The sequence below is a fragment of the Streptomyces sp. NPDC090127 genome, from assembly GCF_044746945.1.
In the GTDB taxonomy this organism is placed as follows: domain Bacteria; phylum Actinomycetota; class Actinomycetes; order Streptomycetales; family Streptomycetaceae; genus Streptomyces.
The window spans coordinates 169,505-226,263 of sequence record NZ_JBIVDE010000007.1; the positions used below are offsets into that span (position 1 = coordinate 169,505).

The following is a 56,759-nucleotide window of genomic DNA, read 5'->3' on the forward strand; positions in this document are numbered from 1 at the left end:
GCGCCACCACCAAGTCCATGAAGGCCGGCAAGACCGAGGAACTCCTCGCCCTGCCGCTGGAGGAGCGCCTCAAGCGCCGGATCATCGACGGCGAGAAGAACGGCCTGGAGGCCGACCTCGACGAGGCGCTCCAGGAGCGCCCCGCCCTCGACATCGTCAACGACACCCTCCTGGAGGGCATGAAGGTCGTCGGCGAGCTGTTCGGCTCCGGCCAGATGCAGCTGCCGTTCGTGCTCCAGTCCGCCGAGGTCATGAAGACGGCCGTCGCCCACCTCGAACCGCACATGGAGAAGTCGGACGCCGAGGGCAAGGGCACCATCGTGCTCGCCACCGTCCGGGGCGACGTCCACGACATCGGCAAGAACCTCGTCGACATCATCCTGTCCAACAACGGCTACAACGTCGTCAACCTCGGCATCAAGCAGCCGGTCTCCGCGATCCTGGACGCCGCCGAGGAACACCGCGCCGACGTCATCGGCATGTCCGGTCTGCTGGTCAAGTCCACGGTGATCATGAAGGAGAACCTGGAGGAGCTCAACCAGCGCGAGCTGGCCGCCAGGTACCCCGTGATCCTCGGCGGCGCCGCCCTCACCCGCGCCTACGTCGAGCAGGACCTGCACGAGATCTACCAGGGCGAGGTGCGCTACGCCCGGGACGCCTTCGAGGGCCTGCGGCTGATGGACGCGCTCATCGCGGTCAAGCGCGGTGTCCCCGGCGCCAGCCTGCCCGAGCTCAAGCAGCGCCGGGTCGCCAAGCGCGACACCCCGGCCCTCCAGGTGGAGGAGCCGGAGCCGGGCGGCCGCTCCGACGTCGCCGTCGACAACCCGGTCCCCACCCCGCCGTTCTGGGGCACCCGCGTCGTCAAGGGCATCCCGCTGAAGGACTACGCGTCCTGGCTGGACGAGGGCGCCCTGTTCAAGGGGCAGTGGGGGCTCAAGCAGGCCCGCGCGGGCGGCCCGACGTACGAGGAGCTGGTCGAGACCGAGGGCAGGCCCCGGCTGCGTGGCCTGCTGGACAAGCTGCACACCGAGAACCTGCTGGAAGCCGCCGTGGTCTACGGCTACTTCCCGTGCGTGTCCAAGGGCGACGACCTGATCATCCTCGACGAGGCCGGCAACGAGCGGACCCGCTTCTCCTTCCCGCGCCAGCGCCGCGGCCGCCGTCTCTGCCTGGCGGACTTCTTCCGCCCCGAGGAGTCCGGCGAGACCGATGTCGTCGGCCTCCAGGTGGTCACCGTCGGCTCCCGGATCGGCGAGGCCACGGCCAAGCTGTTCGAGTCCGACTCCTACCGCGAGTACCTGGAGCTCCACGGTCTGTCCGTGCAGCTCGCCGAGGCCCTGGCCGAGTACTGGCACGCCCGGGTCCGCGCCGAGCTGGGCTTCGCGGGCGAGGACCCGTCCGACGTCGAGGACATGTTCGCGCTGAAGTACCGGGGCGCGCGCTTCTCGCTCGGCTACGGCGCCTGCCCCGACCTGGAGGACCGGGCGAAGATCGCGGACATGCTCCAGCCGGAGCGGATCGGCGTCCACCTGTCGGAGGAGTTCCAGCTCCACCCCGAGCAGTCCACGGACGCCATCGTGATCCACCACCCGGAGGCGAAGTACTTCAACGCGCGGTGACGCCGGAGCGTTGCGCTGCGCCACGCGGTGACAGGCGTTGCGCTGCGCCACGCGGTGACAGGCGCTGCGCTGCGCCACGCGGGGACACCGGAGGCGCGACGCGGGGGCATCGGAGGCGCGACGCCCGCGCGGCGCCCCCGTCCGGCGAGTAAATCAGGGCACCTCGCGTGCTCGCGACGTACACTGGTCGGTCCAGTGCAGGCCGGTCGCCCTACCCCCGTGCCGGGGAGGGAGACCGGCCTTCTCGTCCCTCCATGGAGGTGTGCCGGATGACCAGTACGGTCCCCGCGTCCTTGTTCCGCACCAACGGAAGCTCCGCCCTGCAGGCGGTCTTCCTCGACATGGACGGCACCCTCGTCGACACCGAGGGGTTCTGGTGGGACGCGGAGGTCGAGGTCTTCGCCGACCTCGGACACCGGCTGGACGAATCCTGGCGCGACATCGTCGTCGGCGGCCCGATGACCCGCAGCGCGGGCTATCTCATCGAGGCGACCGGCGCCGACGTCACCCTCGCCGAGCTCACCGTGCTGCTCAACGAGAAGTTCGAGCAGCGCATCGCCCGGGGCGTGCCCCTGATGCCGGGCGCCGAACGGCTCCTCACCGAGCTGGCCCTGCACAACATCCCGACCGCCCTGGTCTCCGCCTCGCACCGCCGCATCATCGACCGGGTCCTCGCCTCCCTGGGCCGCGACCGCTTCACGCTCACCGTGGCCGGCGACGAGGTGGAGCGCACCAAGCCGCACCCCGAGCCGTATCTGACGGCGGCGAGCGGGGTCGGCGCCGAACCGGCGCTGTGCGCGGTCATCGAGGACACGGCGACGGGCGTGGCGGCCGCCGAGGCGGCCGGCTGCCGGGTGGTCGCCGTGCCCTCCGTGGCGCCCATCGCCCCCTCCCCGGGGCGGGTCGTCGTCCGCTCCCTGGAGGACGTGGACGTGCCCTTCCTGCGCACGCTCATCACCGGACCGTGACCATGGGGACGGCCGCCCGCGGAACGGGCGCGCGCGTGACCTTCGTCACCCAGCGTGCCGGGCCGCGGTCGGCCGTCCCGTGCCCGATGTCCGGATAGCCGGGATTGAGGCTCGACGTCTGTCCCGATTCGCGCCTTCCCTGCGGAATCATTCCCACGCATGACTATCGACGTCCCCGTATTCATGATCACTATCCGCATCCGTGGCGGACCCTCGGCGGTCCGCCGCCGAGGCGTCTCGCACTAATCTTTCGCGAGTACTTCGTCGCGCCTTCCGCGTGCACCGGCGCCGTATCCAAGTCGCCGCGACACAGGACCGATCGCTCACCATCCCGGCCCGATCGCCCGCCCCGACCGGGCGGCAGCGGCGGAGTGTCCGTACCCCGCTGTATCCCAGTGCCGGATGAGGAGAAAGTCCCTGATGCACCGCAAGACCTTGGCCCTGCCGGCCGTCGCCGGTCTGCTCGCCCCCCTGCTCACCGCGTGCGGCGGTGCGGACGAGTCCAGAGCCATCGTCGTCGGCACCACGGACCAGTTCGTCGCCACCAGCGACGCCCCCGCCCCGCTCGACCCGGCCTTCGCCTACGACACCGGCACCTGGAACATCCTCCGCCAGACCGTGCAGACCCTGATGCACGTGCCGCGCGGCGGTGGCGAGCCCGTCCCCGAGGCCGCCCAGAGCTGTTCCTTCAGCGACCGCGCCAGCGAGAGCTACCGCTGCACGCTCCGTGACGGACTCACCTTCGCCGACGGCACGCCGCTGACCGCCGCCGACGTCAAGTTCTCCGTCGAGCGCGTTCTCGCCATCAAGTCCGACAACGGGACCGCCGCCCTCCTGGCCAACATCGACACCGTCGAGACCCACGGCCCGCGAGAGATCGTCTTCCACCTCAAGACGCCCGACGCGACCTTCCCGTACAAGCTCTCCACCCCGGTCGCCGGCATCCTCAGCAAGGACAAGTACGACGGCAGGAAGCTGCGCGAGGGCTTCGACGTCGACGGCTCCGGCCCGTACACGATGAAGACCGAGCGCGACGGCGACCGCTTCATCAAGGCCGTCTTCACCAAGAACCCCTCCTACAAGGGCGACATCACGCTGCGCAACGACAAGGTCGAGCTGCGCTCCTTCGCCGACGCGGGCTCCATGGGCACCGCCCTGGAGAGCCGCGAGATCGACATGATGACCCGCGCCATGTCGCTCGAACAGGTCAAGACGCTCACCGAGAAGCCCAAGGACGGCATCGACCTCACCGAGGTCCCCGGCCTGGAGATCCGCTACCTCGCCTTCGACACCGAGGCCCCGTCCGTCAAGGACAAGGCCGTCCGGCAGGCCATCGCCTCCGTCGTCGACCGGGGCGCGATCGTCAACGCCGTCTACGGCAACACCGCCCAGCCGCTCTACTCGCTGATCCCCTCCAGCGTCACCGGCCACTCCACCGCCTTCTTCGACGCCTACGGAGAGCCCAGCAAGAGCCGGGCCGCCGGCATCCTGCGCAAGGCCGACATCACCGAGCCGGTCGCGCTCACCCTGCACTACACCACCGACCACTACGGCTCCGGCACGAAGCAGGAGTTCGAGGCGCTGCGCGACCAGCTGAACGCCACCGGACTCTTCGACGTCACCGTCGAGGGCAGCGAGTGGTCCACCTTCCGGCCCGCGCAGAAGCGCGGCGACTTCCCCGTCTACGGCCTCGGCTGGTTCCCCGACTTCCCCGACCCGGACAACTACGTCGCCCCCTTCCTCGACGCGGACAACTTCCTCAACACCCCCTACGCCAACGCCTCCGTACGGGACCAGCTGATCCCGCGCTCGCGCCGCTCGGCCGACCGCACGGCCGCCGGCCCCGTCTTCGGGCAGATCCAGAAGATCGTCGCCCAGGACGTCCCGGTCCTGCCGCTCTGGCAGGGCAAGCAGTACGTCGCCTCCCGCGACGACGTCACCGGCGTCGAATGGGCCCTGAACACCTCCTCCGACCTGCTCCTCTGGGAGCTGGCGCGCAGGAACGCCTGACCTGACCCCTCACCCCGTTCCGGCTCCACCGGTCGCGCACCCGCGCGCGACCGGTCTGGCAAGAGATCAAGAGGCACGTTCTGTGAAGCACAACAAGTGGCTGACGGCACCCCTCGCCGCGGGCCTGTCCGCCGCCCTGCTCAGCGGCTGCGGCACCCAGCAGGGTGGCGGCGCGAGCTCCGGGGACAACGTCCGCGTCGGCATGTCCGACGAGGTCCTGGCCACCGACCCGGCCGCCGGCTACGACCCCGGCTCCTGGCTGCTGTTCAACAACGTCTTCCAGTCCCTGCTCAGCTTCCCCAAGGGCAACACCGAGCCCGAGCCGGAAGCCGCCGAGAAGTGCGACTTCGAAGGCGGCAGCAAGGTCTACCGGTGCACCCTGCGCGAGGGCCTGAAGTTCTCCAACGGGAACCCGCTGACCTCCAAGGACGTCAAGTTCTCCTTCGACCGCGCGCTGAAGATCGACGACCCGTCCGGCCCGGCGCCGCTGCTCTCCTCCATCGCGTCCATCGAGACCCCCGACGACCGGACCGTCGTCTTCCGGCTGAAGACCCCCGACGCGACCTTCCCCAGCAAGATCGCCTCCGGCGCCGGCTCGATCGTCGACCACCGCGAGTACGCCGAGGACGGGCTGCGCACCGACGGCAAGGCGGTCGGCTCCGGCCCGTACAAGCTGGAGTCCATCAGCGACAGCGAGGCCGTCTTCTCGGTCAACGCCGACTACAACGGCGCTGCCAAGCCGCAGAACGGCGGTGTCACCCTCAAGCTCTACGGCGGTGACCGCGCCGCCCTCTCCAGGGCGCTGGCCGACAACGACATCGACATCGCCTACCGAGGCCTCGCTGCCGACGACATCGCCGCCCTCGAAACCTCCGGCGACACCGACGACAAGGGCGTCGAGGTCGTCCAGGGCACCAGCGCCGAGGTCCAGCACCTCGTCTTCAACGTCAAGGACCCCGTCGTCGGCAAGCTCGGTGTCCGGCAGGCCATCGCCCACCTCGTGGACCGCGACGCGCTCGTCCAGCATGTCTACAAGTCGACCGCCACGCCGCTGTACTCGATCGTCCCGGCGGGCGTCGCGGGCCACAACACCGCCTTCATCGACACCTACGGCGACCGCCCCGACGCCGCCAAGGCCAAGAAGGCGCTGCGCAAGGCCGGCATCACCGACAAGGTGAAGCTCACCCTCTGGTCCACGCCGAGCCGTTACGGCCCCGCCACCGACCAGGAGCTCAAGGCGATAGCCGAACAGCTCAACACCAGCGGCCTGTTCGACGCCGACGTGAAGTCGGTCGAGTTCGAGCAGTACGAGAAGGACATCGCGGACGGCAAGTACGGCGTGTACGTGAAGGGCTGGGTGCCGGACTACCCGGACGCCGACAACTTCACCGCCCCGTTCTTCGGCGAGGGCAACGTCCTCGACAACAACTACGCCAACGCCACCATCACCGGCAGCCTGCTGCCGAGGACCTCGGCCGCCGCCGACCGCTCCAGCACGGAGGCGGACTTCGGCAAGCTCCAGGACCTGGTCGCCGAGGAGCTGCCGCTGCTGCCGCTCTGGCAGGGCAAGCAGTACGCCGTCGCCCGCGACGACGTCAGCGGCCTGGACTGGACGCTCGACGCGTCGACCGTCTTCCGCTTCTGGGAGCTGAAGAAGGGCTGACCGCCCTCGGCGCCGGGGCAGGCCGCCCCGATGCCACGCGAAGGGGCCCGGCACGCGTCCTGCGTGCCGGGCCCCTCGTTGTGGTCCTCCGTACGAACCCGCTACCGCGCCCCGGGGCGCCACGGATCCGCTACTGCGCTCCGGGGCGCACCAGCCCGCTCTCGTACGCGTACACCGCCGCCTGGACGCGGTCCCGCAGCCCCAGCTTGGTCAGCACGTGGCCCACATGGGTCTTCACCGTCGTCTCGCTGACGAACAGATCCGCCGCGATCTCCGCGTTCGACAGACCGCGCGCCACCAGCTTCAGCACCTCGACCTCACGCTCGGTCAGGGTGTTCAGCGTGTCCGGCACCTGCTCGTCGCCGGACGGCAGATGCGCCGAGTACTTGTCCAGCAGGCGACGCGTGATCGAGGGCGCCAGCATCGCCTCGCCGGCCGCCACCACCCGGATCGCCTGCACCAGCTCGTTGGCCGGCGCGTCCTTCAGCAGGAAGCCGCTGGCCCCCGCCCGCAGCGCCTCCACCACGTACTCGTCCAGGTCGAACGTCGTCAGCACCAGCACCTTCGCCGGACCGTCCCGGCCGGGACCCGTGATCTGGCGCGTCGCCTCGACCCCGTCCATGCGCGGCATCCGGATGTCCATCAGCACCACGTCGGGCTGCAACGCCCGCACCTGGTCCAGGGCCTGGAGGCCGTCCCCGGCCTCACCGACGACCGCGATGTCCTGCTCCGCCTCCAGAATCATCCGGAAACCGGTGCGCAGCAGCGGCTGGTCGTCGACCAGTAGGACGCGGATAGCCACGAGAACTCCTTCACGGCGCGGGCTGGACCGGCCCCATTCTGCCCTGCCCCGAATCGTCCCCCTCCGGCGGGCGCGCGGCGACGATCTCCGCCCCGATCTCGGCCTGGAACTCGGCCCGCACGGCGGCCCGGGACTCGGCCTGAGCGGCGGCCTGGGACTCGGCCCGGGACTCGGCCTGGGCAGGCGCCGGGGAGCCGGCCCGGGACTCGACCTGGGCGGACGCCGGGGAATCAGCCCCGGACCCGGCCTGGGCAGGCACCGGGGAACCGGCCCGGGCATCAACCTGGCCCTCGGCCGGTGTCGCGGTACGGATCTCCAGCGGATACGCCGGGGGAGTGCCCCCGAACTCCGGACAGACCGCCTGGTGGTCGCACCAGCCGCAGAGCTTCGTCGGCCGGGGCCGCCACTCACCCGTCTCCGTCGCCAGCCGGATGGCCTCCCACAGCGCCAGCAGCTTCCGCTCCACCCGCAGCAGATCCGCCTCCACCGGGTCGTACGTCAGCACGTCACCGCTGCCCAGATACACCAGCTGCAGCCGCCGCGGCACCACCCGCTTCAGCCGCCACACCACCAGCGCGTAGAACTTCATCTGGAACAGCGCGCCCTCGCTGTACTCCGGGCGGGGCGCCTTGCCCGTCTTGTAGTCGACGATCCGGACCTCGCCCGTCGGCGCCACGTCGACCCGGTCGATCACCCCGCGCAGCCGCAGCCCCGAATCCAGCTCCGTCTCCACGAACAGCTCACGCTCCGCCGGCTCGAGCCGCGTCGGGTCCTCCAGCGTGAACCAGCGCTCCACCAGCCGCTCGGCCTCGACCAGCCAGCCCGCCAGCCGCTCCCCCTCCGCGTCCTCCGCGAACAGCTCGCCCAGCTCCGGCCGCGACTCCAGGAGCCGGTCCCACTGCCCCGGGACCAGAGCCTTCGCCCGCGGCGCCGTCCGCTCGGCGGCCGGGTGGTCGAAGAGCCGCTCCAGGACCGCGTGCACCAGCGTGCCGCGGGTCGCCGCCGCGCTCGGCTTCTCCGGCAGCCTGTCGATGACCCGGAACCGGTACAGCAGGGGACACTGCATGAAGTCGCTCGCCCGCGAGGGCGACAACGACATGGGCGCCCTGGGCCCCACGACCGGCTGCTCGCTCGTACTCATGACTCAGACCCTACGACCCACCACTGACAGCACGCCGAATACCATCGACGGCGGACCCCGTCACGCTGCATGATCGAAGAGTGACGCACGACGAGGGTCGAGCGGAAGGCGACGAGAGGAACCCGTGAACCAGGACGACGAGCGCGGCGAGAACCAGCGACCGCGGTCCGGCGACGCGGAACCGCCGGCCCCCGCCGACTCCCGCCCCAGGCGCGGCGAGGAACCCGGCGGAGGAATCCTCATGGGCCGCCCCTTCGGCGTGCCCGTCTACGTGGCCCCCAGCTGGTTCCTCGTCGCCGCCCTCATCACCTGGGTCTTCGGCGACCAGATCGAGCGCGTCCTGCCCGAGCTCGGCGCCGCCCGCTACCTGGTCTCCCTCTTCTTCGCGATCGCCTTCTACGCCTCCGTGCTCGTCCACGAGCTGGCCCACACGATCGCCGCGCTCCGCTTCAAGCTCCCGGTGCGCCGCATCCAGCTCCAGTTCTTCGGCGGCGTCTCCGAGATCGAGAAGGAGACCGAGACCCCAGGCCGCGAGTTCGTCCTCGCCTTCGTCGGCCCCCTGCTCTCCCTCGTGCTCGCCGGGGTCTTCTACCTGACGCTGTACGCCGTCGAACCCGGCACCGTCCCCGGCGTCCTCCTCGCCGGCCTGATGATCTCCAACCTCATCGTCGCGATCTTCAACCTGCTGCCCGGCCTGCCCCTGGACGGCGGCCGCATGCTGCGCGCCGTGGTGTGGAAGATCACCGGCAAGCCCATGGTCGGCACCGTCGCCGCCGCCTGGGTCGGCCGCGCCCTCGCCGTCGCCGTCCTCATCGGCCTCCCGCTCCTCACCCGCACCGGCGCCCTCGGCAACTCCACCGACGAGATCAGCGGCATGGACACCGTCACCGACGCCCTGCTCGCCGCGATCCTCGCCGCCATCATCTGGACCGGCGCCGGCAACAGCCTGCGGATGGCCCGGCTCCGCGAGCACCTCCCCGACCTCCGCGCCCGCGCCCTCACCCGGCGCGCCGTCCCCGTCGAGCCCGCCACCCCGCTCTCCGAGGCCCTCCGCCGCGCCAACGAGGCCGGAGCCCGCGCCCTCGTGGTCGTCGACGGCCTGGGCACCCCCACCGGCCTCGTCCGCGAGAGCGCCATCGCCGGCGTCCCCCAGCACCGCCGCCCCTGGGTCGCCGTCTCCACGCTCTCCCAGGACCTCACCGACGGCATGCGGGTACCCGCCGAACTCACCGGTCAGCCCCTCCTGGACCACCTGCGCGCCAGCCCCGCGACCGAGTACCTCGTCGTCGAGGAGACCGGCGAGATCTACGGAGTCCTCTCCACCGCCGACGTGGAGCGTGCCTTCGTCAAGGCCATGGCAAGACCGTCCGCATAACCCCGGTACTCTGGTCACATGTCCGAACCGACCGGTGCCGCCCGCCGTCGCGGGCCCTTCAAGGTCGGGGACCAGGTCCAGCTCACCGACCCCAAGGGACGCCACTACACGTTCACGCTCGAGGCCGGGAAGAACTTCCACACCCACAAGGGTTCCTTCCCCCACGACGAGCTGATCGGTGCTCCCGAGGGCAGTGTTGTCCGTACCACGGGAAACGTCGCCTACCTCGCGCTGCGCCCCCTGCTCCCCGACTACGTCCTGTCCATGCCCCGCGGCGCCGCCGTGGTCTACCCCAAGGACGCGGGGCAGATCCTGGCCTTCGCCGACATCTTCCCCGGCGCCCGCGTCGTGGAGGCCGGCGTCGGATCGGGCTCTCTCAGCAGCTTCCTGCTACGCGCCATCGGAGACAGCGGCATGCTGCACTCCTACGAGCGCCGCGAGGACTTCGCCGAGATCGCCAAGGGCAACGTCGAGCGCTACTTCGGTGGCCCGCACCCCGCGTGGCAGCTGACCGTCGGCGACCTCCAGGACAACCTGTCCGACACCGACGTGGACCGCGTCATCCTGGACATGCTCGCCCCCTGGGAGTGCCTGGAAGCCGTCTCCAAGGCCCTCGTCCCCGGCGGCATCCTCTGCTGCTACGTGGCGACCACCACCCAGCTCGCGCGCACCGTGGAGTCCATCCGCGAGTTCGGCTGCTACGCCGAACCGCAGCCCTGGGAGTCCATGATCCGGAACTGGCACGTGGAGGGCCTCGCCGTCCGCCCCGACCACCGGATGATCGGGCACACCGGCTTCCTCGTCACCGCCCGGCGACTCGCCGACGGCGTCGAGCCCCCCATGCGCCGCCGCCGGCCCGCCAAGGGCGCCTACGGCGAGGACTACGAAGGCCCCAACAAGGGCTGAGGGAAGACCTTCCACCGGGGCTGACGCCCCCACAACGAACGCGTGCCGCCGTCGAGTTCCCGCCCCAGGGCGAGGAACTCGACGGCGGCACCTTCACGTTCGGCATCTTTGCGCACGGCCCGCACCCCGACTGTTCCACCCGCCTGTGACGTATGGCACGATGCCCGCAACTCCTTCCGCGCCACCTCACAGGAGACATCCCGCGTGCAGCACCCCGCCGTCCCGGACCTCGCGCACACCCACGCCCGGCCGGTGCACTGGCTGGCCACCGCGACCGCCATGGCCGCCCTCGTAGCCGCCGCGGGCCTGCTGGAGCCCGGCCCGGCCACCGCCACGACCGCCGCCGCCTCGGGCGGCGCTCCCGCGGCGGTCCGTCCCGCGCCGGACGCCGCGACGGCCACCTACCCCCTGGAGTGCGGGGGACGCCCGGCGAAGGTCGCCCAGCGCGCGAGCGGGGACCTCGACGGGGACGGGAACCCCGAGACCGTCGCAGTCGTACACTGCGAAGCCGGCTCGGGCACGCCCCCGCACGCCGTCTACGTCCTGACCCATGCCAAGGACGGCCCGGACGCGCGCGTGGTCGCCACCCTCGTCGAGTCCAGCCGGCAGAAGAACGTCACCGACCTCGCCGTACGCGACGGCGCGGTCACCGCCACCCTGCTCGGCTACTCGTCACCCGAGGTACCCAGTTGCTGCCCGGACGAGCGCGAGGACGTCAGCTGGCGCTGGGAGGGCGGCAGCTTCGTCCGCTCCGCCCACGCCGACGCCCGGGGTGTGTGATCGCTCACTCCGCGTCAGGGCCGTAGACCTCGACCCTGTCCGAAACGCGGCGCACGTGGATGCAGTCGCCCGGGCACTCCTTCGCGGAGTCCACGACGTCCTGGAGCAGCGGCAGCGGCACCGGGGTCGTCGCCCCCGTGTCCTGCAGCAGCTGGTCGTCGGCGCTCTTCACATAGGCGAGGCCGTCGATGTCCAGCTCGAAGACCTCCGGAGCGTACTGCGCGCAGATCCCGTCCCCGGTGCAGAGATCCTGGTCGATCCAGACCTCCAGCGCGTCGCCGGCGCCCTGCGTCGGGGCCTCGTGCTGCACGGTCATGTCTCCTGCCGTTCCTGAGCGTCGAAAAGAGCTCGTTCTTCTAAGTCCGGCCAAGCCTGACGGGTGTTGACCACTGACGACGATACAACCGCCCGCTTTCCGATGTTGATGGGTGGGTATTCACCTGGCGTGAGGGGAAGCGCAAGGGTGAAGATCGGACACGCCTCGACAGTCTTTGTGATCTAGGGGTTTCAATCACCACCCACGCAGGTAGGGTCAGGAAGCGTCCAGCTCCCCTTGGAGGAGGTGAGGACCGTGGCAGCCCACGACGACGACATCAACCGCGGCATCCGGCCGGGGCGGGGGTCTGAAGACCCCGCCGGCCAGGTTGCCTATCTCGAGCAGGAAATCGCCGTCCTGCGCCGCAAGCTCGCCGACTCTCCGCGTCATACGAGGATTCTCGAAGAGCGGATCGTCGAGCTGCAGACCAACCTGGCCGGCGTGTCCGCGCAGAACGAGCGGCTCGCGAACACACTCCGTGAGGCCCGCGACCAGATCGTGGCCCTCAAGGAAGAGGTGGACCGGCTCGCACAGCCGCCGGCCGGCTTCGGTGTCTTCCTGCACGCCAACGAGGACGGCACGTGCGACATCTTCACCGGGGGCCGCAAGCTCCGGGTGAACGTCAGCCCCAGCGTCGAGCTCGACGAGCTCCGGCGCGGCCAGGAAGTCATGCTCAACGAAGCGCTCAACGTGGTCGAGGCCATGGAGTTCGAGCGCGCCGGGGACATCGTCACCCTCAAGGAGATCCTTGAGGACGGCGAGCGCGCCCTGGTGGTCGGGCACACCGACGAGGAACGGGTGGTGAGGCTCGCCGAGCCGCTGCTGGACATCACCATCCGCCCCGGCGACGCCCTGCTGCTCGAACCCCGCTCCGGCTACGTCTACGAGGTGGTGCCGAAGAGCGAGGTCGAGGAGCTCGTCCTCGAAGAGGTCCCCGACGTCGACTACGACAAGATCGGTGGCCTCGGCGGACAGATCGAGATGATCCGGGACGCGGTGGAGCTTCCGTACCTCTACCCGGATCTCTTCAAGGAGCACGAGCTCCGGCCCCCGAAGGGCATCCTGCTCTACGGCCCGCCCGGCTGTGGCAAGACGCTGATCGCGAAGGCCGTCGCCAACTCCCTTGCCAAGAAGGTCGCCGAGGTGACCGGGCAGCCCGCGGGGAAGTCCTACTTCCTGAACATCAAGGGCCCCGAGCTCCTCAACAAGTACGTCGGTGAGACCGAGCGGCACATCCGCCTCGTCTTCCAGCGTGCCCGGGAGAAGGCGAGCGAGGGCACCCCCGTCATCGTCTTCTTCGACGAGATGGAATCCCTCTTCCGCACCCGTGGATCCGGAGTCAGCTCGGACGTCGAGAACACGATCGTCCCGCAGCTGCTCGCCGAGATCGACGGTGTGGAGGGCCTGGAGAACGTCATCGTCATCGGCGCCTCCAACCGCGAGGACATGATCGACCCCGCGATCCTGCGGCCCGGCCGGCTCGACGTCAAGATCAAGATCGAGCGCCCGGACGCGGAGGCCGCGAAGGACATCTTCGCGAAGTACCTCACGGCCACCCTGCCGCTGCACTCCGACGACCTCTCCGAGCACCACGGGTCCAAGGAAGCCGCCACCCACGGAATGATCCAGTCCGTGGTGGAGCAGATGTACGCGGAATCCGAGGAGAACCGCTTCCTCGAGGTCACGTACGCCAACGGCGACAAGGAAGTCCTGTACTTCAAGGACTTCAATTCCGGCGCGATGATCCAGAACATCGTCGACCGGGCCAAGAAGATGGCCATCAAGGCCTTCCTCGACCAGAACCAGAAGGGCATCCGCGTCTCCCACCTCCTCCAGGCCTGCGTGGACGAGTTCAAGGAGAACGAGGACCTGCCCAACACCACCAACCCCGACGACTGGGCCCGGATCTCCGGAAAGAAGGGCGAGCGGATCGTGTTCATCCGCACGCTCGTCACCGGAAAGCAGGGCGCGGACACCGGACGCTCCATCGACACGGTGGCCAACACCGGTCAGTACCTCTAGATCGCACACCGGCTGCGGAGGTCCGGACCATCGGACCTCCGCAGCCGGACGCTTTTCCCCGCAGGAATGACGTAATCGATCTCCCCACCGGCGCGGAGTCGCTCTAGGCTCGTCGGTACTTGTAGCGCCGCACCCGATCGGGGAGCGCCGCCGGGCAAGGAGGGCCGCATGACCGTACGGCGAGTAATGGGCATCGAGACGGAGTACGGGATCTCCGTTCCGGGCCATCCGAACGCCAATGCCATGCTCACCTCGTCCCAGATCGTCAACGCCTACGCGGCGGCGATGCACCGGGCGCGTCGCGCCCGCTGGGACTTCGAGGAGGAGAACCCGCTGCGGGACGCCCGCGGCTTCGACCTCGCCCGCGAGGCCGCCGACTCCAGTCAGCTCACGGACGAGGACATCGGCCTGGCCAACGTGATCCTCACCAACGGTGCCCGGCTCTACGTGGACCACGCGCACCCCGAGTACAGCTCCCCGGAGGTCACCAACCCCCGGGACGCCGTCCTCTGGGACAAGGCCGGCGAACGGATCATGGCGGAGGCCGCGGAGCGGGCGGCGCAGCTGCCCGGCGCCCAGCCCATCCATCTGTACAAGAACAACACGGACAACAAGGGCGCCTCCTACGGCACCCACGAGAACTACCTGATGAAGCGGGAGACGCCCTTCTCGGACATCGTCCGTCACCTCACCCCGTTCTTCGTCTCCCGCCAGGTCGTCACCGGCGCGGGGCGGGTCGGCATCGGCCAGGACGGCCGCGAGCACGGCTTCCAGATCAGCCAGCGCGCCGACTACTTCGAGGTCGAGGTCGGTCTGGAGACGACCTTGAAGCGGCCCATCATCAACACCCGCGACGAACCGCACTCGGACGCCGAGAAGTACCGCAGGCTCCACGTGATCATCGGGGACGCGAATCTCTCGGAGATCTCCACGTACCTCAAGCTGGGCACGACCGCCCTGGTCCTGTCGATGATCGAGGACTCGTTCATCAACGTGGACCTCGCCGTCGAGCAGCCGGTCCGTACGCTGCACCAGGTCTCCCACGACCCCGGCCTCCAGCATCTGGTCACGCTCCGCAGCGGCCGCACGCTCACCGCGGTCCAGCTCCAGATGGAGTACTTCGAGCTGGCCAGGAAGTACGTGGAGGAACGCTACGGCGCGGACGCCGACGAGCAGACCAAGGACGTCCTGGTGCGCTGGGAGGACACCCTCAACCGGCTCGAGAACGATCCGATGAGCCTGGCCGGGGAGCTGGACTGGATCGCCAAGCGGGAGCTCATGGAGGGCTACCGCCGGCGCGACAACCTCGACTGGGACGCGGCCCGGCTGCACCTCGTCGACCTCCAGTACGCGGACGTACGCCCCGAGAAGGGCCTGTACAACCGGCTGGCGAGCCGGGGGCGCATGAAGCGGCTCCTGGACGAGTCCGAGGTCGAGAAGGCCGAGACGAAGCCTCCGGAGGACACCAGGGCCTATTTCCGCGGGCGCTGCCTGGAGCAGTACGCGGACGACGTGGCGGCAGCGTCCTGGGACTCGGTGATCTTCGACCTCCCGGGCCGCGACTCCCTCCAGCGGGTACCGACCCTGGAACCCCTGCGGGGTACCAGAAACCACGTGAAAGAGCTCCTGGACCGGTGCAGGACGGCGGAGGAACTGGTCCGCGTCCTTTCCGGCAGCTGAGCCGCGGCTGAAATGGCTGAGCACTGGGAATCATGGGATTAGTGCCCGGACGTTGTACCAAACTGCGGGGCCGAAGTCAGACCTGGCTTGTAGGGTCTGATCTTGAGAGACCCAACCGAGCGGGCCGATTCGAGCGGGGTGAGGGATATGGCGACCAAGGACACCGGCGGCGGACAGCAGAAGGCGACGCGTTCCACGGAGGAGGTCGAGGAGACGACCGCGGAGGCGAGCTCCGACCTCCAGGAGCGCCAGGAGAAGCTGAGCGACGACGTGGACTCCGTCCTGGACGAGATCGACGACGTGCTCGAAGAGAATGCCGAGGACTTCGTGCGGTCCTTCGTGCAAAAGGGCGGTCAGTAAGGTCCTCTGACCTTCGACTCGAAGACGGGGGCGGGTGGCGGAGCGTCACCGGACGGTGCGGACCACAGCGTCCGCACCGTCCCGTCACGGCACACGCACCGTGCGCCGGGGCGGCCGGCATCCGCCCCCGAAGCCGATGTGGATCACCGTCACGAGCCGGGTAGGGTCCGTGACGTACCGTGCTTCAACTGCAATGCGGCCAAGGCCAACGGAATGTCGGGAGACGACCCCCGGCAGTGTCCGCGTCGGGCCATCTGAATACTTGGAGGGACACGCGTGGAAGCCAACACTCGTAGCACCGGGCGTCTACCAGCTGCCTTCCTGACGCCCGGGTCGTCCTCGTTCATGGACTTCCTGTCCGCCCACTCGCCGGAGATGCTCCCGGGGAACCGGAAGCTGCCCGAGGGGATCGTCGAGGCGCCGCACGGCACCACGATCGTCGGCGTGACCTTCCCCGGGGGTGTCGTGCTCGCCGGTGACCGGCGGGCGACCATGGGGAACATGATCGCGCAGCGCGACATCGAGAAGGTGTTCCCGGCCGACGAGTACTCGGCCGTGGGTATCGCCGGCACCGCCGGTCTCGCCGTCGAGATGGTCAAGCTGTTCCAGCTGGAGCTGGAGCACTTCGAGAAGGTGGAGGGCGCGACCCTCTCCCTGGAGGGCAAGGCGAACCGCCTGTCCACCATGATCCGCGGCAACCTCGGCATGGCCATGCAGGGTCTGGCCGTCGTGCCGCTCTTCGCCGGCTGGGACGAGGGCAAGGAGAAAGGCCGGATCTTCTCCTACGACGTGACCGGCGGCCGCTCCGAGGAGCACGGCTTCGCCGCCACCGGCTCCGGTTCGGTCTTCGCCCGCGGTTCCATGAAGAAGCTCTACCGCCCCGACCTGACGGAGGAGCAGGCCACCACGCTGGTCGTGCAGGCGCTCTACGACGCCGCGGACGACGACTCGGCGACCGGCGGCCCCGACCTCTACCGCCGCATCTACCCCATCGTCACCGTCATCACCGACGAGGGCTTCCGCAGGCTCAGCGAGGACGAGTCCTCGGCGCTCGCCCGCTCGGTCACCGACCGGCGCCTGGAGCAGCCCGACGGACCGCGCGCGGCCCTGCTCTGATCCCTCGACGTCCGTAGAACCCCAGAAGAAAGGGACGGGTAGCCGGTGTCGACTCCGTTCTATGTCTCACCCCAGCAGGCCATGGCCGACCGGGCGGAGTACGCCCGCAAGGGCATCGCCCGCGGCCGCAGTCTGGTCGTCCTGCAGTACACCGACGGCATCGTGTTCGTCGGCGAGAACCCGTCCCGCGCGCTGCACAAGTTCAGCGAGATCTACGACCGGATCGGGTTCGCCGCGGCCGGCAAGTACAACGAGTACGAGAACCTCCGCATCGGTGGCGTGCGCTACGCCGACCTGCGGGGTTACACCTACGACCGGGACGACGTGACGGCCCGGGGCCTGGCGAACGTGTACGCGCAGACGCTCGGCACGATCTTCTCCAGCGCCGGTGAGAAGCCCTACGAGGTGGAGCTGGTCGTCGCCGAGGTGGGCGAGGAGCCCGCCGGTGACCAGATCTACCGGCTGCCGCACGACGGATCGATCGTGGACGAGCACGGTTCGGTCGCGGTCGGTGGCAACGCGGAGCAGATCAGCAGCTTCCTCGACCAGCGGCACCGCGACGGGATGTCGCTCGCCGAGGCGCTGAAGCTGGCCGTGCAGGCCCTCTCGCGGGACACCAACGGCAGCGAGCGGGAGATCCCCGCCGAGCGCCTGGAGGTGGCCGTCCTGGACCGCAGGCGCCCGCAGCAGCGCAAGTTCAAGCGGATCGTCGGACGCCAGCTGGTGCGTCTCCTGGACGCCGACAACGCGGCGATCGCGAAGACGGACGACCCGTCCGACGAGATCGTGGAGGACTCGGAGGAGTAGGCCTTCGAGAAGTCCTGACGAAACCCCGGTCCGCTGTGGCGGGCCGGGGTTTCGCCGTGCTCAGGCCGGTGCGGGGCCGGAGGAGCCGCGGGCCATGAGCGTCACCGGGAGGTCGCCGGGCTCGGGGCTCCGGCCCGCCAGGACGGCCAGCAGCGCGGCCATGCCGTGCTCGCCGATCCGCTCGGCGGGCAACCGGACGGTGGTCAGCTCCGGTTCCACGGCCGTGGCGAGGGCCAGGTCGTCGAAGCCGGTGACGGAGACGTCCTCGGGGACGCGCAGCCCGAGCCGGCGGACGGCCTTGCAGGCACCGGCGGCGAGGATGTCGTCGTCGCAGATCAGCGCCGTGGGGCGGGGGCCGGGGCCGGTGAGGGCGCTTTCGGCGGCGGCGCGGGCGCCGGCCACGTCGAGGGGGGCGCGGACGGTGCGTACCGTCGCCTCGCCCGCGGCGGCGCCCAGCGTGTCGGCGAGCGCGGCCGCGCGGACGTCGAAGGTCCAGGACGGCACCGCCGAGGCGAGGTGGACGAAGCGGCGGTGGCCCAGGTCCAGCAGGTGGGCGGCGACCTGGCGCATCCCGTCGGCGATGTCGAGGTTGACGTGGGCGGCCGCGGCGGTGTCGGAGGGGTCGCTGTCGAGCATGACCAGCGGCAGGTCGGTGCCGTGGAACGCCTTCAGGGCGTCGGCGGCCATGGACGAGGCGATGATGCCGTCCAGGGCGGCGCGGGCGGAGGCGAAGGGGTCCTTGGCGGGGCCGACGCCGTCGGGGGAGGGGTAGAGCACGACGCCGAAGCCGTGGCGGGCGGCGACGGTGGCGGCGCCGGTGTAGACGCGCGCGAAGAACTCGTTGGTGAGGGCCGGGACGACGAGCAGCGCGGTCCTCGTGCGGCCGAGGCGGAGGTTGCGGGCGGCGAGATTCGGCCGGTACCCCAGCTCGCGGGCGGCCTCCCGTACGGCGTCCGCGGTGCGCTCGGAGACCCTGCCCCGCCATTTGTCGCCGAGGACGAGGGAGACGGTCGCCTGGGACACCCCGGCGGCCCTGGCGACGTCCCGGCTGGTGGGCCGCGCCGTGCCGGGAGAGTCTGGGGTCTGCACTCGTGCCTCCGCGAGAGGTGGTCGCCGACAGCGGGCTGGACCCGCGGGATGCCGCCATGGTACGTATGACGCTTGACGTTATACGTAAAACCTCGGGGGTGGACACCGGGGGAGAGGAGACGGACATGGCCAGCGAGGCCAAGGAGAGCGGCGGCTATCTCGACATACTCAGGGCCCCGCACGCCCTGCGACTGCTCACCGGCACCCTCGTCGGCCGACTGCCCAACGGCACCGGGCCCATCGCCATCGTGCTCTTCGTCCGCTCCGAGGGCGGCAGCTTCAGCCTGGCGGGCGGACTCACCGCCGCGTACGGCATCGCCACCGCCGTCGGCCAGCCGCTCCTCGGCCGGGCCGTCGACCTGAAGGGCCAGCCGCGCGTCCAGCTGCCCGCCGCGCTGATCTCCGCCGTCGGCATGATCGTCCTGGCCATGGCCGGAATCAGCCCCCTCGTCCTCGCCTACGCGGCGGTCGTCGTGGCCGGACTCTTCACTCCGCCCCTCGAAGGCGGACTGCGCGCCCTGTGGCCCAGCGTCCTCGGCCGCGAGGACCGGGTCCACCGGGCCTACGCCCTGGACGCGGTGGCCCAGGAGGTCATGTTCACCGTCGGACCGTTGCTGGTGACCCTCCTGGTCGCCCTCTGGTCGCCCGCCGCGGCCCTGCTGGTCATCAACGTCCTCGGGGTCGTCGGCGCCCTCTCCGTCGTCCTCTCCGAGCCCTCGCGCGCGTGGCGCTCGGCGCCCCGCGAGGCCCACTGGCTCGGCGCCCTGCGCTCGCCCGGCCTGCTGGCCCTGCTCGGCTCCTTCTTCTTCGTCGGCCTGGCCCTCGGCTCCATCACCGTCGCGGGCCTCGCCTACGCCGACGACCAGGGCAACGAGGCGGCGTACGGCTGGCTGATGGCCGCGCTCGGCCTCGGCGCGCTCATCGGCGGCGTCGCCTACGGCGCCCGCCGCTGGTCCGGCGCCCCCGAGCGACGGCTGCGGGTCATCGTCGGTCTGCTCGCCCTCGGCTATCTGCCGCTCATGCTCACCCCCGGCGTCCTGCCGATGACGGCCCTCGCCGCCCTCTCCGGTGTCTTCCTCGCCCCCGCACTCGCCTGCGCCTTCATCGTCGTCGACCGGCACGCGCCGAGCGGTACCGTCACCGAGGCGTTCTCCTGGCTCGTCACCACCTTCGGCGTCGGCGCGGCGCTCGGCTCCGCCGTCGCGGGACCGGCCGTCGAACTCGCCGGAGTCACCGCGGGCTTCGCCGTCGCCGGGGGCGGCGGTCTGGTGGCCCTCCTGGTCCTGCTGGCGACCGGCCGGGTGCTGCGGGCACCGGTCCACGGCGTGCGACACGCCGTCAGCGTGGGCGCCGGCGAGGCCGGACACGCCGAAAAGAACACGCGCTCATCGGAAAATGATCGAAACGGGGCTGTCGAACCCGGTTTCAGCTCAGGCCATCAGGCGTAATGTTCAGACATGGACCGCCGCATTTTCGGGCTGGAGAACGAGTACGGCGTCACGTGCACGTTCAGGGGACAGCGCCGACTGTCTCCTGACGAAGTGGCGCGCTACCTCTTCCGCCGTGTCGTGTCATGGGGCCGCAGCAGCAATGTCTTCCTGCGGAACGGCGCCCGCCTGTACCTCGACGTGGGTTCGCATCCGGAATACGCAACTCCCGAATGCGACAACGTGACCGAACTGGTCACCCACGACAAGGCCGGCGAGCGCATTCTCGAAGGTCTGCTCGTCGACGCCGAACGCCGCCTGCACGAGGAGGGAATCGCCGGCGACGTCTATCTCTTCAAGAACAACACCGACTCGGCCGGAAACTCCTACGGCTGCCACGAGAACTATCTGGTGGCCCGGCACGGCGAGTTCTCCCGGCTCGCGGACATCCTCATTCCCTTCCTCGTCACCCGACAGCTCATCTGCGGCGCCGGAAAGGTGCTCCAGACCCCCCGCGGCGCGGTCTACTGCGTCTCCCAGCGGGCCGAGCACATCTGGGAGGGCGTCAGCTCCGCGACGACCCGCTCCCGCCCCATCATCAACACCCGCGACGAGCCGCACGCGGACGCCGAGCGCTACCGCCGGCTGCACGTCATCGTCGGCGACTCGAACATGTCCGAGACGACCATGCTGCTCAAGGTCGGCGCGACCGACCTCGTGCTGCGCATGATCGAGGCGGGCACCGTGATGCGTGACCTGACCCTGGAGAACCCGATCCGGGCCATCCGCGAGGTCAGCCACGACATCACCGGCCAGCGCAAGGTCCGCCTCGCCAGCGGCCGCGAGGCCTCCGCCCTGGAGGTCCAGCGCGAGTACTACGAGAAGGCCGCCGACTTCGTCGACCGCCGGGGCATCCGGACGGGCACGGTCGCCCAGGTCCTGGAGCTGTGGGGCCGCACCCTGGACGCCATCGAGGCCGAGGACCTGGACCGGATCGGCACCGAGATCGACTGGGTCATGAAGTACAAGCTCATCGAGCGGTACCGGGCGAAGAACAACATGACCATGTCGAACCCGCGGGTCGCGCAGATAGACCTCGCCTACCACGACATCCACCGCCGCCGGGGGCTGTACTACCTCCTGGAGCGGAAGGGGCAGGCCGCCCGGATCTGCAACGACCTGAAGATCTTCGAGGGCAAGTCCGTGCCCCCGCAGACCACCCGGGCACGGTTGCGCGGCGACTTCATCCGCCGCGCCCAGGAGCAGCGGCGGGACTTCACCGTCGACTGGGTCCACCTCAAGCTCAATGACCAGGCCCAGCGCACGGTGTTGTGCAAGGACCCCTTCCGGTCGGTCGACGACCGGGTGGAAAAGCTGATCGCCGGAATGTAGGACACGGCGGTACGAAGGAGCGGGGCCCCGCGCGAGTGTCGTGCGGGGCCCTTGGCCTGCTCGGGCGGTCCCCTAGAGTGTCGGGCAACTACTGTGCCGTCTGAGATCTGAGGAACACGTGCGCCGACTTGCCGGCCTACTGGTCGTCCCGCTGCTGCTGCTCTCGACAGCCGCGTGCGGCAGCGACGACAAGGGCTCCGATAACGCCTCGATGAAGAACGGACTGCCCGCCATCACCGCGGGGGCCAAGTTCGGGGAGAAGCCCACTCTCGCCAAGGGCGAGGGCGACCCGCCGAAGGACCTCAAGGTCAATGTGATCAGCGAGGGCAAGGGCGCCGTAACGAAGAAGGGCGACGCGCTCCAGGTGAACTACCTGGGTCAGGCCTGGGACTCCACCACCCCCTTCGACAACAGCTTCGACCGGGGTCAGCCGTTCGACCTGACCCTCGGCGCCGGCCAGGTCATCAAGGGCTGGGACCAGGGCCTGGAGGGCCAGAAGGTCGGCAGCCGCGTCGAGATCGGCATCCCGCCGGCCCTCGGCTACGGAGAGGAGGGCCAGGGCGACATCAAGCCGAACGCCACCCTCGTCTTCGTCGTGGACATCCTGAAGTCCACCACCATCCCGAAGTCCGCCGAGGGCACCCCGGTCGCCCAGGACAACAAGGACCTGCCGAAGGTCGGTACCAACACCGACGGCAAGGCCCCCTCGCTGACGGTGCCGAAGGTCGACCCGCCGACCAAGCTCGTCTCCAACTACGTCCTGGAGTCCAAGGGCGAGGTCGTCAAGGCCGACGACACGGTCGTGGTGAACTACGTCGCCGCGCTGTGGAAGGACGGCAAGGTCTTCGACTCGACGTACGCGACGGGCAAGACCGCCAACTTCCCGCTGGCGCAGCTGACCCTGAAGGGTCTCAAGGACGGCATGGCCGGCAAGAAGGTCGGCAGCCGCGTCCTGATCGTCGCCCCGCCGTCCGAGGCGTTCGGCGACAAGGAGCAGCAGGGTATTCCGAAGAACTCCACGCTGGTGTTCGCCGTCGACATCCTGGCGAAGATGTAAGACTGTCCCCGTCGCGCAGTTCACCGTTGCGCGGTTCATCAGTTTGAGGAGCACACTGCAGTGAGCATCGAGAAGCCCGAGGTCGACTTCCCGGGCGGCGAGCCGCCGGCCGACCTGGAGATCAAGGACATCTGGGAGGGCGACGGCGAGGCTGCCGCCAAGGGCGACTTCGTCAAGGTCCACTACGTGGGTGTGGCCTTCTCCACCGGTGAGGAGTTCGACGCCTCCTGGAACCGTGGCAACGCGCTGGACTTCCAGCTCGGTGTCGGCCAGGTCATCGCGGGCTGGGACCAGGGCGTGCAGGGCATGAAGGTCGGCGGCCGCCGCCAGCTGATCATTCCCGCGCACCTCGCCTACGGCGACCGCGGCGCGGGCAGCGCGATCGCCCCGGGCGAGTCCCTGATCTTCGTCTGCGACCTGGTCGGCGTCTCCAAGCGCTGACCGGATCCGCTCGAACGAGGGCCCGTGCCTGTCCAGGCACGGGCCCTCGGCTTTTGTCACGACACCCCGGGGCGGTACGGTCGGATCTCTTAGAAGTCAATCCGGCAGAAGAGGTGCAGGGCGTCGATGGCGATTGCCAAGGCCGAGCGGCTGATGAATCTGGCCCTCTGCCTGCTCGGGACCCGCAGACCGCTCAGCAAGCGTGAGCTGCGCGGCTCCATCGAGGCCTACATGGAAGCCGGTACGGACGACTCCTTCAACCGCATGTTCGAGCGGGACAAGGACGATCTGCGCGAACTCGGTCTGGTCATCGAGACCGTCGAGAACCTGGACGGCGACACGGGCTACCTGGCCCGCCGCGACTCCAACCGCCTCCCGCCGATCACCCTGGACGCCGAGGAGGCGGCCGCCCTCGGCCTCGCCGCCAAGGTCTGGCAGCAGGCCCGGCTCGCCGGCGCCGCCAGCGGCGCCCTGCAGAAGCTGCGCGCCGCCGGCATGCCCGAGGCCGAGGACTCGTACGACGCCCAGCACAGCGCCCTCGAACCCCGCATCCCGGTCCACGAGGCCGCGTTCGAGCCCCTGATGCTGGCCTGCCGCGACCGCCGCCCGGTCGTCTTCGACTACCGCAAGGCCACGGCCGCCCGCCCCGAGAGCCGCCAGGTCGAGCCGTGGACCCTGGAGTGCTGGCGCGGCCACTGGTACCTGGCCGGCTGGGACCGCGACCGCGGCGCCGAGCGGGTCTTCCGGCTCTCCCGCATCACCGGCAAGGTCCGCTCCCGCGCCGGCGCCTTCACCGCGCCCGTGCCCGACGTCGTCACCGTCCGCGAGACCGTGGAGAGCTGGGCCGGCGAGACCGCCACCCGCTCCGCCCGGATCAGGCTGCGCGCCGGCAGCGGCTACCCGCTGCGCGCCCGCGCCCGCTCCGTACGCGAGGGCGCCGACGGCTGGGACGAGCTGGAGATCCCGTACGGGCACGGGCTGGACGCCTGGCTCGTCGAGTTCGGTCCCGATGTCGTCGTACTGGAACCCGCTGACCTGCGGGCCGATGTGGTGGACCGGCTGCGCGCCGTGGCCAAGGGCTGAAGGGGGAGACGTACAGCATGGCTGCGAACGCGATCGACCAGACGAGGCGGATGCTCTCCCTCGTCACCTACCTCCGCGAGCGCCCCGGCGCGCACGTCGCCGACGTGGCGCGCGCCTTCGGGATCACCGAGGACGAGCTGATCTCGGACCTCGACGTGCTGCCGATGTGCGGGACGAGCTTCCGCGGCGGAGACCTGCTCGACATCGACACCGACGGCGACCGGATCTGGTGGCACAACCCGGACGACGTGGCCGAGCCGCTGCGCCTGGCCGCCGACGAGGCGACGGCCCTGCTGGTCGCCGCGCGGGCCGTGGCGACGCTCCCCGGCCTGCGCGAGAGCGACCGGGAGGCCCTGCTGCGGGCCACCGCCAAGCTGGAGACCGCCGCCGGCGAGACCGCCGGGGCGAGCGCACGACTGTCGGTCACCTTCGAGTCCGAAGGCGGCGTCTTCGCCGAGGTGGACCGGGCGATCTCCGAGCGCAGGCGGCTCTGGGTCCGGTACTACTCGCCCGCCCGTGACGAGCTGACCGAGCGCGAGGTGGACCCGATCCGGCTCTTCGCCGTCGGTCACACCTACATGGAGGCGTGGTGCCGGCTCTCCGAGGCGCGCCGCACCTTCCGGCTCGACCGGGTCGCCGAGATCCGGATCCTGGACGAGCACTCCGCACCGCCGGAGATCGAGCTCCGTGACCTGTCCGAGGGGCTGGTCCAGCCGTCCGCCGAGGACCCCGAGGTCGTCGTCGAGGTGGGCCCCGGCGGCCGCTGGGTCGCGGAGTACTACCCGCACGACCGGGCGGACGAGCTGCCGGACGGCGGGCTGCGCATCACCCTGCGGACCCCCGCCCCGGCCTCGCTGCGGCGCCTCGCTCTGCGGCTCGGCAGCGACGGACGGATCGTCTCCCCGCAGGACCTCGCCGACAGCGCGCGGGAGGCGGCCGTCGCGGCGCTCGCGGCCTACGAGGGCCAGGTCTGAGGAACCGGAGAGGATGACGGATATGTCCGTGATGCACGGAATGACCGCTTCGATCGCGCCGGTCTTCTTCAAGGCCGCCTGCCCCGACTGCCGCGCCCGCTTCGAGCTCGGCGCCGGCTCGCTGCGCCTGGCCATCGGCGCCAGCCGGCGTACGACCTTCTACTCGTTCACCTGCCCCGAGTGCGGCAGCTCCGTCCGCAAACCGGCCGGCGAGCGGATCGTCGAACTCCTGACCGGAGGCGGCGTCCGCACGCTGCGTCTGCACTCCACCGTCTGACGTCCCGACAGCCACCCGACAGCCGCCCACGGTCTAGGCTCGCCCCATGTTCTGGCCCATGCTCGCCATCGCCCTCGGATTCCTCGGCATCGCCGTCCTCGGCGTCCTCGGCATCAAGGTCTTCGTCGAAGCCCAGCGGCTCGGCCGCCAGGTGACCCACACCACCGAGCGCATCAATCGCGCCGCCGAGGAGCTCGAACGGGCCACCGAGGACCTGACCCGAACCGGCGGGGCGCTGCGCTGAGGGGGTGCCGTACGCTGCTGAGGGCGACCCGAGAGCGGTGCGCGGGCCGCAATCGCGAGTATGCACAGCCATTGCCCCGCGTTTACTCCTGCGGGTTACGATCGCAGACAGCGCGGTGGCCGGACGCATGTCCGACCCGCCGGACACGCACTCCATGTCGCCTCGGTGAAGAAGGTAAACAGCTATGGGTAGGCTCGGCCCCACCGAGATCATTCTCATCCTCGTCGTCATCATCCTGCTGTTCGGCGCCAAGAAGCTCCCTGACATGGCCCGTTCGCTGGGCAAGTCGGCCCGCATCCTCAAGAGCGAGGCCAAGGCGATGAAGTCGGAAGACCAGCAGAGCACCCCCGCCCCGGCGGACCCGCCGACCCCGGGCGCCCAGGACCAGGCCGCTCCGCGGACGATCCAGGCCGCGCCCGGCGACGTGTCCAGCTCGCGCCCCGTGACCGAGCCGTCGGACACCACCAAGCGCTGACCCGGTCCGCCGCGGCCGCCGCACCGAGCGGCGGCTGCCGCACGAGATGAGGACGTGGGTTGCTCAAGTCTGCCCGCAAGCAGGAGAAGGACCCCGAGGGCCGGATGCCCCTCGTGGAGCACCTGCGTGAGCTCCGCAACCGCATGGCGAAGGGCCTGCTGGCCGTCGCCGCGGTCACCGTCGTGGCCCTCGTGTACAGCGAGGAGCTGATGCAGTTCCTGACGAAGTCGGTGCCCAAGTGCGGGCCCGGTGTCACCAGCGACGGTGGAAACTGCGCGATCGTCTCCTTCAACACGCTGATCGCCCCCTTCAGCACGACGATCCAGGTCAGCCTCGTGACCGGCCTCGTCGTCGCCAGCCCGATCTGGCTGTACCAGCTCTGGGCCTTCATCGCGCCGGGCCTGCACCGGAACGAGAAGAAGTACACCTACGCCTTCGTCGGCGCCGCGGTCCCGCTGTTCACCGCCGGTGCCTACCTCGCGTACCTCATCCTCCCCATCAGCGTGAAGGTCCTCATCAGCCTCACGCCGGGCGGCTCGGCGAACATCCTCTCCCTCGGTGACGTCCTCGACTTCACCCTGCGCATGGTGCTCGTCTTCGGCCTCGCCTTCGAGCTTCCGCTCGTCCTCGTCATGCTGAACCTCACCGGCGTCCTCACCGGTCGCCGGATGGCCGGCTGGTGGCGCGGCGTGATCATGGGCGTCTTCGTCTTCGGCGCCGTCATCACCCCCACCACCGACCCCGTCGGCATGATCGCCCTCGCCGGGCCGATCACCGTCCTCTACTTCGGGGCCGTCGGATTCTCGCTCCTCAACGACCGGCGCCGGGCCCGTCGCAACCCCGACGCGGAGCTCGACGACGACGAGGCCTCCAGCCTCGACCTCACGCCCGAGAGCGTCGGAGCCGTCGAACCCGTCGGCGCGTCCCGCGCCCTGCCCGAGCAGTCCGGCGGCGAGGCCGACGGCGGCAGGGCGGCACTTCGCCCCGGTAGCTACGACGACGTCACCTGAGCTCGCAGACCTCCCCCCGAGACGGTGTCCGGGGGGAGAGCCATGCCCGCCGCGATCCGCGGCGGGGCCGCGCCCCGAAGCCGCTCTCACGGCTGATTCTCACCCGGTGATTAAAGATCGCGTCACTGTCAGAGGGGGCGGGTAGGCTCGACAACAAGATGACAGAGGACCTCACACCAGCCGAAGCGTACGCAGCTGCCCGGGCTCGCAACGCCGAGCAGGCCACGGCGCTGGCCCCCTTCCGCGAGATGTACGAGTTCGGTCTGGACCCCTTCCAGATCGAGGCCTGCCAAGCCCTCGAAGCGGGCAAGGGCGTGCTCGTCGCCGCGCCCACGGGCTCGGGCAAGACGATCGTCGGCGAGTTCGCCGTCCACCTCGCCCTGCTCCAAGGGCGCAAGTGCTTCTACACGACACCCATCAAGGCGCTGTCGAACCAGAAGTTCGCCGACCTCGTGAAGCGGTACGGATCCGACAAGGTCGGCCTCCTCACCGGCGACAACAGCGTCAACGGAGACGCCCCGGTCATCGTCATGACCACCGAGGTCCTCCGCAACATGCTGTACGCGGGGTCCCAGGCCCTCAGCGGCCTCGGTTACGTGGTCATGGACGAGGTGCACTACCTCTCCGACCGCTTCCGCGGCGCCGTCTGGGAGGAAGTGATCATCCACCTCCCCGAATCGGTGACGCTCGTCTCACTCTCCGCGACCGTCTCCAACGCCGAGGAGTTCGGCGACTGGCTCGACACCGTACGCGGCGACACCGAGGTCATCGTCTCCGAGAGCCGCCCCGTGCCGTTGTGGCAGCACGTCCTGGCCGGCCGCCGGATGTACGACCTCTTCGAGGAGGAGACCGACCACGGCGGCCGCGGCGCGTCCCGCCGCGAGGTCAACCCCGACCTGCTGCGTCTGGCCCGCACGGAGAACACCCGGACGTACAACCCGCGCGAGCGGCGGCGCGGCAAGATGATCCGCGAGGCCGACCGGGAGCGCGAGCGCCGTCAGCGCTCCCGCATCTGGACGCCCGGACGGCCCGAGGTCATCGAACGCCTCGACGCCGAGGGGCTCCTGCCTGCCATCACCTTCATCTTCAGCCGCGCCGGCTGCGAGGCGGCCGTCCAGCAGTGCCTCTACGCCGGGCTGCGGCTCAACAACGACGAGGCGCGCCACCGCGTCCGCGAGATCGTCGAGGCCCGCACCGCCTCGATCCCGTCCGAGGACCTCCACGTCCTCGGGTACTACGAGTGGCTCGAAGGCCTGGAGCGCGGCATCGCCGCCCACCACGCCGGCATGCTGCCGACCTTCAAGGAGGTCGTCGAGGAGCTGTTCGTCCGCGGCCTGGTCAAGGCGGTCTTCGCGACCGAGACCCTCGCGCTCGGCATCAACATGCCGGCGCGGTCCGTGGTCCTGGAGAAGCTCGTCAAGTGGAACGGCGAGCAGCACGCCGACATCACTCCCGGTGAGTACACCCAGCTCACCGGGCGCGCCGGGCGGCGCGGCATCGACGTCGAGGGACACGCGGTCGTCCTCTGGCAGCGCGGCCTCGACCCCGGCCACCTCGCCGGGCTCGCCGGCACCCGCACGTACCCGCTGCGTTCCAGCTTCAAGCCGTCGTACAACATGGCGGTCAACCTGGTCGACCAGTTCGGCCGGCACCGCTCGCGTGAGCTCCTGGAGACCTCGTTCGCGCAGTTCCAGGCGGACCGGTCCGTCGTCGGGATCTCGCGCCAGGTCCAGAAGAACGAAGAGGGACTCGAGGGCTACCGCGAGGGCATGACCTGCCACCTCGGCGACTTCGAGGAGTACGCGCGGCTGCGCCGCGACCTCAAGGACCGCGAGACCGAACTGGCCAAGCAGGGCGCCGCGCAGCGCCGGGCCGCGGCCGCCGCGTCCCTGGAGAAGCTGAAGCCGGGCGACGTCATCCACGTGCCGACGGGCAAGTTCGCCGGACTCGCGCTCGTCCTCGACCCGGGGATCCCGGCCGGGCGGACCAACGGCCACCGCGGCTTCGAGCAGCACGACGGGCCCCGCCCGCTCGTGCTCACCGCCGAGCGGCAGGTCAAGCGGCTCGCGTCGATCGACTTCCCGGTCCCGGTCGAGGCCATGGAGCGGATGAGGATCCCGAAGTCCTTCAACGCCCGCTCCCCGCAGTCCCGTCGCGACCTCGCCTCCGCCCTGCGGACCAAGGCGGGGCACCTGAACCCCGAGCGGCACCGCAAGGAGCGTTCGGCCGCCGCCGACGACCGTGAGATCAACCGGCTCCGCACCGAGCTGCGCGCACACCCCTGTCACGGCTGCGACGAGCGCGAGGACCACGCCCGCTGGGCCGAGCGCTATCACCGGCTCCAGCGCGACACCCGCCAGCTGGAGCGGCGCATCGAAGGCCGGACGAACACCATCGCCCGTACCTTCGACCGGATCGTGGCGCTCCTCACCGAGCTGGACTATCTCCGCGGCGACGACGTCACGGACAACGGCAAGCGGCTCGCCCGGCTCTACGGCGAGCTGGACCTGCTGGCGAGCGAGTGCCTGCGCGAGCGGGTCTGGGAAGGGCTGACCCCGCCCGAGCTGGCGGCGTGCGTCTCGGCGCTGGTCTACGAGGCCCGGCAGTCCGACGACGCCGTGCCGCCGAAGGTTCCCGCCGGGAGCGCCAAGGCCGCGCTCGGCGAGATGGTGCGGATCTGGGGGCGGCTCGACGCCCTGGAGGAAGAGTTCAAGATCAACCAGGCGGAGGGTGTCGGCCAGCGCGAGCCCGACCTGGGCTTCGCCTGGGCGGCGTACCAGTGGGCCTCGGACAAGGGGCTGGACGAGGTCCTGCGGGAGGCCGAGATGCCCGCGGGTGACTTCGTGCGCTGGTGCAAGCAGGTCATCGACGTGCTCGGGCAGATCGCGGCGGCCGCGCCCAGGGAGAACAGCACGGTCGCCAAGAACGCGCGCAAGGCGGTCGACTCGCTGCTGCGGGGTGTCGTGGCGTACAGCTCGGTGGGCTGACGCGCGGTCATGTCGCCTAGGGGGGCTCGTGGTTGACGCCACGGGCCCCTTTCGTGCGTGGGGGCACGGATGGATCGAGCGGGTGGGACGGGTGTTGTCCACAGGGCGTTGTCCACAGGGGTGGCGGAGGGTCGGTCCTCTCCGATTCCATGGACTCGGCACCACACCGGGCAGCACCGCTGGGAGGGGAACCACGTGACCACGCAAGCCGGTTCGGCCGCCGTCGACGAGACGGCCGACGGACAGAAGATCGTGCCGGGGCCACGGGGCGTACCGCTGCTCGGGAACCTGCCGGAGTTCGGCAAGGACCCGCTGGCCTTCTTCGAGCGGCTGCGCGACCGCGGGGACTTCGTCAGCTGGCGGTTCGGGCCGGGGCCCGCCGCGCTCTTCATCGCCCACCCCGAGAACATCGGCGAACTCCTCACCGAGGTCGAGCGCACCTTCGAGACGGCCGACCTCGGCGTCGCCTTCCGTACGCTGCTGGGCAACGGCGTGGTGGTGGCCAAGGGCGCGGACTGGCGCCGGAAGCGCTCCCTGGTCCAGCCGTCCGTCCGGCCCAAGCAGGTGCGGTCCTACGCGGCCACGATGGCCGAGTGCGCCATCGCCCTGGCCGACCGGTGGGGCGACGGCGAGCGGGTCGACCTCAAGAAGGAGATGGCCGCCCTCACCCAGCTGATCGCCGTCCGCACCATCTTCGGCGTCGACACCGCCGCCGACGCCGAGGCCATCGGCCGTGCCATGGACGTCGCCCAGAAGGAGATCGGCGCCGAATTCAGCGGGATCGGGGCCCTGTTGCCCGACTGGGTGCCCACGCCGGGACGGGCCCGCATCAGGCGCGCCACCGCCGTCATCGACGCCGAGGTCGGCCGGGTCGTCGACCGGCACCGCGACGGCGACACCGAGCGGCCCGACCTGCTCAGCCGGTTGCTCGCCGCCCGGGACGAGACCGGCGCGCACCTCTCCGACCAGGAGATCCGCGACGAGACCGTCACGCTGTACATCGGCGGACACGAGACCACCAGCTCCACGCTCGTCTGGGCCTGGCAGCTCCTGTCCCACAACCCGCGGGTGCGGGACGCCCTCGCCGAGGAGCTGGACCGCGTCCTCGGCGATCGTGAACCGGGCTTCGACGACTACGCCCTGCTGCCGTACACCCAGGCCGTGGTCAAGGAGACCCTGCGGCTCTACCCGACCATCTGGCTGATCACCGGCATCGCGCGGGAGGGCGCGACGCTCGGCGGGATGGAGATCCCGGCCGGGACACGGGTGTGGTCCAGCCAGTGGGCCACGCACCGGGACGGACGCTGGTTCGGGGAGCCGGAGGAGTTCCGCCCGGAGCGCTGGTGCGGGGGCGAGGGCGCCCCCGCCGATGAGATACCGGAGTACGCGTGGTTCCCGTTCGGCGGCGGGCCTCGGGTCTGCCTGGGGACCCGGTTCGCGATGGTCGAGGCGGTCCTGATCCTCGCGGTCCTGGCGCGTCGGTTCCGGCTCGACCTGGACCTCGGCCCCGGGGAGATAGGCCCCGTGCCGAGCCTCACCCTCCAGCCGGACCGGGAGGTCCTCGCCACGGTCCGCGCGCGACCCTGAACTGTGCGGGATGATTCCGATATGAGGATCAGTGCGCGGGGACTCAACCGTTCCACTCTCGCCCGGCAGTTGCTGTTGCGGCGGGAGCGGCTCGGGGCCGCCGAGGCGGTACGGAAGGTGGTCGCACTCCAGGCCCAGCAGCCGGCCTCCCCGTACCTCGCGCTGTGGAACAGGACCGTCGGATTCGACTCGGCCGACCTCGACCGGGCCTTCGCCCGGGGAACGGTCGTCAAGTCGACACTGATGCGGATCACCCTGCATGCCGTCCACGTCGAGGATTTCCGGGTCTTCCGGCAGGCCGTGCATCCGCTGCTGCGAGGGGGCAGGATCGGCGACCGCCGCTTCGCGGCCTCGGGCCTGACCGCCGAGGACGCCGACCTGCTCGTACCGGAGCTGCTGGCCTTCGCCGACCGGCCCCGGACGGGGGCGGAGTACGAGGCCTGGATCCAGGAGCGGGCGGGGGCCGCGCCCAAGTCCGGGGCGTGGTGGGCGCTGCGGCACTACACACCGCTGGTGCACGCGCCCACGACGACACCGTGGTCCTTCGGGGAGCGCCCCCGGTACATGGCGCCCCTCGACCCGCCGCCGGTACCGGCGGACCCGGAGACGTCGGACGCGGCCCTGCGGACCCTGCTCCTGCGCTACCTGGAGGGCTTCGGTCCCGCGTCGGCTGCGGACATCGCGCAGTTCGCGCTGGTCCAGCGGGCCAGGGTGCGCACGGCGCTGGCGACACTGACGGACGACCTCGAACGGGTGGAGGGCCCGGCCGGTGAGGACCTGTTCGACCTCCCGGACGCCCCTCGCCCGGATGAGGAGACCCCCGCCCCGCCGCGGTTGATGGCCATGTGGGACAGCACCCTGCTGGCCTACGCCGACCGTTCACGGATAATCCCGCCCGCCTACCGGGCGACGGTCATCCGCAGGAACGGCGACGTACTGCCGACCCTGCTGGTCGACGGATACGTCGCCGGCGTGTGGCGCCCCATCGAGGGAGGCATCGAGGCCACCGCCTTCCACGCCCTGCCGCCCGAGACCTGGGCCGCCCTCGCCGAGGAGGCCCGAGCCCTGACCGCCTTCCTCGCCACCCGCGAGCCCCAGGTCTATGCCCGCTACGCCCACTGGTGGACCAAACTGCCGCCCGGCGATGCCCGGCTGCTGCCTGGGGCGTGAGGGGTCGGGGGCTCAAGTGGGCGTCACTGTGCGCTTTCTGACGGCGCGGATGGTCAGGAAGACGAGAAGGGCGAAGGGGGACAGGAGGATCGCCAGGATCAGCAGGGGTGCCATCAGCCAGGGCGAGAGGCTGAGCCTGCGGGCCTCCTGGTACATCCACTGGCCCAGCAGCAGGTCCCATGCGATGACCTGGGCCCAGAGCGCTCCCGCCCCGTTCGCCCCGGCCGTGAGGTCCCGGAAGGCGTCGAGATCCGGGCTCCTGACCGCCGTCCACAGCTCGGGCAGGATCGGCAGGGCCAGGGTGAGGTAGACCGCCAGGATCGGGACGACGGTGAGAGGGGATGCCGCGAGGCGCTCGGTCCATCGCCACCTCGGCGCGAAGATCATGAGCAGCCAGACGGGCGCGGCCAGGTAGAAGCTGAGGTCGAACAGGAAGGCGGTCATGAGACGGGCTCCGGGGTGGGAGATGTGGGACGGAGGGATGCCCACGTGGCTGTCGCGGTGAGGAGGGTGATCGTGGCGGCGGCCGTGAGGGTCGGGGTGTCGGGGGAGAGGAGGGGCTGGCCGCGGAGGGCCTGCCAGGTGAGGAGGGCGACGGTCGCCGCGTAGGCGCCCGAGGCCGTGAGGGTCAGCCGCAGCCGTACGCGTTCGTCGCGCAGTCGGGCGTACCTCGGAGCGAGCGTGACCAGGACGAGAAGCAGCAGGGGGAGCACCTGGAGGGCGTGCATGCCGAAGAAGTGGGCGACGCGGAGATCGCCGCCGGTCGTGGACCAGCCCGTCACCGCCATCGAGGGGCCGCCGTCCGGGACGCCGACGCTGTGCGCGCCGACGATCCCCCTGTCGTCCCCGGTCGCACGCTGCTCGGGGGTCGGCCCCACCATCGCGAAGCCGACCGCCGCCCCCGCGAGGGCGATCAGGGAGCCCAGACGCACCGCCCAGGCGGTCGCGCGGTCCATGATCCGGGCGCGCAGCAGCAGGATCGCGATGACCAGGGCCGCCAGCCACAGCACCACGATCGTGACCCCCATCACGCGGAAGACGGCCGCGTCGAAGGCCGTCTCGCTGTTGAAGTGGCTCTGCCTGCCGCGGATCACCTGCAGCGTGATCAGCGTCATCTCGGTGACCCCGGCCAGGGCGACCACCGTGCCGGCCCACCACGCGACGCGTCGGCCGCGGGGGAGCAGGGTGAGCATCCAGGCGAGCGTCATGCAGTAGGCGATCAACGAGACCGCGAACTTGAACGGCTTGGTCCATATCGGGACGCCGACCAGGATCCGGTCGTCGAAGATCAGGCCGCCGGCGGAGACGAGGGCGAGCAACGCCATCGCCCCGGAGAACCAGACCAGCGGCCGGTGGAGGTCGCGCACCTGCGGAAAGGGTGAGGACATGGGTACCCCCGTGGTTGCCAAGGAGAATAGATAGTGGCACTTGCCGCTATCTGATAGCGCCACTATCTATGATGGGTAGGTCGGTCGGCAAGGCCGGAGCAGGATCGGGAAGGTGAACGCAGGGTGCGCATCGGAGAGTTGAGTCGCAGGACCGGGGTGTCGGTGCCGACGATCAAGTACTACGTACGGGAAGGGCTGCTGCCCGCCGGGGAGTTGACGAGCCCGAACCAGGCCTCGTACGGGGAGACGCACGAACGCCGCCTCCGCTTGGTCCGGGCACTCCTGGATGTCGGCGGGCTCTCGGTCGCCGGGATCCGTGAAATCCTCGAGGCGATAGAGGATCGCGACCGTCCGGTGCACAAGATGCTGGGCACGGCCGCCGACCGCGTGGTGCCGCGCTACAGCGAGGAAGCGGGGGAGGGGGTCGCCGAGGCGCGAGCCACCGTCGCCGAACTGGTCGACCGACGCGGCTGGCACACGTACGACGACAGCCCGGCGGCGGAGGCGCTCGCGGTCGCCCTGGCGGCGCTGACGGAGATCGGCCACGCGGATTTCGCGGAGGTGCTCGACGCGTACGCGGGGGCGGCGGAGCAGGTGGCCGGGGCGGACCTGCAATACGTCGCCCGCAATGTGGAGCGGGAGGAACTGGTGGAGAGCGTGGTCGTGGGGACGGTACTGGGAGACGCCGTCTTCGCGGCCCTACGGCGGCTGGCGCACGTGGACGCGTCGAGGAAGGTCTTCGGCATGGGGGAGTGACGCCTCGGCCCCCGGCGGGCCGGCATCCGCCCCGGGGGCGGGCCGACGGGGGCACGCCCCCTTCGAACGAAGCGGGTGCGGGCCACGGGGGCGGGGCCCGCCCCGCTTCGAACCGGGCGCGTACGGGCCGGCGGGCGCCTGTGCCCCCGCGTCGTACGGGGTGGGTACGGGCGAAGCGGGTGCGGGGCCGCGCGCCGCTTCGAGGCGGGGGCCTCCGCCCCGCCTCGCCCGGTCAGTTCTCCTGTTCGCGCTCCACCTGGTCGTTCCACTCGCGCTTGATCGCGCGCCAGGCCTCGTCCGTCTTGCCCGCGCGCCAGTAGCCCGAGATCGACAGGCGCTCGCGCGGGACCTCGCGCTCCAGGCGCAGGTGGCGGCGGAGTTCCTTCACGAAGCCCGCCTCGCCGTGGACGAAGGCGTGGACGTCGCCCGCCGGGAAGTCCAGGGTGCGGACCGCGTCGAGGAGGGCCTCGCCCGTCGGGCGGTCGCCGCGGTGCAGCCAGGTCACCTCGATCCCGGCGGCCGTCGCGAACTTCTGCTCCTCCGACGCGTCGGCCACCTCCACGAAGGCGCGCACCGTCGCGCCCTCCGGCAGCCGCTCCAGGGCCACCGCGATCGCCGGCAGCGCGCTCTCGTCGCCCACCAGCAGGTGCCAGTCGGCCTCCACGTCCGGGGCGTAACCGCCGCCCGGGCCCAGGAAGCGCACGGTGTCGCCGGCCTGCGCCCGCGCCGCCCACGGCCCGGCCAGGCCCTCGTCGCCGTGGACCACGAAGTCGACGGTCAGCTCGCGGTGGACCGGGTCCCAGCCCCGCACCGTGTACGTCCGCGTGGTCGGCCACTGCTCGCGCGGGAACTCCGCGCGGATCCGCTCCATGTCGAACGGCTCGGGGTAGCTCACGCCCTCCGGCGCGAACAGCAGCTTCAGGTAGTGGTCGGTGTACTCGCCCACCGAGAACGCGTCGAGACCGTCCCCGCCCAGCACGACCCGCACCATGTGCGGCGTGAGTCGCTCCGTGCGCACCACCCGTGCCTCATGGGCCTGCGGTGCCTTGCGGGCCGGCTGCTCTGCCACGACGGTCTCCCCTGACTCTACGAACTTAGGTTTACCTAAGCTAACACCCCCGGCGGTCGGCGGCCCAGAGCGCCTCAGCGTTCCAGGACGGGCAGCAGCCTGCCCACCGCCCCGCCGAGCCCCCAGCGCGCCACAAGCCCGGCCAGCGCCTCCGGATCCTTCGGCGCGCGAGGCAGCGCCGGGTCGAACACCGGCAGGGGTACGTCCCCCGCGACCCGGACGACCGTGGGCGCCACGTCCAGGTACTCCGCCGCCTCCACGATCCCGCGCCGCTTGGCCGGGGTCAGCTTCGACGTGCGGTCCAGGGCGGCCGTCCGGACCCCCGCCAGATCGCCGTACTCCGTGATCAGCTGCGCGGCCGTCTTCTCGCCGATGCCCTTCACCCCGGGCAGCCCGTCACTGGCGTCGCCGCGCAGCGCCGCGAAATCGGCGTACTGGTCCGGCCGCACCCCGTACTTCGTACGGATCAGTTCGTCGTCCACCAGGTCGCAGTCGCCGACGCCCTTGCGGGGATACAGCACGCGCACCGCGCGCTCGTCGTCCACCAGCTGGAAGAGGTCCCGGTCGCCCGTGACGATGTCCACCGGCCCCTTCGCCTGCCCCGCCAGCGTCCCGATCACGTCGTCCGCCTCGTAGCCCGCGACCCCGACCCGGGCGATGCCGAACGCGTCCAGGACGTCCTCGATGACCGGCACCTGCGGGGAGAGCGTGTCCGGGATCTCCTCCACATCCGGGCCCGCCGGCGTCTCCTCGGCGACCCGGTGCGCCTTGTACGACGGGATCAGGTCCACCCGCCACTGCGGGCGCCAGTCGGCGTCCATGCAGGCCACCAGGTCGTCCGGGTGGTGGTCCTGGACGAGCCGGGTGATGAAGTCCAGCAGACCGCGCACGGCGTTGACGGGCGTGCCGTCCGGCGCCCGGACCGAGTCCGGCACGCCGAAGTACGCGCGGAAGTAGAGGGAGGCGGTGTCGAGGAGCATCAGGCGTCGCGTCACACCCCGATCATGCCCCACCCCTCCGACACCCGCCCCGGCCGACGCCGCCTCGCCCCCTGGCCTGTAGTGGCCGTAGCAGCCGCAGTGGCCATGAAGGTCACCTCAAGTGACCCCCGTCACCATTGCGTTTGCGCCCGGGCCCCCCGGGCAGGCGGGGGCCCGGAGCGGACCCGGTGCGGCGTTCGGCAACGAATCGCCGCACGTCACGGGAGTCGCGGGCCGAAACCGCCCCGCTCCACGGCCCGGCTGCGGGGTGGGGGGAGGGCCGTTCTCGTTTCAACGCGTGAGGTATATGTGTCCAGGCTCCAGGCCGATCACCTGTTCAAGGTGTTCGGCAGACGACCCGACGAAGCCGTCAAGAAACTCGCCCACGGTGCGGACCGTGACGAACTCCGTGCCGACGGTACGACGGCAGCCGTGATCGACGCGTCCTTCACCGTCGAGCCCGGCCAGATCTTCGTCGTGATGGGTCTGTCCGGATCCGGCAAGTCCACCCTCCTGCGCATGCTCAACGGCCTGCTGGAGCCCACCGCGGGCCGCGTGCTGTTCGACGGCAAGGACCTCACCGCGCTGAGCCCCCGCGACCTGCGCACCGTGCGGTCCACGAAGATCAGCATGGTCTTCCAGCACTTCGCCCTCTTCCCGCACCGCAGCGTCCTCGAGAACGCCGGCTACGGCCTGGAGGTCCAGGGCGTCCCGCGCGCCGAGCGCGAGACCCGGGCCGCCGAGGCCCTGGAGCTGTGCGGCCTGGCCGGCTGGGAGAAGTCCTGGCCCGACGAGCTCTCCGGCGGCATGCAGCAGCGCGTGGGCCTGGCCCGCGCGCTCGCCACCGACGCCGACCTGCTCCTCATGGACGAGTCCTTCAGCGCCCTCGACCCGCTGATCCGCCGCGACATGCAGGACCAGCTCCTCGAACTGCAGAAGCGGCTGAAGAAGACCATCGTCTTCATCACCCACGACCTCAACGAGGCCATGCGCCTCGGCGACCGCATCGCGGTCATGCGCGACGGCCGGATCGTCCAGCTCGGCAGCGCCGAGGACATCCTGATCCGCCCCGCCAACGACTACGTGGCCTCCTTCATCCAGGACGTCGACCGCTCCCGCGTCCTCACGGCCTCCGCCGTCATGACGGACGCCGAGCGCCTCGACGACGCGGACGCCTGCGGCTGCGAGACCGTCGGCCCCGACACCCTCGTCGCCGACGTGTGCGCGGTCAGCGCCCGCGTCCCGCACGCGGTGGCCGTCAAGGACACCGACGGCACCGTCCTCGGCGTCGTACCGCAGTCCCGGCTGATCGGCTTCATCGGCGACGAGCAGCGCCCGCCCGTCGCCTGCATACCCGGCAGCACCGGTACGAAGGAGGTGGCCGCGCATGCCTAGGCTCCCCCTCGGCCAGTGGGTCGACAGCTCCGTCGACTGGCTCCAGGCCCAGCTCTCCTGGCTCTTCGACGCCATCACCACCGTCGTCACCGGTCTCTACGACGGGATCGACGCCGTCCTCTCGGCGCCCGAGCCGCTGCTCTTCGCCGGCATCCTCGCCGTCGTCGCCTGGTGGCTGCGCGGCCTGACCGCCGGAGCCCTCGCCTTCGTGGGCTTCGCGCTCGTCGACTCCATCGAGCTGTGGGACGACGCGATGGCGACCCTGTCGCTGGTGCTCGTCGCCACCCTCGTGACCCTGGTGATCGCGGTCCCGCTCGGTATCTGGGCGGCCCGTTCCACGACCGTCAGCGCCGTGCTGCGCCCGGTCCTGGACTTCATGCAGACCATGCCGGCCATGGTCTACCTGATCCCCGGCATCATCTTCTTCGGCGTCGGCGTGGTCCCCGGCATCATCGCCACCATCGTCTTCGCCCTGCCGCCCGGCGTCCGGATGACCGAGCTCGGCATCCGCCAGGTCGACGGCGAACTCGTCGAGGCGGCCGAGGCGTTCGGCACCAGCCCGCGCGCCACCCTGCTGCGCGTGCAACTGCCGCTCGCCCTGCCGACGATCATGGCCGGCATCAACCAGGTCATCATGCTGGGCCTCTCCATGGTCGTCATCGCCGGTATGGTCGGCGGCGGCGGGCTCGGCGGCGCGGTCTACCGCGCCATCGGCAACGTCGACATCGGGCTCGGCTTCGAGGCCGGCATCTCCATCGTCATCCTCGCCATGTACCTGGACCGGATGACCGGCGCGCTGGGCCGCCAGGTCTCGCCGCTCGGCCGCCGGGCGCTCGCCAAGGCGCGGGCCGCGAGCGCCGCGCGCGCCGGAGCGAAGCTCTGGAACCACCGCCCCCAGCCCGTCACCGCCCTCGTCGGCGTGGTCGTCCTCGCCCTCGTCGCGGGCGGCATGGGCTTCCTCGGCGGCGGTGCGGCCTCGACGACCGCCGGCGGTAAGGACATCGGCCACGGCAAGGAGATCAACCTCGGCTACATCCCCTGGGACGAGGGCATCGCCTCCACCTTCCTCTGGAAGGAACTGCTGGAGCGGCGCGGTTACGAGGTCAAGGCCCAGCAGCTGGAGGCCGGCGCGCTCTACACCGGGCTCGCGGGCGGTCAGCTCGACTTCCAGACCGACTCCTGGCTCCCGGTCACGCACGCCCAGTACTGGGAGAAGTACCAGAACAAGCTGGAGGACCTCGGCTCCTGGTTCGGCCCCACATCGCTGGAGCTGTCCGTGCCGTCGTACATGAAGGGCGTCGACTCGCTCGACGACCTCAAGGGCAAGAGCGGCCAGTTCAAGGGCCGGATCATCGGCATCGAGCCCAGCGCCGGAATGATGGGCATCCTCAAGGACAAGGTCCTCAAGGAGTACGGCCTGGACGGCGAGTACAAGGTCGTCGACGGCTCCACGCCCGGCATGCTCGCCGAGCTGAAGCGCGCGTACGACAAGAAGGAACCGGTCGTCGTCACGCTCTGGTCGCCGCACTGGGCCTACTCCACGTACGACCTGAAGAAGCTCAAGGACCCCAAGGGCAGCTGGGGCACCGGTGACGGCGTCCACACGCTCGCCCGTAAGGGCTTCACCGAGGAGAACCCCGAGATCGGCGCCTGGCTGAAGAACTTCAAGCTGACCGAGAAGCAGCTCACGGATCTTGAAGCCGCCATCCAGGCGACCGGCAAGGGCAAGGAGCAGGAGGCCGTCCGCGGCTGGCTGGACAAGAACCCCGGCCTCGCCGAGAAGCTCGCTCCGCAGTAGCGCCGACGGCAGACGCCGACAGGCGCGGAAGAGGGAATGTCGACTCCTGTCCGAAAAGGGGTGGTCGCCGAGCGTGTTCGGCGACCACCCCTTTTCGCCACGACGCGAAACCGCGCGCCAAAGCTGCGTAAGGTTCAGGTAACCGACCAGTACGCGAGCACCGAGGCACGAGGAGGGAGGGAGCCGACATGGACGACAAGGAATCCCTACGGGTGGGCGCGGCCGTCAAGAAGCGCCGCAGGGCCCTCAAGCTCACCCTGGCTGTCGTGGCCTCGCGCAGCGGCCTGTCCGTACCCTTCCTCAGCCAGGTCGAGAACGAGCGGGCCCGCCCCAGCAAGCGCTCCCTGGAGCTCGTCGCCGGCGCCCTGGAGACCTCGGCCGCCGAGCTGCTCGCCGCCGCCGAGGCCGCCCGCACCGTCGATGTCGTACGCGCGGAGGAGCATCCGCACGCGATGCCCGAGGGCGTGCGGTCCCTGGTTCGCGGCCGTCATCAGCTGCACGCCCTGGAGTTCACCGGCGAGCGGGACGCGGGGCGCGAATTCCAGCACCGCAACGACGAGTTGCTGTTCGTCGCCGACGGCGCGGCCGAGGTCGAGGCCGAGGGCCGGGCCTACCGGCTCGAACGCGGCGACACGCTCTACCTCTCCGGCGGCGTACGGCACCGGTGGCGCGCCACCGAACCCGGCACCCGTCTCCTGGTCGTGGCCGTCGCCGAGCACATCGAGGCCGACGAGACATGAGGCCCGGGGGCAAGGAGTCCCGGGCCCGCGTCGTCTCCCTCGTGCCCTCGCTCACCGAGGCGGTCGCCGTCACCGCGCCCGGTCTGCTGGTCGGCGCCACCGACTGGTGCGAGCACCCGGCGGACCTCGACGTCGTACGCGTCGGGGGCACCAAGAACCCCGACGTCACCGCGGTCACCGAACTCCGTCCCGACCTCGTGATCGCCAACGAGGAGGAGAACCGCGCCCCCGACCTGGCCGCCCTGCGCGCCGCCGGGGTCGAGGTCCTGGTCACCGAGGTGCGCACGCTCGACCAGGCGTTCCGGGAGCTGGAGCGGGTGCTGCGGGCCTGTGGCGTACGGCACCGGCCGCGCTGGCTGGACGAGGCGGAGGCGGCCTGGGCGGCCGTCGAGACACCCGATCCGCCGCTCACCGCCGTCGTGCCGATCTGGCGCCGCCCCTGGATGGTCCTCGGCCGGGACACCTTCGCGGGCGACCTGCTGGCCCGCCTCGGTGTCCGGCACCTCTACGCCGACCATGCCGAACGCTACCCGCGCGTCCCGCTCGACGACCTGCGGGCGTCCGGCGCCGACCTGGTGGTCCTGCCGGACGAGCCGTACCGCTTCACGCGCGACGACGGCCCCGAGGCGTTCCCCGGGACGGCCGCCGCCCTCCTCAGCGGCCGTCACCTCACGTGGTACGGGCCCTCACTGGCCGAGGCGCCAGGGGTGCTCGCCCGGGCCCTGCGAGCAGCGCACCGCTGAACAGGCCCCGCAAGGTGTGGAGTGCGGCCACCAGCCAGGCCGCGACGAGGAACACGTACAGCGCGGTCGCGAGCCAGCGGAAGGCGGCGAGACCGGTGTGCCGGGCGAGCCCCTCCGCGCCCGTCACACAGGTGCCGACGGGGAAGGTGAAGGCCCAGAAGGTCATCGCGAAGCCCATGCCGCTGCGCCGGGCCCGCAGCACCAGCGCCCCGGCGAGCGCGAGCCACAGCAGGGCGAAGCCCATGACGGGCACTCCGTAGAGGACGGCGAAGGCCGCGAAGCCGTGGGCGTACGGGGTCGGCAGCACGCCAGGTGCGGCGTCGGCGAACTTGTTCGCGGCGGTCGTCGACTGGCCCAGCGGGCCGAGGACCAGGAAGAGCGTCGGGGTGAGCGCGAGCGGCAGCGGCCCGCCGGTGACCAGCCGCCCGAAGACCAGGGGCAGCATGACGAGGGTGGCGAGCAGGCTGATGCCGAACATGGCGTAGCAGGCGATCAGCAGGGTCTGCTGGGGCTGTCCGGCCGGCAGGTGGGGCAGCAGCAGCGGGCCGACGGCGGCGGAGACCATCGGCGCGACGACGGGCAGCAGCCACACGGGGGAGGCGCTCTCGATCCGGTGGTGCACGACCATCAGGTACGGGACGGCCACGGCGGCGGCCAGGCCGATCACCGTACCGGCGGTGAACAGGACCGTGTCGAGGGCGACGGCCGCGGTCGGGCCGATCCAGTCCCGGCCGACGATCAGCGTGCCGGCGCCGACGGCGAGCAGGGCCATCGACAGACAGCCGTAGAACGGGGCCACGGCCGGGTCGAGGAGGTGCTCGCGGGCCCGGTCGCGGTGGTGGACCCAGTGCAGGGCGCGGGCCGTGAGCAGAGCCAACAGCATCACGAGGGAGAGCGCCCAGACGGCGGTGCAGGCGGTACGGAGACCGGGGACACCGACGGCGCCGGGGAGGGTGGCTCCCGCGTTGGCGACGATGGCGGTGCCCATCACCGAGGCGTACCAGTTGGGGCCGAGGTGACGGACCGCGGTCGCCCGCTCGCCGGGGGTGGTGGCGAGGGGGGCCGGGCGGGAAGGTGCGAGTGTTGCCATGACCTCACCCTCGCGCGGTCGCGCGGGACCGACCAGGGATCATCGCGCTATGACGTCATAAGCTGACTTTATGAGCAACGAGCCCGCCGAGACCTCACCCCTGTCCCACCGCGTCCCCGACCTCGGCGCGCTCGAACTGCTGCTGGCCGTCGCCCGCCACGGGAGCCTGGGGCGGGCCGCCCGTGAAGTGGGCATCACCCAGCCCGCCGCGAGCAGCCGGATCCGGTCGATGGAGCGGCAGCTCGGGGTCGCCCTGGTGGACCGCTCGCCACGCGGCTCGCGGCTCACGGACGCGGGGGCGCTCGTGACCGACTGGGCGCGGCGGATCGTCGAGGCGGCGGAGGCCTTCGACGCGGGTGCGCAGGCGCTGCGGGGACGGCGGGACTCGCGGCTGCGGGTGGCCGCGTCGATGACGATCGCCGAGTACCTGCTGCCCGGGTGGCTGATCGCGCTGCGTGCCCAGCGGCAGGACACGGCGGTGTCGCTGCTTGCGGGGAACTCGTCGGCGGTCGCGGAACGGCTCCTGGGCGACGAGGCGGACCTGGGCTTCGTGGAGGGGCTCGCCGTCCCGGACGGCCTGGAGGGGGCGGTCGTCGCCCGCGACCGGCTCGTCGTGGTCGCCGCGCCGTCGCACGCCTGGGCCCGCCGGCGCAGGCCGCTGGACCCGGGCGAGCTGGCGGCGACCCCGCTGATCCTGCGCGAGCGGGGTTCCGGCACCCGCCAGGTCCTGGACTCCGCGCTCTCCGCGCACGGCGGCCTCGCGCAGCCGCTCCTGGAACTCGCCTCCACCACGGCCGTGAAGGCGGCGGCGGTCAGCGGCGCGGGCCCGGCGGTCCTGAGCGAGCTCGCGATCACCGAGGAACTGGCCTCCCGCCGCCTGGTCGAGATCCCGGTCGACGGGGTCCTCCTGCGCCGCGACCTCCGCGCGGTCTGGCCCACCGGCCACCGCCCCACGGGTCCGGCGCGGGACCTGCTCTCGCTCACGAGGGCGACGCCTGCGGGGTGAGGGGGCGGTGCCGGCGAGGGAGCGGTGCCGGTGCGTGCTGGGCTGCGGACGCGGGGTGGTTGTTCGCGCAGTTCCCCGCGCCCCTGAGGTTCCCCGGGACGGAGGCTCGTGGGGAGTTCCGGGCGCACGCCGTGATCGTTCGCGCGGTTCCCCGCGCCCCTGAGCGCGCAGTTCCCCGCGCCCCTGAGCGCGAGGCCCCGCGCCCCTCAGGCGGGTAGGCCCCGCGCCCCTCACGCTCGCCCGCCGAGCGCGCAGCTCCCCGCCCCCCTCCCCTCCGCGGGGTGATCAGCCCGACGCCGTCACCAGCGCCCGCATCAGCCGGAGGTCGTCGCCCATCTCCGGGTGCCACTGGACGCCCAGGGCCCAGGTCGGGTCCGGGAGTTCGATCGCCTCGACGGTGCCGTCCTCCGCGTACGCCGACGGGGACAGGTCCGCGCCCAGGCGGTCCACCGCCTGGTGGTGGTAGGTCGGCACCGAGGTGAGCTCCGGCACCAGGGACGCGTACCGCGTGCCGGGGACCGGCTTCACCGCGTGGCGGCCGATCACGCCGACCGACTCGACATGGCCGTCCAGATGCTGGACGAGCGTGCCGCCGAGCGCCACGTTCAGGAGCTGCATCCCCCGGCAGATGCCCAGCAACGGGGTGCCCGAGGCCAGCGCCGCCTCGATCAGGGCCAGCTCCCAGGTGTCCCTGGCCCGGGCCGGCGGGCCGGTACGGGGGTCGCGCTCGGCCCCGTACCGTACCGGCTCGACATCCGCGCCGCCCGCGATCACCAGCCCGTCGAGCCGCGCCACCACCGAGGCGGCGGCGGACGGCTCGTCCGGCGGGAGCATCGTCGCGAGGCCGCCGCTCGCCTGGACCAGGCGTGGGTACCGCGCGGGCAGCAGCGCCGCCGGCATGTCCCACACGCCCCAGCGGGCCTGGTCGAGGTAGGTCGTCACGCCGATGAGCGGCTTGGACAAGGGAGACTCCTTCAGGAAGGGCGTCGTGGTCAGTCGCGTGCGAGTTCCGCCTCGGCCGCCGCCAGCGCCGCGAACTCCTCCTCCGGCGCCTTGGCGACCAGGTGCTTCCGACTGTAGAACGCGAAGTAGGCGAGGGCGATCACATAGACCCCCAGCGCGATGAACGCCGCGTCCTTGTCGACCAGGAACGTCGCCACCAGCGCGGAGAGGGCGAGCACGAACGCCACCGACGAGGTCACCACGCCGCCGGGCGTCCGGTACGGCCTCGGCAGCTCCGGCTCGCGGCGCCGCAGCACGATGTGCGAGAGCGCCATCAGTGCGTACGAGATGGTGGCGCCGAACACCGCGATGTTCAGCATCCGCGCCCCGTCCCCGGTCCCCGCCGCCAGCGCGAAACCGATCCCGCCGGGGATCAGCAGTCCCAGGTACGGGGACTTGCGGCGGCTCGTGAGCGAGAGGAAGCGCGGCAGGTAGCCGGCCCGGGAGAGCGCGAAGAGCTGGCGCGACCCGGCGTAGATCAGTGAGAAGAACGAGGCCACCAGCCCGGCGAGCCCCGCGTAGTTGACGAAGCGGCTGAGCGTCGTCGGGTCCCCGTCGCCCTGGAGCGCCACCACCAGCGGGTTGCCCGCCTCCTGGATCGCGGCCGAGCCGCGCGCCCCGGTCGCGGCGAAGAAGGTCACCACGGCCAGCAGCACCAGGATGCCCATCGACAGGGCGAGCGCCCTCGGCATCGAGCGGACCGGGTCCTTGGCCTCCTCCGCCGCCAGCGGCACGCCCTCGACGCCGAGGAAGAACCACATGCCGAAGGGGAACGCCGCCCAGATGCCCAGCAGACCGTACGGCAGCCAGGAGTTGGCGCCCAGCGCCTCGCCGTCGACCGGGATGTCGTTCAGCCCGTCGACGTGGAAGTCGCTGAGCGCGCCGAGCGCGAAGATGACGAGCGCGGCGACCGCGACGGCCGTGACGATCAGGCTGAAACGGAGCGCCTCGCCCACGCCCCAGAGGTGGATGCCGATGAAGACGGCGAAGCAGGCGAGATAGACCGGCCAGCCCGACTCCAGGCCGAACAGGCCGAGCGACTCCACGTAGTCGCCGATGAAGATGGAGATCGCGGCGGGGGCGAGGATGTACTCGATGAGGATCGCGGTGCCGGTGAGGAAGCCGCCCCAGGTGCCGAGCGCCCGGCGCGCGAAGCCGTAGCCGCCGCCCGCCGTCGGCAGGATGGCCGACAGCTCGGCGAGCGCGAAGACGAGACAGGCGTACATCGCGCCCATCAGGACGGTCGCGATGGCGAGGCCGCCGAAGCCGCCCTTGGACAGGCCGATGTTCCAGCCCGAGAAGTCGCCGGAGACGACGTAGGCCACGCCCAGTCCGGTGAGCAGCAGCCAGCCGGCGCTGCCCCGGCGCAGGGCCCGGCGTTCGAGGTAGTCGTCCGGCGCCGTCCTGCCCCCTGGTGGTGCCTGCTTGTCCCCGGTGGTGTCTTCGAGCGTCATGGCAGCGTCAGCTCCCGCGTCGGGCCCAATGGATTGGTGCCATACCTTTGCGTCGGCTCTGCGGGAATGCAACCCCCGTGCGTTACTTTCGGGTTACGCGCCGGGCGCCCTCCACGAACCCCTCACGTCAGGAACCCCCGCAGCAGCGCCGCCGTGCCCCCGCAGTGCTCGCGCATCACCTCGCGGGCGGCGTCCGGGTCGCCGTCGAGGACGGCCTCCACCAGGGCCGTGTGCTGATGCTGGGAGTGCTCCAGGTTCCGTACGAGCAGCGGGATGCAGTCCAGGAGGTCGTTCACCGTCGCCCGCACCGCGGCGTACTGCGCGGTGAGCGTGGGGGAGCCGGAGAGCTCGGCCAGCGTCAGGTGGAGCAGGGTGTCCTGCCGCCGGTAGTCGTCCAGCGGCGCGTCGTGCGTGGCGGCGAGGGCCGTACGGAGCCGCTCGACGCCCTCGTCGTCAAGCCCGTGCGCCGCGCACAGCCCCGCCGCGCCGACCTCCAGGACCTCGCGGAACCGCAACGTGTCCTCCATGTCGACGGAGGCGATCCGGCGCCGCAGCTCGCCCTCGTCGGCCGTCTGCGGACGCGGCAGCACGAACGTTCCGCCGTACCGCCCGCGCCGGCTCTCCACCAGGCCCTGCTCCTGGAGGACCTTCAGGACCTCGCGCAGCGTGACCCGGCTGATCCCCATCCGGTCGGCCAGCTCCCGTTCGGCGGGCAGCCGTTCGCCGCCGGGCACGAGTCCGAGCCGTACCACCTGGAGGATCTGCTCCAGGGCCTCCTCGAAACCGTTGCCCGCCCGGACCGGCCGCAGCACGGGCGTCAACCGGTCCGCCGATTCACTCGTACTGGACACGTTCCCGTTTCCCCTTCCCAAGCAATGGTCTTCGGCAATACCTTATGGCTTCCGGCTGACCCAAGGAGGAACAATCCCGTGGCAGACCGCAAAGCCCCGCTCTCCGTCGAGGAGCTCCGCGCCCTCGTCGCGAGCGGTGAGATCGACACGGTCGTCCTGGCCTTCCCCGACATGCAGGGACGGCTCCAGGGCAAGCGGTTCGCCGCTCCGTTCTTCCTCGACGAGGTCCTCGACCACGGCACCGAGGGCTGCAACTATCTCCTCGCCGTCGACGCCGAGATGAACACGGTCGACGGTTACGCGATGTCCTCCTGGGACCGCGGCTACGGCGACTTCGCCATGCGCCCCGACCTCGCCACCCTGCGCCGCGTGCCCTGGAACGAGGGTACGGCGATGCTCGTCGCCGACCTCGCCTGGAGCGACGGCTCGCCCGTCGTCGCCGCACCCCGCCAGATCCTCCGCCGCCAGCTGGAACGGCTCGCCGAACACGGCTACACCGCGCACGTCGGCACGGAGCTCGAGTTCATCGTCTTCAAGGACACCTACGAGCAGGCCTGGGACGCGAACTACCGGGGTCTGACGCCGGTCAACCAGTACAACGTCGACTACTCAGTCCTCGGCACCGGCCGCGTCGAGCCCCTGCTGCGCCGGATCCGCAACGAGATGGCCGGCGCCGGCCTGACCGTCGAGTCCGCCAAGGGCGAGTGCAACCCCGGCCAGCACGAGATCGCCTTCAAGTACGACGAGGCCCTGGTCACCTGCGACCAGCACGCCGTCTACAAGACGGGCGCCAAGGAGATCGCCGCCCAGGAGGGCGTCTCGCTCACCTTCATGGCGAAGTACAACGAGCGCGAGGGCAACTCCTGCCACATCCACCTCTCCCTCCAGGACGCGACGGGCACGAACGTGATGGCGGGCGACGGCCCCGCCGGCATGTCGGAGGTCATGCGGCACTTCCTGGCCGGGCAGCTCGCCGCCCTGCGCGAGTTCTCCCTCCTCTACGCCCCGAACATCAACTCCTACAAGCGCTTCCAGCCCGGCTCCTTCGCCCCCACGGCCGTCGCCTGGGGCGTCGACAACCGCACCTGTTCGCTGCGCGTCGTCGGCCACGGCCGCTCCACGCGCTTCGAGAACCGGCTCCCCGGCGGAGACGTCAACCCCCACCTCGCCGTGGCGGGCCTGATCGCCGCCGGCCTCCACGGCATCGAGCAGCGCCTCGAACTCCCGCCCGGCTGCGACGGGAACGCCTACACCGCCGACTACGCCCACGTCCCCACCACCCTGCGCGAGGCCGCCGAGCTCTGGGAGACCAGCCCCATCGCCAAGGCAGCCTTCGGCGAGGAGGTCGTCGCGCACTACCGCAACATGGCCCGCGTCGAACTGGACGCGTACGACGCCGCGGTGACCGACTGGGAGCTGCGCCGCTCCTTCGAACGCATGTGAGGAACGAGTTGCCGCACGAACTTCTTGTCCTGAACCCGGCGACCGAGGAGGTCGTCGCCACCGTCCCCGCCGCCACCCCCGAGGACGTCGACGCCGCCGTCGTACGCGCCACCGAAGCCCAGCGCGGCTGGGCCGAGGCCGCCCCCGCCGACCGGGCCCGGCTGCTGCGCCGCTTCGCCGCCGTCGTCGACGCCCACACCGAGGAGCTCGCCCTCCTCGAGGTCCGCGAAGCCGGTCACACCCTCGGCAACGCCCGCTGGGAGGCGGGCAACGTCCGCGACCTGCTCGACTACGCGGCCGGGGGAGTGGAACGGCTGAACGGCCGCCAGATCCCCGTCGCCGGCGGACTCGACATCACGATCCTCGAACCCCTCGGCGTCGTCGGCGTGATCGCGCCCTGGAACTTCCCCATGCCGATCGCCGCCTGGGCCACCGCCCCCGCCCTCGCCGCCGGCAACGCGGTGATCCTCAAACCCGCCGAGACCACCCCGCTCACCGCGCTCCGACTCGCCGAACTGGCTCTGGAGGCGGGGCTCCCCGAGGGCCTCTTCCAGGTCCTGCCGGGCGAGGGAGCCGTCGCGGGCGACGCGCTCGTCAGCCACCCCGGCATCGCCAAGATCGTCTTCACCGGCTCGACGCGGGTCGGCAAGAGCATCATGGCGAAGTGCGCCGACCAGGTGAAGCGCCTGACGCTCGAACTCGGCGGCAAGAGCCCGAACATCGTCTTCGCCGACGCCGACATCGAGGCGGCGGCGGCGGCCGCGCCGATGTCCTTCCTCGACAACAGCGGCCAGGACTGCTGCGCCCGCACCCGCGTCCTGGTCCAGCGCTCCGTGTACGACCGGTTCCTGGACCTCCTCGCCCCCGCCGTCGAGGAGATCGTCGTCGGCGACCCGGCCGACGAGAGGACCCAGATGGGCCCGCTGATCTCCCGGGCCCAGCTGGACCGCGTCCGGGCGTACGTCCCCGACACCCTCCCCGGCATCCGCGGCAAGGCCCCCGAGGGCCCCGGCTTCTGGTTCCCGCCGACCGTCCTCACCGGCGTCGCCGAGGACGCTCCCTGCGCCGTCGAGGAGGTCTTCGGACCGGTCGCCGTCGTCCTGCCCTTCGAGGACGAGGCGGACGCCGTACGGCTCGCCAACGCCACCGAGTACGGCCTCTCCGGCTCCATCTGGACCCGGGACGTCGGCCGCGCCCTGCGCGTCTCGCGCGCCGTCAAGGCCGGCAACCTCTCCGTCAACTCCCACTCCAGCGTCCGCTACTGGACCCCCTTCGGCGGCTACCGGCAGTCCGGCCTCGGCCGGGAGCTCGGCCCCGACGCACTGACCGCCTTCACCGAAACCAAGAACGTCTTCATCAGCACGGAGGGCCCCGCACTGTGAGCAACGAGAGCAACGAGACCGTCTGCCGCCGCCTCGTCGGCCGCACCGCCGTCATCACCGGCGCCGGCAGCGGCATCGGCCTGGCCACCGCCCGCCGCCTCGCCTCCGAGGGCGCCCACGTCGTCTGCGGCGACATCGACGAGGTCGCCGGCAAGGCCGCCGCCGAGGAGGTCGGCGGGACCTTCGTACAGGTCGACGTCACCGACCCGGAGCAGGTCGAGGCGCTCTTCAAGACCGCCTTCGACACCTACGGCTCCGTCGACATCGCCTTCAACAACGCGGGGATCTCGCCGCCCGACGACGACTCGATCCTCACCACGGGCCTGGAGGCATGGAAGCGCGTCCAGGACGTCAACCTGACCTCCGTCTACCTGTGCTGCAAGGCCGCCCTGCCCTACATGCGGCAGCAGGGCCGGGGCTCCATCATCAACACCGCCTCGTTCGTCGCGATCATGGGCGCGGCCACCAGCCAGATCTCGTACACCGCCTCCAAGGGCGGCGTGCTCGCCATGTCCCGCGAACTGGGCGTGCAGTTCGCCCGCGAGGGCATCCGCGTCAACGCCCTCTGCCCCGGGCCGGTCAACACCCCGCTCCTGCAGGAGCTGTTCGCCAAGGACCCGGAGCGGGCCGCCCGCCGGCTCGTCCACATCCCCGTCGGCCGATTCGCCGAGGCCGAGGAGATCGCCGCCGCCGTGGCCTTCCTGGCCAGCGACGACTCCTCCTTCGTCAACGCCACCGACTTCCTCGTCGACGGCGGCATTTCGGGCGCGTACGTGACCCCGCTGTAGCGGCCGGCACCGGGGTCCTACGCTTGCGGCATGAGCATGACGACCCCGCCGGGCTGGTACCCGGACCCGGCCGTACCCACCGTCGAGCGCTGGTGGGACGGCGCGAACTGGACCGCGCACACCCGGCCGACGCAGACCGCCCCCACGGCGGCGTCGCCCCTCGTGCCGCACACGGTCGTCGCACCGGCTCCGTCCGTACGCCACGGGCGGAGCCGGGCCGTCGTGTTCGGCGCCGTCGCGGTGGCCGTGGTCGCGGCGGTCGTCGCGGGCGTGCTCGTGTTCGGCGGCGACGACGAGGAGACCCCGCCCACGGCGGGTCCGACCGGGACCCCGACGACGTCCGCCGCCCCCGCGACCGACGGGCCCTCCGAGACGGAGGAGACGGAGGAGACGGACGAGAAGCCCACGCAGGTCGTCGACCAGCTCAACGGCATCACCCTCCCCATCGTCCAGGGCTGGGAGAAGCCGGAGTACCACTCCGGCCCGGCGCCCACGGTCATGACCGTCGGCACATACCCGTGCCACGGCGCGTCCTCCAAGGAGTGCCGCCACGGCACGGTCTCCTCCCACGCCGTCTCGGGCACCGACGCCACGACCCCGGAGGCGGTCGCCAAGGGGGACATCGCGCTGGCCGCCAAGGAGACGTACGAGGAGGACGTCCTCGGCAGCCTCCCCTACGGCCAGATGGTCTCCCACAAGGTGGTCGCCGCCCGCCCCGCCGTCGTCGCCGGCCGCACGGGCTACCTGGTCCGCTGGCAGGTCACCACCGACAAGGGCCCCGGCGGCTACGTCCAGTCCCTCGCCTTCCCCTCCCCGACGGGCAGCGAGTCCCCGGTCGTCGTCCGCTTCGTCTTCGACGCGGGCCCGGACGGGCCGTCGCTCGCCCTGATGGACGAGATCGCACGCGGCATCCGCCCGATCGGCAGCGACACCAACGGGGGAGTGGGCAGTTCGATCACACCGGGAACCTGACCGCCGAGGAGCGGGCGTCGGGAGTCGGCGTCGGGGAGCGGGCGTCGGGCAGCCGACTGGAGGGACGTGGCTAGAGGAACGTGCGCCCCTCACCCCGGTAGGTCGGGACGGTCGCCGTGGTCCGGTCGCCCTCGACCAGCTGAAGGCTGTCGAACCGCTCGCACAGCTCCCCCGCCTTCGCGTGCCGGAACCACACCTTGTCCCCGATGAGCAGATCGTCGGCCGCCGAGCCGATCAGCGGGGTCTGCACCTCGCCAGGACCCTCCTGCGGGTCGTACCGCAGCCCCTCCGGCAGATACGGGACGGGCAGCCGGTCCGGCCCCGCCGCACCGGACGCGGGGTAGCCGCCACCGAGCACGGTCACCACGCCGACTCCGGGGCGGCGCACGACGGGCTGGGCGAACAGGGCCGCCGGACGGCCGGTGAAGGACGTGTAGTTGTCGAAGAGGCGCGGCACGAACAGCCCCGAACCGGCGGCGATCTCGGTCACCGCCTCCTCGGCCGCCGTGTGCTGCACACTGCCCGTACCGCCACCGTTGACGAACTCCAGGTCCGGCGCCACCGCCCGTACGGCACGGACCACGGCCGCGCGCCGGGCCGCCAGCTCGCGGCGGGCGGCCGACTGCATCAGCCGTATCGCCCGGGACCGCAGCGGCCGCCCGGCCACCGCGTCGCCGACCCCGGCGACGTGCCCCTCGTACGCCATGATCCCGACCAGCCGGAATCCGGGGCGACGGGCGATCGAGCGGGCCAGCTCCGCGACCTGGGCGGGCTCGCGCAGCGGGGAGCGGAGCGCGCCGACCCGCACCCTGCCGCCGAGCAGCCGGAGGGAGGTGTCGAGCTCCAGGCAGATCCGGATCTCCTCGCCGCCGCCCGCGCGGGCCGCGTCGATCAGCTCCAGCTGCGCCGGGTCGTCGACCATCACGGTCACGGCGGCGGCGAGCTTCGCGTCGCCGGCGAGCTCGCCGAACGCGGCGCGGTCGGCCGACGGATAGGCAAGCAGGACGTCCTCGAACCCGGCCCGGGCCAGCCACAGCGACTCGTCGAGCGTGAACGACATGACCCCCGCGAACCCCTCGCGCGCCAGCACCCGCTCCAGGAGCGCCCGGCACCGCACCGACTTGCTCGCCACCCGGATCGGCTTGCCCCCGGCCCGCCGTACGAGGTCGTCGGCGTTGGCGTCGAAGGCCTCCAGATCGACGAGGGCGACGGGCGCGTCGAGATGGGCGGTGGCCCGGTCGTACCGGGCCCGGTCGGCGGCGCGGGGAGTCATGGGCCGAGCTTGCCAGACGGGTTTACGGGTGGGTAGCCCCTGCGTTCCCGTGGTGAGGGGAACAGCCCGTAGAGTGGCGGGCATTGCTGGGGCAAGCACGACGACGGAACGACCAGGGGGGCCGGGCATGAGCACCGACGCGCACCGCCCCGGCGCACCCGGCACGGACGCCCTGCCGCACGAGGAGAGCGCGGACACCACGCCCCGTCGCTCCATCCCCTCGGTACCGACCCAACCGCCCCGTCCCCCGGCCCCGCCCCGCCCGTCGACCGCCCCGCACACGGGCCCCGTCGACGGCGCGGCCCCTCAGACCGGCGGCCCCCGTCCGTCGACCGCCCCGCACACGGGCGCCGGCGATGGCGCCCCCGCCCGGCCCGGCGGCCCCCGTCCGGCGAAGGGCTCGCTCCTGAGGCCCGGCGACGGCGCCCCCGCTCAGACCGGCGCCCCCCGCCCGACACCGCCCCGCCCGGCGAACGCTCCGCGCGTCGCCGGCTCGGCGGACGGCGGTGCCAGGGGTCCGCTCGCCGGACCGTTCGCCGGTCCGCGTTCCGGGTCCGGCGGCGTCACGACGCCTCGCTCCGACGCCCCCGGCGGCGCCGCTCCCGCCGTAGAGACGACCGCGCGGCTGCGACCGATCCGCGAGGCCGCACCTGCTCCAGGGCGGGTCGCTGCTCCGGGGCGCGCGCCCCAGACCGCCCCCGCCCCCCGGGCAGCCGTGCCCCAGGCCCCGACCCCTACCGGGGCCACGCCCCACGCCGCGCGCGACACCCGCGCGACGCCTCCGGCCGCACCTGCTCCGGGGCGCGCGCCCCAGACCGCCCCCGCCCCCCGGGCAGCCGTGCCCCAAGCCGCGCCCGCCGCCCCGGCCACCCCCGCCGCCGGCACCCCGTCCCAGAGCCCCCAGACCTACGGGACGTACGGCGCCTACCGGGCCTTCACCGCGCCGCCCGAGACGGCCGTCGAGACCACCACCCGTCTTCGGCCGGTCCGTGACCGGCGCCGTGTCGGGCGGGTCGTCGCGGCCGGGGTCTGCCTCGTCCTCGGTGTCGGCCTCGTCGGCGGCGCGCTCGCCGGGGCCGTTCTCGCCGCCACCGACGCCGGCGCGCCCCCCGAGCCGGTGGGCTACACCGAGGCCGGCACCCTCTGGCACAGCGTCCCCGTCGACACGCTCTTCCCGCGCACCCTCGCCGGCCCCGGCAAGGGCCCCGGCGCCGCCGACCGCTCCTGGACGCGGATCGTCGTTGCCCCCGACGCCCCCTGCACGGCGGCCGTCCTGCCCAAGAGCCTGCTCACGGCCGTCAGCCCGGTCGGCTGCGACCGCGTCCTGCGCGCCACGTACACCGACGCGACCTCCTCCGGCGTCATCACCGTCGGCCTCGTCTTCACCCAGGCCGACCCCACCGCCACCCGTGACCTCGTCACCCGGTCCGCCGCCCGCCTCGGCGCCGACGTGCCCCCGGCCCTCGCCGGCCCCGGCACCGTGGCCGCCCGCTTCGGCCCGGCGCAGCGCGCCAGCTGGTCCACCCGGGCCCTCGTCGACCTCCCGGTCCTCGTCACCGCCGTCTCCGGCTTCGCCGACGGCCGCCCCGTCGCCACCCCCGAACCCGCCGAGCGGGCCATGGCCGACGGACAGACCAGCCCCGCCGCCCAGTCCGGCCTCGGGCACGAGGCCAAGGGCCTCGCCGACCAGATCGAACGCACCCTGCGCGCCACGGTCGCCACGGCAGCGAAGGACGCCGACACGTGAACCGCACCCCCCGCCCCCTCGCGGCCCTCCTCGCCGCCGCCTTCGCCGTGCTCCCCGCCACCACCACGCCCGCGTACGCCGACACCATCCGCGCCCGTCAGTGGGGCCTCGAAGCCCTGCACACGACCGAGGCCTGGCGCACCACCAAGGGCGAGAACATCACCGTCGCCGTCCTCGACACCGGTGTCGACGCCGACCACCCCGACCTCGCCGGCTCCGTCCTCCCCGGCAAGGACCTCGTCGGGTTCGGCGCCGAGAGCGGCGACCGCGCGTGGGCCCGCCACGGCACCGCCATGGCCGGCATCATCGCCGGGCACGGCCACGGCCCCGGCCGCCAGGACGGCGTCCTCGGCATCGCGCCCAAGGCCGAGATCCTGCCCGTCCGCGTCATCCTCGAAGGCACCGACAAGGCCCGCGACAAGGCCCGCAAGACCCGCGGCACCGCCCTCGCCGAAGGCATTCGCTGGGCCGTCGACCACGGCGCCGACGTCATCAACCTCTCCCTCGGCGACGACTCCAAGTCCGCCCACCCGGACGCCGGTGAGGACGCCGCCGTCCAGTACGCCCTCGCCAAGGGCGTCTCCGTCGTGGCCTCGGCGGGCAACGGCGGGGAGAAGGGCGACCACATCTCCTACCCCGCCGCCTATCCCGGCGTCGTCGCCGTGACCGCCGTCGACCGGTGGGGCACCCACGCCTCCTTCTCCACCAGCCGCTGGTACGCCACCGTCAGCGCCCCCGGCATCGACATCGTCATCGCCGACCCGGACCGCCGCTACTACTCGGGCTGGGGCACCAGCGCGGCCGCCGCCTTCGTCTCCGGCGCCGTCGCCCTCGTCCGCTCCGCCCACCCCGACCTGACCCCGGCCCAGGTCAAGCAGCTCCTCGTCGACACCGCCCGCGACCGGCCCGAGAACGGCCGCAGCGACGACAAGGGGTACGGCACCGTCGACCCTGCCGCCGCCATCAAGGCCGGCCTCCGACTCAAGGCCGCCGACCCCAAGAACGCCGCCGCCGGGTACGGGGGCCGCTTCTTCGGCCCGGGGCCGCAACCCCCCGCCGACGACGAGGGCAAGCCGGTCGGCCTGCTCGCCCCGGCCGCCGGCGGGCTCGGCGCGGTCCTGCTCGTCGCCGCCGTCCTGCTCTGGCGCGGCAGCCGGACCACCGGGCCCCGCCCTCCGCGCTGACCTCCCCGCGACGGCGGTTAGGCTCGGTGCGTGGCGCTCAAGAACATCCCTGACCCCGGTTTCTCCGACGACGACGGAACCGCCGACCCGCGACTCACCGAGGCCCTCGCGGCCTGGGCGGCGGACAGAACCGCACACGGCCCGGTCCTCGCGGCGCTGAAGGACGCGCGCCTGCTCGTCCCCGTCGTCGCGGTCCTCGGCGAGGTCGAGGAGGACCCGGAGACGGGGCTGCGCCGGGAGAAGACCAGCGACATGGCCGTGCCCACGCTCACCGCGGGCGACCGGCGCGCGCTCCCCGCCTTCACCTCGATCGCCTCGCTCGCGCTCTGGGACCCCGAGGCCCGGCCGGTCGCGGTCCCCCTGCACCAGGCCCTTCAGGCCGCCGCGCACGAGAAGGCGGACACCCTCGTCCTCGACCTCGCGGGCCCCGTCCCGTACCAGCTGACCGGCCCCGCGCTGCTCGCCCTCGCCGAGGGCCGCACCAGCCTGGACCCGCTGGACGACCCGGCCGTACGGGAAGCGGTACGCACCGCGGTCGCCGCCGAGCCCGCGGTCCTCCGGGCCCACCTCGGCCCCGGCGACGCCGACGGCACCCTCGCCCTGGTCCTCGCCGAGGACGCGGCCCCGGCGGAGGCGGCCCAGCGGGTGGCCCGCGGCCTGGCGGCCGACGAAACACTGCGGGCCCGCCTGGTGCGCGGCCTCGACCTGGCACTCCTGCCGGCCTCGGCCACGCCTCCGGGCGAGCCCCTCTACGTAAAGAACTGAGGGGTACGGGACGATCCCCGTACCCCTCTCAACCGCTCAACGGCTCGACCGCTCGTCCGCTCAATGGCGCGACCGCTCAAGCCCGGCCCTTACCCGTACACCGGCCCCGTGTACTTCTCGCCCGGTCCCTGGCCCGGCTCGTCCGGGACGAGGGA

The 56,759-nt window shown here is 71.7% G+C and carries 52 protein-coding genes and 1 pseudogene (2 of these 53 running past the window's edge); 39 read left to right on the forward strand and 14 right to left on the reverse strand.

Going from position 1 to position 56,759, the window contains the following annotated elements; translation table 11 throughout:
• From metH to ACIPPS_RS25375, 4 genes are all read left to right on the forward strand, one after another.
• Positions 1–1,619, forward strand: partial view of a methionine synthase gene (metH, locus tag ACIPPS_RS25360; RefSeq protein ID WP_401436228.1) — the end only. The gene continues 1,909 nt to the left of window position 1, outside the view; 1,619 of the gene's 3,528 nt are visible here — the last part of the coding sequence; the start codon falls outside the window, past its left edge; its stop codon occupies positions 1,617–1,619.
• 269 nt (positions 1,620–1,888) lie between these two features.
• Positions 1,889–2,587 (forward strand): HAD family hydrolase, encoded by a 699-nt coding sequence (locus ACIPPS_RS25365; protein WP_401436231.1) that lies wholly within the window; start codon positions 1,889–1,891, stop codon positions 2,585–2,587.
• A 420-nt stretch (positions 2,588–3,007) separates the two neighbouring features.
• Positions 3,008–4,597 (forward strand): ABC transporter substrate-binding protein, encoded by a 1,590-nt coding sequence (locus ACIPPS_RS25370; RefSeq protein WP_401436233.1) that lies wholly within the window; start codon positions 3,008–3,010, stop codon positions 4,595–4,597.
• A gap of 82 nt (positions 4,598–4,679) precedes the next feature.
• Positions 4,680–6,260, forward strand: a complete 1,581-nt coding sequence (locus ACIPPS_RS25375) for an ABC transporter substrate-binding protein (protein ID WP_401436236.1) — start codon at positions 4,680–4,682, stop codon at positions 6,258–6,260.
• Positions 6,261–6,390: 130 nt separating this feature from the next.
• Here ACIPPS_RS25375 and ACIPPS_RS25380 read toward each other — a convergent pair whose 3' ends face one another.
• Both ACIPPS_RS25380 and ACIPPS_RS25385 read right to left on the reverse strand, forming a co-directional pair.
• Positions 6,391–7,062: a response regulator transcription factor gene (locus ACIPPS_RS25380; RefSeq protein WP_137990365.1), complete on the reverse strand. Its 672-nt coding sequence runs from the start codon at positions 7,060–7,062 to the stop codon at positions 6,391–6,393.
• A 286-nt stretch (positions 7,063–7,348) separates the two neighbouring features.
• Positions 7,349–8,203: pseudogene (locus ACIPPS_RS25385) on the reverse strand (RecB family exonuclease); the annotation flags it as partial.
• Between the two features lie 124 nt (positions 8,204–8,327).
• Between ACIPPS_RS25385 and ACIPPS_RS25390 the strand changes: the two are divergent.
• The 3 genes from ACIPPS_RS25390 (at position 8,328) to ACIPPS_RS25400 (ending at position 11,264) form a co-directional block, all read left to right on the forward strand.
• Positions 8,328–9,578, forward strand: a complete 1,251-nt coding sequence (locus ACIPPS_RS25390; RefSeq protein ID WP_401436240.1) for a site-2 protease family protein — start codon at positions 8,328–8,330, stop codon at positions 9,576–9,578.
• Positions 9,579–9,596: 18 nt separating this feature from the next.
• Entirely contained in the window at positions 9,597–10,484 is an 888-nt protein-coding gene (locus tag ACIPPS_RS25395; protein ID WP_019884997.1) for a tRNA (adenine-N1)-methyltransferase, read from the forward strand.
• 204 nt (positions 10,485–10,688) lie between these two features.
• Entirely contained in the window at positions 10,689–11,264 is a 576-nt protein-coding gene (locus ACIPPS_RS25400) for a hypothetical protein (RefSeq protein WP_401436243.1), read from the forward strand.
• Between the two features lie 4 nt (positions 11,265–11,268).
• Here ACIPPS_RS25400 and ACIPPS_RS25405 read toward each other — a convergent pair whose 3' ends face one another.
• Positions 11,269–11,580, reverse strand: a complete 312-nt coding sequence (locus ACIPPS_RS25405; RefSeq protein WP_401436246.1) for a ferredoxin — start codon at positions 11,578–11,580, stop codon at positions 11,269–11,271.
• A 255-nt stretch (positions 11,581–11,835) separates the two neighbouring features.
• On the opposite strand from ACIPPS_RS25405, the gene arc reads away from it, so the two are divergent.
• The 6 genes from arc to prcA all read left to right on the forward strand — a co-directional run bounded on the left by arc (position 11,836) and on the right by prcA (position 17,565).
• On the forward strand, positions 11,836–13,602 hold the full coding sequence (gene arc / locus ACIPPS_RS25410; protein ID WP_401436249.1) for a proteasome ATPase: 1,767 nt from the start codon (positions 11,836–11,838) through the stop codon (positions 13,600–13,602).
• A gap of 168 nt (positions 13,603–13,770) precedes the next feature.
• Positions 13,771–15,282, forward strand: coding sequence for a depupylase/deamidase Dop (dop, locus tag ACIPPS_RS25415; RefSeq protein WP_401436251.1), 1,512 nt, complete (start codon positions 13,771–13,773; stop codon positions 15,280–15,282).
• Between the two features lie 147 nt (positions 15,283–15,429).
• Entirely contained in the window at positions 15,430–15,642 is a 213-nt protein-coding gene (locus tag ACIPPS_RS25420; RefSeq protein WP_187282613.1) for a ubiquitin-like protein Pup, read from the forward strand.
• A 138-nt stretch (positions 15,643–15,780) separates the two neighbouring features.
• Entirely contained in the window at positions 15,781–15,900 is a 120-nt protein-coding gene (locus ACIPPS_RS25425; protein ID WP_401436254.1) for an endonuclease domain-containing protein, read from the forward strand.
• 18 nt (positions 15,901–15,918) lie between these two features.
• Complete coding sequence (prcB, locus tag ACIPPS_RS25430) at positions 15,919–16,758, forward strand: proteasome subunit beta (RefSeq protein ID WP_401436257.1); 840 nt, start codon at positions 15,919–15,921, stop codon at positions 16,756–16,758.
• Between the two features lie 45 nt (positions 16,759–16,803).
• The gene (gene prcA, locus ACIPPS_RS25435; protein WP_401436260.1) at positions 16,804–17,565 is read left to right on the forward strand and encodes a proteasome subunit alpha; all 762 of its coding nucleotides are present in this window, start codon (positions 16,804–16,806) and stop codon (positions 17,563–17,565) included.
• Positions 17,566–17,625: 60 nt separating this feature from the next.
• On the opposite strand, the gene ACIPPS_RS25440 is transcribed toward prcA, so the two are convergent.
• On the reverse strand, positions 17,626–18,654 hold the full coding sequence (locus ACIPPS_RS25440) for a LacI family DNA-binding transcriptional regulator (RefSeq protein WP_401436263.1): 1,029 nt from the start codon (positions 18,652–18,654) through the stop codon (positions 17,626–17,628).
• A gap of 125 nt (positions 18,655–18,779) precedes the next feature.
• Here ACIPPS_RS25440 and ACIPPS_RS25445 point away from each other — a divergent pair, with 125 nt between their 5' ends.
• From ACIPPS_RS25445 to ACIPPS_RS25505, 13 genes are all read left to right on the forward strand, one after another.
• A complete protein-coding gene (locus ACIPPS_RS25445) occupies positions 18,780–20,102 on the forward strand; it encodes an MFS transporter (RefSeq protein ID WP_401436266.1) in 1,323 nt (440 codons plus the stop codon).
• Positions 20,103–20,111: 9 nt separating this feature from the next.
• Positions 20,112–21,473 carry a Pup--protein ligase gene (pafA, locus tag ACIPPS_RS25450; RefSeq protein ID WP_401436268.1) on the forward strand — a complete coding sequence of 454 codons (1,362 nt, stop codon included), beginning with the start codon at positions 20,112–20,114 and terminating at the stop codon, positions 21,471–21,473.
• 118 nt (positions 21,474–21,591) lie between these two features.
• Positions 21,592–22,530: an FKBP-type peptidyl-prolyl cis-trans isomerase gene (locus tag ACIPPS_RS25455; protein ID WP_401436270.1), complete on the forward strand. Its 939-nt coding sequence runs from the start codon at positions 21,592–21,594 to the stop codon at positions 22,528–22,530.
• Between the two features lie 60 nt (positions 22,531–22,590).
• Positions 22,591–22,971, forward strand: a complete 381-nt coding sequence (locus ACIPPS_RS25460) for an FKBP-type peptidyl-prolyl cis-trans isomerase (protein WP_401436273.1) — start codon at positions 22,591–22,593, stop codon at positions 22,969–22,971.
• A 126-nt stretch (positions 22,972–23,097) separates the two neighbouring features.
• Positions 23,098–24,054, forward strand: coding sequence for a helix-turn-helix transcriptional regulator (locus ACIPPS_RS25465; protein ID WP_401436275.1), 957 nt, complete (start codon positions 23,098–23,100; stop codon positions 24,052–24,054).
• A gap of 17 nt (positions 24,055–24,071) precedes the next feature.
• On the forward strand, positions 24,072–25,028 hold the full coding sequence (locus ACIPPS_RS25470) for a helix-turn-helix transcriptional regulator (RefSeq protein ID WP_401436278.1): 957 nt from the start codon (positions 24,072–24,074) through the stop codon (positions 25,026–25,028).
• Between the two features lie 13 nt (positions 25,029–25,041).
• The gene (locus tag ACIPPS_RS25475; protein WP_401436280.1) at positions 25,042–25,305 is read left to right on the forward strand and encodes a hypothetical protein; all 264 of its coding nucleotides are present in this window, start codon (positions 25,042–25,044) and stop codon (positions 25,303–25,305) included.
• A gap of 46 nt (positions 25,306–25,351) precedes the next feature.
• Positions 25,352–25,549: a hypothetical protein gene (locus tag ACIPPS_RS25480; RefSeq protein WP_401436283.1), complete on the forward strand. Its 198-nt coding sequence runs from the start codon at positions 25,352–25,354 to the stop codon at positions 25,547–25,549.
• 184 nt (positions 25,550–25,733) lie between these two features.
• Positions 25,734–26,024, forward strand: coding sequence for a Sec-independent protein translocase subunit TatA (gene tatA / locus ACIPPS_RS25485; RefSeq protein WP_401436285.1), 291 nt, complete (start codon positions 25,734–25,736; stop codon positions 26,022–26,024).
• A gap of 104 nt (positions 26,025–26,128) precedes the next feature.
• Positions 26,129–27,034 (forward strand): twin-arginine translocase subunit TatC, encoded by a 906-nt coding sequence (tatC, locus tag ACIPPS_RS25490; RefSeq protein WP_401436842.1) that lies wholly within the window; start codon positions 26,129–26,131, stop codon positions 27,032–27,034.
• 158 nt (positions 27,035–27,192) lie between these two features.
• A complete protein-coding gene (locus ACIPPS_RS25495) occupies positions 27,193–30,021 on the forward strand; it encodes a DEAD/DEAH box helicase (RefSeq protein ID WP_401436287.1) in 2,829 nt (942 codons plus the stop codon).
• Between the two features lie 195 nt (positions 30,022–30,216).
• Positions 30,217–31,608 (forward strand): cytochrome P450, encoded by a 1,392-nt coding sequence (locus tag ACIPPS_RS25500; RefSeq protein ID WP_401436290.1) that lies wholly within the window; start codon positions 30,217–30,219, stop codon positions 31,606–31,608.
• Between the two features lie 21 nt (positions 31,609–31,629).
• Positions 31,630–32,778, forward strand: coding sequence for a winged helix DNA-binding domain-containing protein (locus ACIPPS_RS25505; protein WP_401436292.1), 1,149 nt, complete (start codon positions 31,630–31,632; stop codon positions 32,776–32,778).
• A 12-nt stretch (positions 32,779–32,790) separates the two neighbouring features.
• Here the strand turns inward: ACIPPS_RS25505 and ACIPPS_RS25510 are convergent, their stop codons facing one another.
• Entirely contained in the window at positions 32,791–33,222 is a 432-nt protein-coding gene (locus ACIPPS_RS25510) for an ABA4-like family protein (RefSeq protein WP_401436295.1), read from the reverse strand.
• Complete coding sequence (locus tag ACIPPS_RS25515; protein WP_401436845.1) at positions 33,219–34,103, reverse strand: hypothetical protein; 885 nt, start codon at positions 34,101–34,103, stop codon at positions 33,219–33,221. The genes ACIPPS_RS25510 and ACIPPS_RS25515 overlap by 4 nt, the downstream gene beginning before the upstream one ends.
• A gap of 186 nt (positions 34,104–34,289) precedes the next feature.
• Between ACIPPS_RS25515 and ACIPPS_RS25520 the strand changes: the two genes are divergently transcribed.
• Positions 34,290–34,922, forward strand: a complete 633-nt coding sequence (locus ACIPPS_RS25520; protein ID WP_401436297.1) for a MerR family transcriptional regulator — start codon at positions 34,290–34,292, stop codon at positions 34,920–34,922.
• A 232-nt stretch (positions 34,923–35,154) separates the two neighbouring features.
• On the opposite strand, the gene ACIPPS_RS25525 is transcribed toward ACIPPS_RS25520, so the two are convergent.
• A complete protein-coding gene (locus tag ACIPPS_RS25525; protein WP_401436300.1) occupies positions 35,155–35,991 on the reverse strand; it encodes a siderophore-interacting protein in 837 nt (278 codons plus the stop codon).
• A 74-nt stretch (positions 35,992–36,065) separates the two neighbouring features.
• Positions 36,066–36,971: a 5'-3' exonuclease H3TH domain-containing protein gene (locus tag ACIPPS_RS25530; RefSeq protein ID WP_401436847.1), complete on the reverse strand. Its 906-nt coding sequence runs from the start codon at positions 36,969–36,971 to the stop codon at positions 36,066–36,068.
• A gap of 309 nt (positions 36,972–37,280) precedes the next feature.
• Between ACIPPS_RS25530 and ACIPPS_RS25535 the strand changes: the two genes are divergently transcribed.
• The 4 genes from ACIPPS_RS25535 to ACIPPS_RS25550 all read left to right on the forward strand — a co-directional run bounded on the left by ACIPPS_RS25535 (position 37,281) and on the right by ACIPPS_RS25550 (position 41,647).
• Positions 37,281–38,366, forward strand: a complete 1,086-nt coding sequence (locus ACIPPS_RS25535) for a glycine betaine/L-proline ABC transporter ATP-binding protein (RefSeq protein ID WP_401436303.1) — start codon at positions 37,281–37,283, stop codon at positions 38,364–38,366.
• A complete protein-coding gene (locus tag ACIPPS_RS25540; RefSeq protein ID WP_401436306.1) occupies positions 38,359–40,164 on the forward strand; it encodes an ABC transporter permease/substrate binding protein in 1,806 nt (601 codons plus the stop codon). Before ACIPPS_RS25535 ends, ACIPPS_RS25540 begins: the two co-directional genes overlap by 8 nt.
• Positions 40,165–40,352: 188 nt before the next feature.
• Complete coding sequence (locus tag ACIPPS_RS25545; RefSeq protein WP_401436308.1) at positions 40,353–40,904, forward strand: helix-turn-helix domain-containing protein; 552 nt, start codon at positions 40,353–40,355, stop codon at positions 40,902–40,904.
• A complete protein-coding gene (locus ACIPPS_RS25550) occupies positions 40,901–41,647 on the forward strand; it encodes a helical backbone metal receptor (RefSeq protein WP_401436311.1) in 747 nt (248 codons plus the stop codon). Before ACIPPS_RS25545 ends, ACIPPS_RS25550 begins: the two co-directional genes overlap by 4 nt.
• Here the strand turns inward: ACIPPS_RS25550 and ACIPPS_RS25555 are convergent.
• Positions 41,574–42,737, reverse strand: a complete 1,164-nt coding sequence (locus ACIPPS_RS25555) for a TDT family transporter (RefSeq protein WP_401436313.1) — start codon at positions 42,735–42,737, stop codon at positions 41,574–41,576. The genes ACIPPS_RS25550 and ACIPPS_RS25555 overlap by 74 nt on opposite strands.
• Positions 42,738–42,807: 70 nt before the next feature.
• Between ACIPPS_RS25555 and ACIPPS_RS25560 the strand changes: the two genes are divergently transcribed.
• Complete coding sequence (locus ACIPPS_RS25560) at positions 42,808–43,743, forward strand: LysR family transcriptional regulator (protein ID WP_401436316.1); 936 nt, start codon at positions 42,808–42,810, stop codon at positions 43,741–43,743.
• 285 nt (positions 43,744–44,028) lie between these two features.
• Here ACIPPS_RS25560 and ACIPPS_RS25565 read toward each other — a convergent pair whose 3' ends face one another.
• The 3 genes from ACIPPS_RS25565 to ACIPPS_RS25575 all read right to left on the reverse strand — a co-directional run bounded on the left by ACIPPS_RS25565 (position 44,029) and on the right by ACIPPS_RS25575 (position 47,050).
• Entirely contained in the window at positions 44,029–44,706 is a 678-nt protein-coding gene (locus ACIPPS_RS25565) for a gamma-glutamyl-gamma-aminobutyrate hydrolase family protein (protein WP_401436318.1), read from the reverse strand.
• 29 nt (positions 44,707–44,735) lie between these two features.
• A complete protein-coding gene (eat, locus tag ACIPPS_RS25570) occupies positions 44,736–46,199 on the reverse strand; it encodes an ethanolamine permease (RefSeq protein ID WP_401436321.1) in 1,464 nt (487 codons plus the stop codon).
• A gap of 122 nt (positions 46,200–46,321) precedes the next feature.
• Complete coding sequence (locus ACIPPS_RS25575; RefSeq protein ID WP_401436324.1) at positions 46,322–47,050, reverse strand: FadR/GntR family transcriptional regulator; 729 nt, start codon at positions 47,048–47,050, stop codon at positions 46,322–46,324.
• 78 nt (positions 47,051–47,128) lie between these two features.
• Here ACIPPS_RS25575 and ACIPPS_RS25580 point away from each other — a divergent pair, with 78 nt between their 5' ends.
• The 4 genes from ACIPPS_RS25580 to ACIPPS_RS25595 are packed head-to-tail and all read left to right on the forward strand — an operon-like array spanning position 47,129 to position 51,635.
• A complete protein-coding gene (locus ACIPPS_RS25580; protein WP_401436327.1) occupies positions 47,129–48,493 on the forward strand; it encodes a glutamine synthetase family protein in 1,365 nt (454 codons plus the stop codon).
• An 8-nt stretch (positions 48,494–48,501) separates the two neighbouring features.
• Entirely contained in the window at positions 48,502–49,875 is a 1,374-nt protein-coding gene (locus ACIPPS_RS25585) for an aldehyde dehydrogenase family protein (RefSeq protein ID WP_401436330.1), read from the forward strand.
• Entirely contained in the window at positions 49,872–50,663 is a 792-nt protein-coding gene (locus ACIPPS_RS25590; protein ID WP_401436333.1) for a 3-oxoacyl-ACP reductase, read from the forward strand. The genes ACIPPS_RS25585 and ACIPPS_RS25590 overlap by 4 nt, the downstream gene beginning before the upstream one ends.
• A 30-nt stretch (positions 50,664–50,693) precedes the next feature.
• The gene (locus ACIPPS_RS25595) at positions 50,694–51,635 is read left to right on the forward strand and encodes a DUF2510 domain-containing protein (RefSeq protein WP_401436336.1); all 942 of its coding nucleotides are present in this window, start codon (positions 50,694–50,696) and stop codon (positions 51,633–51,635) included.
• Between the two features lie 70 nt (positions 51,636–51,705).
• Here ACIPPS_RS25595 and ACIPPS_RS25600 read toward each other — a convergent pair whose 3' ends face one another.
• Positions 51,706–52,908 (reverse strand): amino acid deaminase/aldolase, encoded by a 1,203-nt coding sequence (locus ACIPPS_RS25600; RefSeq protein WP_401436338.1) that lies wholly within the window; start codon positions 52,906–52,908, stop codon positions 51,706–51,708.
• 838 nt (positions 52,909–53,746) lie between these two features.
• On the opposite strand from ACIPPS_RS25600, the gene ACIPPS_RS25605 reads away from it, so the two are divergent.
• Genes ACIPPS_RS25605 through ACIPPS_RS25615 form a run of 3 tightly spaced genes read left to right on the forward strand, consistent with a single transcriptional unit; the run spans position 53,747 to position 56,604 of the window.
• A complete protein-coding gene (locus ACIPPS_RS25605; protein ID WP_401436340.1) occupies positions 53,747–54,655 on the forward strand; it encodes a hypothetical protein in 909 nt (302 codons plus the stop codon).
• Entirely contained in the window at positions 54,652–55,839 is a 1,188-nt protein-coding gene (gene mycP, locus ACIPPS_RS25610) for a type VII secretion-associated serine protease mycosin (RefSeq protein WP_401436343.1), read from the forward strand. Before ACIPPS_RS25605 ends, mycP begins: the two co-directional genes overlap by 4 nt.
• Before the next feature lie 30 nt (positions 55,840–55,869).
• Positions 55,870–56,604 carry an SseB family protein gene (locus ACIPPS_RS25615; protein WP_401436345.1) on the forward strand — a complete coding sequence of 245 codons (735 nt, stop codon included), beginning with the start codon at positions 55,870–55,872 and terminating at the stop codon, positions 56,602–56,604.
• Positions 56,605–56,693: 89 nt separating this feature from the next.
• On the opposite strand, the gene ACIPPS_RS25620 is transcribed toward ACIPPS_RS25615, so the two are convergent.
• Positions 56,694–56,759: the final stretch of a DUF1844 domain-containing protein gene (locus ACIPPS_RS25620; protein WP_401436348.1), read on the reverse strand. Its footprint extends 303 nt past the window's final position; only the last 66 of its 369 coding nucleotides appear in the window; its start codon lies off the right edge, out of view; its stop codon occupies positions 56,694–56,696.

What these genes read in the sequence shown, in the direction of transcription:
- ACIPPS_RS25365 (WP_401436231.1), top strand. Translation starts at nt 1,889, where the DNA reads ATGACCAGTACGGTCCCCGCGTCCTTGTTCCGCACCAACGGAAGCTCC.
- ACIPPS_RS25370 (WP_401436233.1), top strand. Translation starts at nt 3,008, where the DNA reads ATGCACCGCAAGACCTTGGCCCTGCCGGCCGTCGCCGGTCTGCTCGCC.
- ACIPPS_RS25395 (WP_019884997.1), top strand. Translation starts at nt 9,597, where the DNA reads ATGTCCGAACCGACCGGTGCCGCCCGCCGTCGCGGGCCCTTCAAGGTC.
- ACIPPS_RS25405 (WP_401436246.1), bottom strand. Translation starts at nt 11,580, where the DNA reads ATGACCGTGCAGCACGAGGCCCCGACGCAGGGCGCCGGCGACGCGCTG.
- dop (WP_401436251.1), top strand. Translation starts at nt 13,771, where the DNA reads ATGACCGTACGGCGAGTAATGGGCATCGAGACGGAGTACGGGATCTCC.
- ACIPPS_RS25420 (WP_187282613.1), top strand. Translation starts at nt 15,430, where the DNA reads ATGGCGACCAAGGACACCGGCGGCGGACAGCAGAAGGCGACGCGTTCC.
- ACIPPS_RS25445 (WP_401436266.1), top strand. Translation starts at nt 18,780, where the DNA reads ATGGCCAGCGAGGCCAAGGAGAGCGGCGGCTATCTCGACATACTCAGG.
- pafA (WP_401436268.1), top strand. Translation starts at nt 20,112, where the DNA reads ATGGACCGCCGCATTTTCGGGCTGGAGAACGAGTACGGCGTCACGTGC.
- ACIPPS_RS25465 (WP_401436275.1), top strand. Translation starts at nt 23,098, where the DNA reads ATGGCGATTGCCAAGGCCGAGCGGCTGATGAATCTGGCCCTCTGCCTG.
- ACIPPS_RS25470 (WP_401436278.1), top strand. Translation starts at nt 24,072, where the DNA reads ATGGCTGCGAACGCGATCGACCAGACGAGGCGGATGCTCTCCCTCGTC.
- ACIPPS_RS25475 (WP_401436280.1), top strand. Translation starts at nt 25,042, where the DNA reads ATGACGGATATGTCCGTGATGCACGGAATGACCGCTTCGATCGCGCCG.
- ACIPPS_RS25480 (WP_401436283.1), top strand. Translation starts at nt 25,352, where the DNA reads ATGTTCTGGCCCATGCTCGCCATCGCCCTCGGATTCCTCGGCATCGCC.
- tatA (WP_401436285.1), top strand. Translation starts at nt 25,734, where the DNA reads ATGGGTAGGCTCGGCCCCACCGAGATCATTCTCATCCTCGTCGTCATC.
- tatC (WP_401436842.1), top strand. Translation starts at nt 26,129, where the DNA reads ATGCCCCTCGTGGAGCACCTGCGTGAGCTCCGCAACCGCATGGCGAAG.
- ACIPPS_RS25495 (WP_401436287.1), top strand. Translation starts at nt 27,193, where the DNA reads ATGACAGAGGACCTCACACCAGCCGAAGCGTACGCAGCTGCCCGGGCT.
- ACIPPS_RS25505 (WP_401436292.1), top strand. Translation starts at nt 31,630, where the DNA reads ATGAGGATCAGTGCGCGGGGACTCAACCGTTCCACTCTCGCCCGGCAG.
- ACIPPS_RS25510 (WP_401436295.1), bottom strand. Translation starts at nt 33,222, where the DNA reads ATGACCGCCTTCCTGTTCGACCTCAGCTTCTACCTGGCCGCGCCCGTC.
- ACIPPS_RS25515 (WP_401436845.1), bottom strand. Translation starts at nt 34,103, where the DNA reads ATGGCGTTGCTCGCCCTCGTCTCCGCCGGCGGCCTGATCTTCGACGAC.
- ACIPPS_RS25530 (WP_401436847.1), bottom strand. Translation starts at nt 36,971, where the DNA reads ATGCTCCTCGACACCGCCTCCCTCTACTTCCGCGCGTACTTCGGCGTG.
- ACIPPS_RS25540 (WP_401436306.1), top strand. Translation starts at nt 38,359, where the DNA reads ATGCCTAGGCTCCCCCTCGGCCAGTGGGTCGACAGCTCCGTCGACTGG.
- ACIPPS_RS25545 (WP_401436308.1), top strand. Translation starts at nt 40,353, where the DNA reads ATGGACGACAAGGAATCCCTACGGGTGGGCGCGGCCGTCAAGAAGCGC.
- ACIPPS_RS25550 (WP_401436311.1), top strand. Translation starts at nt 40,901, where the DNA reads ATGAGGCCCGGGGGCAAGGAGTCCCGGGCCCGCGTCGTCTCCCTCGTG.
- ACIPPS_RS25555 (WP_401436313.1), bottom strand. Translation starts at nt 42,737, where the DNA reads ATGGCAACACTCGCACCTTCCCGCCCGGCCCCCCTCGCCACCACCCCC.
- ACIPPS_RS25560 (WP_401436316.1), top strand. Translation starts at nt 42,808, where the DNA reads ATGAGCAACGAGCCCGCCGAGACCTCACCCCTGTCCCACCGCGTCCCC.
- eat (WP_401436321.1), bottom strand. Translation starts at nt 46,199, where the DNA reads ATGACGCTCGAAGACACCACCGGGGACAAGCAGGCACCACCAGGGGGC.
- ACIPPS_RS25595 (WP_401436336.1), top strand. Translation starts at nt 50,694, where the DNA reads ATGAGCATGACGACCCCGCCGGGCTGGTACCCGGACCCGGCCGTACCC.
- ACIPPS_RS25600 (WP_401436338.1), bottom strand. Translation starts at nt 52,908, where the DNA reads ATGACTCCCCGCGCCGCCGACCGGGCCCGGTACGACCGGGCCACCGCC.